Source organism: Paenibacillus sp. R14(2021) (genome assembly GCF_019431355.1).
Classification (GTDB): domain Bacteria; phylum Bacillota; class Bacilli; order Paenibacillales; family Paenibacillaceae; genus Paenibacillus_Z.
Genome location: NZ_CP080269.1, coordinates 5,715,001 through 5,772,671, shown reverse-complemented (window position 1 = coordinate 5,772,671; position 57,671 = coordinate 5,715,001). Strand labels below are relative to the sequence as shown.

Sequence of the window (57,671 nt, the reverse complement as noted above, 5' to 3'; positions counted from 1 at the left end):
AGAAGCTTTCCTTCCTGTTTCGGAGTCAACATATCGTCATCCAGCTCGAATCCGTAGATATGACTCTCATGCCGCCCATTCACGATATTCTCGGAGCAGTCTCTTGAATAGTACAGGTAATAAGTGCCGTTATCACCCAGCATGACATGCGCGTCGATTGCGGCATAGCCGAAGTCAAACAGAGGTCGGTCGAATACGTCAACGAAAGGACCGGTCGGGCTCTCCGCAATGGCAACTCCAATTCGCAAGCTGTCCTTCTCGCTCCACCGCGCCGTGTAATACATATAGAACTGGCCTTCGCGCTCCACGACCTCGGGAGCCCAGAACTGCTTGTAGCCCCAAGCCTTGTCATTGCGCTCCTTCTCGTATACGAACCCTTCGTCCGTCCATTCGATCAGGTCTTCGGATGACCAGACCTTGTAACCGTTCTGCGCCGATGTGGGATAACAATAGTATTTGCCGTCCGTCGTTCTCAATATAAAGGGATCTCCGATATTTCGAATGTTCAAGGGATTCTTATAAACAGCTGACAATGAATCCGCCTCCAATCTGACCGGCTGCCTTAGTGTTTTGATTGAGCTATCGTTCCCCGTTAGGAGTTCAATGAACTTCAATTAGTTAATATCGCCAACGTAGCAGAGTCTTGGTTTATTTCCGCTAGCAATTTCAATTAATTGGGGCACTAACTGCTTTGGATAAAACCGTAAGCCTCCTAACTCATCAATATTAATCCAAGCTGCTCCAATTTGGTCCGGATCTGGATTCGGGGGAGTTAGAGAAATATCGTCGCCGGGCTGCATACTGCATAAAAAAATAGGACTGACGATATGAAGGTTTTTATTAGTTTCGGCGTTTTCATGATTGGACCCAATAAATTCTCGAAGAAATAAAAGCTCGTCAACGTTTATGGTTATACCGACCTCTTCGAATACTTCTCGGCAAACAGCTTGCTCTATTGTTTCACCAAACTCTTGCTTGCCACCTGGGAGGATGTAAGTCACATCACCGTCATCATCCTGTTTCTTAATAATTAGGATCTTATTGTTTTTTAAAATAACTGCTTGTACACCGACGGTAACCTTCATCGTTCTCTTCCTTTTCCATCCTCAACACGATAGTAATTCGTAACAGATACAGAATTTCCCTCCTTAGCTCTTAAGCAAATCTGCCCGTTACTTCAATGGAAACGGAAGCTGATCGTTAGACCGGCTGCCGCATATCGTAATTGAACTATCGTTCCTAATTAGCTTAAGCTTTCAATTGAAATATGGTTGGATTAACAATACAAGACCAATGAATGCTAATATTGCAGTTCCGATTCGAGAAAATAAAAAATAAGCAGGTGAAGGTTCTCGTGTTGCCTTCCACCCTTGAGTTATATTCCAAAATGTTCTTGGCTTAATAGTGGCGAACAATGCAGCTCCTGTCCAAAGCACAAGAAATATTGTAATTAATACAGAAATTACTTTGACTTCAGGTGGCACCATCTAATCTCCTCCTTGAATCACACAATACTCCTAATAATTCCAAATTTCAATCCTTTGAATGACCACACTAAACTGCCTGTTAGCGCAACGACGGCAGCCGTTATTCAGGCCGGCTGCCGTCGTGTCATGATTGAGCTATCGTTTCCCGTTAGTGTAATGAACCTTGCCGAATGGCTCGAAGCGTGAATATGGTGTTATCAGAAGTCCGAAACTCCTTTGCGCTATCCGCATCTTATATCCAACATTGCACTATGATCAGGATCATACACCTGTATTCTAAAGCTATTGTTGCCATTGCTCGCTTCTTTAAAGTCCTTAATTACTATTTGAACGATTCCATTTCCTTTCGCTGCTTTAACCGATCGATTCTTATAAAACTCAGTAACTTCCTTCTCAGAAAGTGATGTTTCTAACACTTTAAATGCAAGAAAATCACAATGATCTCCATTTGAAGCTTCTTCTCCAAATTTATAAGCAGAGTTTAGTCCAACGCTTGAAGATAGTTTCACTACTCTTGTATTTGAAGGAATAGGTATCGAATTCAATGACTTTTCAAAATGATTTAAATAGTAGTTATTAATATATAAACTGATTGAAAATGGGTTTAGAAAAATCAGAACTGCAATGAAGATGAAAAACACAAGTATTCGTTTTTGTCCTTTTTTAACTTTTCTCTCTTCATCACTCATATAATCAGTCCCTTAAACGTTTTTCGGATTTCTGTTAATGTCTTTATCAGTGAGCTTCGCAAACATCTCAATACACTAACATTCGTTAATTGGTTATAATATCCTGCCCGTTAGTTGAGCGAAGGCAGCCGATCTTTTCCAATCGGCTGCCTTCGTGTCTTTATTTGAAGTATCGTGCCCGTTAGCACAATAAAAAACTCACAAAGTTATTCACCGCTTACAATAGCTTCTGCTTCTATCTCCACTAAAAGTCTTGAGTCAATAAGTGCTTTAACTTCAACCATTGTGGCAACAGGTTGGATATCTTTGAAAAACTCTCCATGGGCTTTCCCAATCTCTTCCCACTTTGATATATCAGTTACAAACATTCTTGTTCTAACAACATCTGCTAAATTCGCTCCAACTTTATGAAGTGCTTCTTCTATGGTTTTTATAATGCTTTTCGTTTGTTCGTAGGCACTCTCTACTCCAATAACTTCACCATCTTTCATAGCAGTTGTACCTACTACTTCAACACGATTCCCTACACGAATGGCTCTACAATATCCAACAACTGGCTCCCAAAGCGAACCAGTAAAAACTCTTGTTCTTTCGTTCATTTCAAAATCTCCTCTCTCCATAATGTATAAACTAATATTTCCATTTACATGTGTAAATTTATTACGCAATTCTGACCGTTACTTTAATGAAAAGGGCAACTTTTTCCAGATGAATGGCTTCCCCATCAAGCGTTAAGGGACGCTAAAGCTGACCTTGTGCAATAATTCACACCTTAAAAATCTAAAAAGCTGTCTTGACATCTTGTAGCACCATAATTCGAAGTAGTGCTGCGTTTCTGTTATTGCGATGTATATTGTCTGGTCCAACTTTGATCAACCTGTATATGTTAAGCATGACTCAATTGTATATGTACAAATTGACCTTAGATTGTCAGCGAATACATATTCTATAAACTAAGAGGGTCTGATAGCCTCCATCATAACCTGTTAAGATTATGAAGAAGGATATCAGACCCTCAGGGATATTACATTGTCATTTATTTGTTAGCGGAATCATCAACCTGCTTGTTGGTTGGAATAGGATCTTTTCCGGATTTTCTATATTTGTCTATCAGTAAGTTATAGCAAGCGGCCTTAGCCTTGCGATCACTATTATTTACGATGATTTTTATATTCACGTGGCATCCCCCTAGCTGCGATTGAATTCGTTTGTGATTCTTTTTAGGAATGAGGCCTAAATAAATGAAAACAACAAAAAGGAAGCCCCATTTTCAGATTGAAAACGGAGGCTTCCTTTTTGTTGTGTTATACTTTTAAAAATGAAAATTTAGTAATGCACATCCATTCTCACCAATAGCTAAAGGTGAATTTAATAATCTCATGACTATGTCGACCGATAAAGCCTGTCCCATTTATCCGCCCAACACAAATCCTCGTTTAATAATTCCTGCATCCGAGATTCGTCCGCATTCCCTACGAAAATTAAGAACTCTTTATTAGGAAAGATCGTAGGGTAAAACAAGTAGTTCCAGGAAATCTCAGTGTTTCGTAGAATGTCAGAAAAAATTCTAAAGGTCGTCAGATCGGCATTTGCAAGGTCAATTATTACCAAACCGTTTCTTCTTTCAAAGCGAAGATACAGTTTCTTGCCTTGGCTCTTTAACACGATTCCTTTTAAGAATCGACTGCCATCTGCTAGAGCAATATGAATCTGTTTGTTTAATTCTTCCACATCGATACAGTCGCGCTCAATTAATCTAAACAAAGTATCTTCCCATTCCAGACTTGCATCTTCATCAGTAATTAATGAGTATGAAGATCGAGTGAAAATCCCAAAATGAGCAATAAATTCACGGCCAATTTCACGGGTACTTTCCTTCATTACTGATGTTCGAAGCAAATCGGATGCTGTTGATTTTCCCCAGCCTGTAATCTCTCTAAGATTACTAATCCCTAGGTCCATGGATTCAGCTAGTATTCTTCTTCGATTTCCAAGATGATTTTGATCAATAAGCAGTTTTACCCACTTATTTCTATCCTTTTTAATTGAACGTATCCTTTCCTTTGAAGGGATACGCATTTTTTTAGACATTTCAGACTTTATTGATATTGCTGTGCGATCGTTCAAGTCCTGGTTTTGATTCATAATCGTTCACCAGGTCAAGAATAGCATGACTACACAACCCGATTCAGTAAAAGTCCAGAAATGGTCCACTTCACATTATTTTTCTCACGATTTTTCCCCGATAACGTCCTAAAACTTACAAAACGCTTGAAAACCTGGACCATTTGTGGACCGGAAGTAAGTTCTGACTTGAATAAGAAATAATGATAAAAAAGCTCTTGAACCTCATACCGATCCCTCCTGTAGATGATTAATTTGGTCAAGTTATCAGAGAGTGCCTCCGTTATCAACTTTTCAAGGAGCGGAGCAGTTGATCGATTTGTTAACAATCAACCATGCCAATGCCCCGCCAACCCAGCTGTCGCTCGCTACCTACCTGTGTAAGTAAATAGCGAAATATATTGCGTACAAAGCCGCTTTCACGCAAGTTCTTGCAGATAAAGTCTACTTTTCACGAAAGGGGTTAATACTGATGAATAACAAACCGAATTACCCAATTCGCAAGTTGAATACGAAAGGGGCGGTAATCGAAATGTTAAGTTCAATGTATAACCTTTCTGCTAATGATGAATCTATCTCATTATCGAATGAAACCGACACCGGATTTCGAGCAACAGCAATCAATAACTGGCTTTTCGAAAATATTGTGCTACCCTCATTCGCTTCGAAGAAGCTACACGCCTATTTCAAGATCAGGGCCAAAAAATGTTCCCCTGATAACTATTTCCGACTTATTCGTGGCCTTCAAATTTTGATGAATGACATCGCCAAAGAACAGAAGCTATTCAGCAAAGATCTTGATGACGCTGCGCTCCAAGACCATATTTTGTTTCAGAGAGCAGCGGATGCCGCAAATTCTGATACAACCATTCGTTATCTGAAGCTGTTATTTCGTCTCTACTTTCGCAAAGAAAAACCGGAATGGTTTCACTTGCAGAAGAAATCACGAAATATACCGGCGCTCCAACATCCGACCATACTGTCACACCTGGCTACATTAAAGGGAGTAAGCAAGAAAACCATACAAGAACGCAAACGAGCCTACTTCCGCTTTCTCTCATGGGCAACCACTGTGTACGCGGACCTTCAGCAATTCAACCCTGATTCGGTGCCCCTGTATCAAGTAAAGAATGAACATCTTGTAGAATTCGGTGCTTATCTCAAGCAGAAGGTATTGAGTGATGATCTCGAACCTAGTCACGCCAATTATATCCAGGGCTTCGTCATCAACCTTTTCCAAAGTCTCTATCAAGAGAGCAAACTCCTGGATGATATCACGGAGGGGATCCGAAAGATCAAGTATGAAAAGTACTTGTACCGCGACATACCAACTAATGACGAAATATCAAGACTCTTCACCGTAATCGAAACATACGCTCCGAACCCGAAACTGTACAGACTTGCATTCGAGTGTATGCTTTACCTCGGATTAAGAAAGATCGAAGTTTCATCCCTTCGCTGGGAAAATTTCAACACCCGTGGGTGGCCCTCCGTCAAAATTTACGGCAAGGGAGGCCGTGTTGATGTTCTACTCCTCCCACACCAGATTGTAAAGACATTATCTCAGCTGAAGAACCCTGATTTGAAAGGCAACATCTTTGGGCTAGTACCTTCTTCTTTCGCCGATTCCCTCTACGTCTACTACAGAATATTCAGCAAAATAGCGGGATGGCGTTATCCGGGAGGACTTCATTTACTTCGACACACTTATGTTACGAAGCTGTCAAAGGAGGAGTGTACTCCAAAGCTTTTAAAATACCTCGGCCGATTTTCCAAAAGTGAAACCGCCAGTCGTTATATCCACCGTAGTACAGATGAACTGGGGGCTGCTATGAAAAAGTTCAATCTATTTGGCAACACGGAAACCTTTCGTGTCAGACATGTCACAAGCATCCATGAATAGATGTTTTTCAGCAGAAACACAAATAAGCCAACACTTCAGGTTTCGTACTGTGAAAAAGGACAGACCTATCCTAGTAAGGGTCTGAACATTCTGCTCCATAAGGAGCCCACGGTACGGATCCTGCCGCCTGGCTACACCCGCTTGAAAATGAAAGATTAGATATTTGTATTATAAGGCAGTCCGGTAGGACTGTAAAGTAGATTCTCATGTGAGGAGAGTTAACAAATGCCTATCGTAAAAGCATCCACAAAGTCTAAAGAACTGAAAAACACCCTGCAATTAGCTATCGAACAGTATGGACTAGATCGTTTACAATCTGCATTGTCGGACCTAAAGGTAGTCGTAGCGCCGGTTACAAGCGATGTTACACCCATTGTAACTCTTGAGCAGGTCCGGCAGTTTTATTTATCATCCGGCTACTATCTCGGCTTAGCTCCGGAATCCAGAAGAGGATACAAATACGAGTTCGGTTTGTTTATTAAGCATGTAGCGAAATTTTGTAAAGCCGAACCAACATTGGAGCAGCTTATGGAACCAATCCTTATCAAAGATTATTTAGAGAACTATAAAACGAATAAGTCTACCTATTCACGTAAATGTGGCTTCTTGAGTGCCTTTTTCAGGGTTACAGTGAAACACTTCTATAAGGATACCATTGAAGATTTGAAGCCTATTCTAAAAGCTTTACCCATGCCAAAGGATGAAATTCCAAAAGCTCTTACAGTAGAGCAAATAAATGAAGTTGTGGAGCTTAGTCAGAGCAACTACCGGAATTTTGTTATTGTGATGACTTTTCTGTCCAGTGGTATTCGTTTATGCGAACTTGCTCGTTTAAGGATTGCAGATATTCTGAATGAATCTCCCACTTTCTATGTTATCGCCAAAGGCAGAGGCGGCTTTAAACAAAAGCGACATATCAGCGCTCTGGGGTACACCATTTTAACGGATTATGTTGAATTTACATTTCAATCTCAGAAAAGTACTCTGCCTTATGAAGAGTATCGGGATCTGTTCGTTTTTTCGGCTAATCGCGGAAAGTCGTCACTCTCAAACCGCGCCATTCAATCCTTTGTGAAGGATTATATCAGAAGAGCCACGACGATTCCGGAAGATAAAAAGAATGACTACTGTGTTCACACATTCCGACATTGCTTCTCCGTGTATGCACTGGATTCAGGTATTGATATCTATACCTTGTCTCGCCTCTTAGGACACTGTGATGTCAAAACAACTTCTGTTTATCTGAAATTGTTTACACAGCAATTGAAAGCAGCAATCGAAAAACATCCCTTCGCAAAAGGGATCAATAACAAATAATCCACGGAGGGCTCTGTATGTCTATATTAATGGAATCTGAATACATTGGATATTGGGAAAAGTATACAAATTTGAAGGACAAAACAAAAGAAAATTATCGAACCGCTTACCGCAGATTTGGTCAGTATTTAGAAAAGGCAGGACTTAAAGGGACGCTCGATTTCGATAAGTTTGTATGCGACATTGAAAGGACTCACTTCGATCCGATTGACAATACGTTCATTGATGAATTTATTGAAGACCTGCTGAATAACGGCGCTACCAAGGCGATTTTAGCAAATACAATTTCTGCACTTAGACATTTATTTGCATTTTTGAAAAGCATGAAATTAATCAATAAAAATCCTCTACTCTACTATAAAAACCCATACTACAATAGGAGCGTCCTAAACAAATGGCTTACTAACGATGAAGTGGAGAAGCTATTGAATGCAGCATTACGTATGGACCCATTTATCAAACAGTCCTATTTACTCATTTTCCTGCTAGTGAACACAGGCTTAAGAAACCAGGAAACTCGTGAATTACAGATTGACCAGATAGATTTTGATAGAGCGACCCTGTATGTTAGCCGCGGCCAAAAAACAAGCTCAAACTCTGTTAGGCTAAGTGAAACACTTACCGAAGAATTAGCAGCTTATGTGAAGCATCCTTTCAATCAAGCGCGCTTTAAGGAAGGCAATACCTATCTCTTTATTCAATCAAATGGTCAAAGATTAACGACCAAGAAGGATTTGAACAATTGGATCGAATCAATATGTGAAGCTGCTGGCGTTCAGAGGGTCACTTCTCATTGGCTTAGATATACCATGGCACATCTGATGTTGGAGCAGGGAATCCATCCAAGAATAATCCAACGGCAGCTTAGACATGAGTTGCTTGAAACCACACTGAATTACCTGGGGATTATTGATTTTGATGGTTTATTAGATGAATGATGGCATGTTGACTAGATCAGTTTTCTTTGTGGACGAGGAGTAAACAAGAAAATGCCCTTCCGCTTTAGAGTGGACAGGGCATCAATTCTTAAAGGGACTGATAAAAACGGTCCCTTTGTTTTTGCAGCGTGGTGCAAATATAAAGGCACTTTCGAATATTACCTACATCGTGCCTGTATTTGCAGTTCTACAGTCTTAATTCCCCTACATCCTGAGAAGGAAAATGGTTACAAGGTTTGGCGAATTGAAGGCGCACATCCGGTATAAGGGTTCCCTTGTTTCCGTCATAGGATAAGAATATCGGTCCTCGAGTGGATTTACTCCAATCAGTTAACAGACCCACCACTACGGCTACAGCAGTAGAGGCAAGAACACCGTTTGCAAACACTACCTGTGGCCTGACACCAGCTGCTCCATATCGCTGCACTTCCCGTGTTATATCCTCATCCGACATAAAGTTCATGCATCGTAAACAAGGAAAGCCTGGGACCGAAGTAATTATTTGTCCTGCCTTCCGGGGCGGCTGGTTTTCGATTTCGGGATACACATCCAAACCGATGTCGATGTAAGGAATTAGGAATCTCCTACATGTAGCCTACAGTTCGCTCATTGCCTGGAGACCATCCAAACACCCTAGCACAACATCGCAGTTGCGAATCTCTTCTGCATGTTGTTGCCAATCCGAAACAAATGAACGAATAACGGCTCCTGGTTGTAAGTTGCGAATCATCCTCTCGGCAATTTCAACCTTTGTCTTTCGGTTTTGGACGTCATCAACAGTCCCGCCGATTAACCGATTAAGGTTCGACTCTTCGATTCGGTCACCATCAAACAATACATAGTGGTCAAATCCTACATGGGCCAATTGTTGAACAATGTGTGAGCCGCCCCCGCCCAATCCTACCACACCGACAGTAGCATGGGAGATAACTTCTTTGGCTCGGTCACCCAAAAAGGTTTGCCGTGCCAGCAGAGCAATCAATTCTTCATCGTTGGCTGTAGGTTCTTCATTCTTTAAAATAAACACGAAAAAAGCCACATGAATGCTGTGGCTTCCTTAAATATCTTAATCAACGATGCAGCACTAATGACATTAGATTATCATTCTCGATGCAGCGGGCTGCAAACGTTGCCAATTTCGTGCCTTTGCCGGTCTGGAAGCTTTCGATCGCCTTGATTAGACCGATGGTCCCGATGGAGATCAGATCCTCGAGATCTTCACCTGTATTGTCGAATTTTTTTACGATATGAGCGACCAGTCTGAGGTTGTGCTCGATAAGCAAATTTCGCGAACGCTGATCGCCCTCAGCCATTAACTGCAGGTGGCGCAGTTCTTCTTCTTCTTGAAGCGGCTGGGGAAATGCGTTGTTTTTGACATAGGAGACGAGCAGTGACAACTGTTTAATAAACAAAGCGATCGTAGCAAATAATCCAGGCATGATACGGCCACCCCCATAATGTAATGGCCGGGTAGATCCATGGCTCCCCGACGATTCGAGACTGTTCTACATTATATGTGGGCGTGGGCCTATCTGTGCCTGTCTTGAATTATTAATCGTCCGGCTCTTGGTTCAGCTGCGGCTCTGTTTCAGCTGTGCGAAGAAGAGCAGGAACAGTGGAATTACAACTAGAGAAGGTACCGATACCCATAGCCATGCCGACGTTTACGAATACATCTGCTTACGAAAATATCGTTTTCTAATTCGCTCATTTTCCCATGCATATTCGAGCCAGAGATTTATCGTACTTGGTTACACTACATTTAAACCAGTACAGGCACTTAAGTAGACGCTTGAACGCGAGTAAACAATCAAACAAAGGTGATGAATACGATGCATTCCATTCGCAACGAGAAACGCACGTGTACGGATACCGGCAAAATTCAGCACTTTCTCGAACAGGCCCGTATTGGATTTCTCGGCTTGTCTTCAGAAGACATCCCCTATGTTATTCCTCTCAATTTCGTTTGGCTGAACGGCGCGATTTATTTTCACGGGGCGGAAGAAGGGAGAAAAGTCACTTATATCGAGCATAACCCTCGTGCTTGCTTCACCGTCAGCGAGAATTACGGGACCATTACGAGTCCGATCCCAGCCAAGACCGATACGGCTTATTTGAGCGTCATCATCGAAGGCTCCTTGCATCAGTTAACCGACCTCGACGAGGCAATGGAAGCCATGCAAGTCATGCTGGACAAATATGTACCCGGCTACTATGATCGGCCGCTCGGGCGGAGTCATTTAGAACGATATGTCTCCCCCTTAGGCAGTAAAACTGCTTTCTACAAATTAACGGCAGCCTCCATGGCGGCCAAGGAGAAAGAGGCGGCCATGGATCGTCTCTTCTATGAAGGCAAGACCGTCCATACCGAACGGGCTTAACTGCATGCAGCACGTCATAATGACAATGTCACTTAGGAGTACAACGATTTATTCCGGGCAACATACCAAATGCGAGAATGGAATTCAACTAAAGGAGCGATGTAATGGAAACAAATCTATTCGACCAATTGGCCTTCATCAGAAGTCAAACGCTTGAACTGCTGCAGGGAGTAACCGAGGAGCTTGGGGATCGAATGCCGGCCGGTTTCCGCAATAATATCCGCTGGCAGCTTGGTCACGTCTACACCGTGACGGAAATCTTGGCTTTGTCGCAATTGAATCTGCCTCTTCATTTGCCGGAAGGATTTATGGAGCGCTTTCCTTATGGAACGTCTCCGCAGGACCAAATCGCGATCTCGGCTCCTGTGCCGACGATACCGGAGCTGGAGCAATTGTTAAAGAATCAGCCTCAGAGAATTCGCGAATTGCTTCCTGTCAGCCGCTTGAACGAATCCGCGCCTACCATTACAACGTCGACGGGGCTCGGTCTGCATACGCCGGAGCAGTCGCTCCGTTATAACTTATATCATGAAGGCATTCATTTCGGGATCATCTCCGTGTACAAGAGATTGTTGTCCCAGAACTAAGGGTTTCGTGTCGCCTGAATTGGATAAAAGAGACAAAAACAACAACCCTCGGCGGAAGCCGAGGGTTGTTATACGTTATGCCATTCCAAACGATGCTTAGTGCAGGGAATCCAGGTATTCCTGAACTTGACCGGGGGTTTTGGCGAATTTGCTGTGCAGATGCGCCAGCTTCTGGCCATTCTTATACACGAGCAGACTTGGAATGCCGCGTACATCATTCGCTTCCGCGATCGGCTGAAATTGCTCGGCATCGAGCGCGTAGAAGTCCTTATCCTTATTCTCTTCGATAATCGCACCGATGAATCGGTCCATATTTTTGCAATCCGGGCACCACGTCGTGTCGAATTTGATGACGGTATATTGATCTCGATTGACCAGTTCTTGAAATTCCGCTTCTGTTTCGATTCTATCCATGTTGGGCCGCTCCTTTTGTAATCGTTATTGTGCTCTATTGAATTGATAGCTGTATCTTAACGCCCCTTCGTTATTCTCACCGTAATGTAGATTACAATACATACCTCTTACTTCAACAGGACGGCAAAGATGATAATAACGACCGCGATCATGCTGAGGATATAGATACCGCTGAGATTGTTCCATTTCTTCTCCGCATTCGCGTAATAGCCGGAATTCGCCTCTTTATTGCTCTTGGATTGTCCGATCATCATGGTGCCGACAAAGCCAAGCACCATGACGATAACAACAACACCCATCAGCCAAGTCATTATCGATCACGCTCCTAATTCGGATTGTTTTCAAGCCTGCTTGCCTTTCATGCGTCCATTATAAAAGCGGTCGGATCGATTCACACCCGCCACTTCCGCGTCAATAACTACCATCCAATGTCTGCGCTTGCGCTGCTTCCCCTCCTGCCTCCAAGTCCAATTGCATAATTACCAATCTACAACGCCATACTGTTTGTATCCTTTCATTGGCAAATCTGGCCTCACAAGTAACCGTTGGAGCTGTAGATAATGACGAAGCAAACAAACAGCAAGAGCTTATCGCAGATGATCGGCATTTTCCGGCAGTCTTCGGATTTCAAAACAATGGCAATCGCCCTGCCAACCCAGAAGCTCTACATCTCGTATTACAGCACCTTGATCGACGAGAGCAAATTGCAGCATGACTTGATCTGGATCTTACAGGAGAGCGCCCGCGAGAACCCGATTGCTTCCCTTGAAGACCTGCTGCCTATGATTCCGATGACGCAAATCTTGATTTCAAACCGCTCGGACGAGATCCATGACAAGCTGATGAGATGCCATGTGCTGATTCAGTTGAAGAGAGACGCCCAAGAAGGCGCGCTCGTTCATATTCCGACCAAGTTCGGAATCCGCCCGAACAACGATACGGAGAATGAATTCAGCGTCGTCGGACCGAAGGTCGGGTTCATCGAGGACATTGATACGAATATTCATCTCATGCGGCTGCAAATCAATATTCCAGAGTTCGTCGTGAAGGAAGTAAGCATCGGCAGTCTGTCGCATACCCGTGTCGCAATGCTCTACATCGACGGCGTTACGAATCCGGAAATCGTCAACCGACTTGAGCAGCGGCTGAGAAGCATCGACCTCGACGTCAGTTATGATTCCTGCCAGGTGGACCAATTGGTGGCGGACAGTTCGATGACGCCATTCCCGCTGCTGCTTGCCACAGAGCGCCGGGACCGGGTCGTATTCGCTTTGGCAAGCGGGCAAGCCGCCTTCATCTGTGACGGAAGCCCTTATTTTATAATAGGACCGTCCACGCTGTTCGACTTCTTCATCTCGCCGGAGGATTATTACCTGCCATGGGTACTTGGCTCGTTCTTCCGCCTAATTCGGATGTTCGGCGTCGTCTTCTCGCTGTTCGCGAGCGCGCTCTACGTCGCGATCCTGACCTATCACTACGAGGTTGTGCCGCACAGCCTGCTCGGTCCGCTCATTTATTCCCGGATTCACGTGCCGTTTCTGCCCGTCCTCGAGGTTATTTTTCTAGAGATCACGATCGAATTCCTCCGCGAGGCAGGTGCCAGGCTGCCGACGAAAATCGGCCAAACCCTCGGCATCGTCGGCGGCATCGTCGTAGGGCAAGCAGCGGTGGAAGCCGCACTGACGAGCAATGTACTCATTATCATCGTCTCGTTGTCCGCCCTCGCTTCCTTCGCGACGCCAATTTATAAAATGGCCAATACGATCCGCTTCCTGCGGTTCCCGTTCATTCTGCTTGCCGCGGTATGGGGCGGCCTCGGCATCTTCATCGGCATCTGCTTCCTGTTCGTGCATCTGACGCGGTTGAAATCGCTTGGCTATCCGTATACGACGCCGGTATATCCACTCCGTCCAGCGGATTTCAAGGACAGCTTTCTGCGCATGCCCTTTCAGCAGGTCAATAGGCGACCTGGTTTTTTGCGGCCTGTATCTAAGGTCAAATATTCGCCTAAGCCCGTCAAACGGCACAAGCAGGACTGGAATTAACATCATGCCGGAGGGGTTTATGCCTGTGCGGAAATGGATTGCGGCTCTTCTGCTCTGCGCGCTGCTGACGGGGTGCGGCGACAAGAAGACGATCAATAAGATCATGCTCGTACAAAGTCTCGGCTTCGATACGGCGGGCAATAGTATTCGAGGCAGCGTGCTGACGGGGAACTACAACAAGCGGGACGAGGTCAATATGGCAATGCTGGAGACGGAAACGCCTTCGGAATTCGAAGTGCTGACCGCACTTAACACCCAGACGAGGTATCCCGTCGAATACGGCCAGCTCGGAGCCATCGTATTCGGAACGCCGTATGCGAAGCTAGGCATTGACAAGATCATGGAAAATTTGTGCCGCGACACCCGCATTTCCATGCACATGCAAGTTGCCGTAGCGGATCGAACCGCTCGCGAGCTGCTGCAAACGGCAAGGCATTCTAAGGACACGTACCTGATCGCGAATCTGCTCGAGCAGAACATGAAGAACGGCAATCTGCCGAAGATGAATATGCACCGGGCGCTGTTCAGCTTCTATTCGCGTGGGAGGGACTTGTACCTTCCGCTAGTTGCGGTGAAACAAGGTGAGCTGCAAACGACCGGCCTGGCGCTGTTCAAGAAGCAAAAGGACGTGCTGCATGTCGGTCTGAGCCAAGCGCTGCTGCTGAATATGCTGCTGGAGAATGCGAGCAACGGAAGCTACTCGGCGCCGGTCACCATTACAGAAAGCAAAGGAACGACGCTGCTGCGCATTGTCAAAACCAAAGCTGCCTATAAACTGGTCAACCCGGCGGCAATTGCCATCGACCTGCGCATTTCCGCCCGGATCAAGGACGTCCCGAAACACGCGGACTATCAAGCTTCGAATCGCATTACGTCTTTCGAGCAAACGGTCGGCGGCATCCTCGAGAAGGAGATCACGAAGCTCCTCGCGCTTTGCCGGCAGCATGGGACTGACCCCATTGGCCTCGAGGAATTCGCCTTACGGCACGCTAAGCGAAGCCGCACAGCTTCGCCCCAAGGAAGCGGCTACCCGGTCGTAACAGACGTTCATGTCAAGCTGGACATCTTGCAAACCGGCTTCAGCCTGTAAAGAAATAAAGCAGCTGAGCGGGCTTGCGCTCCTGGAGGATTGCCCCCGTGAATCAGATCAAGGTTTCCGATCAAATCTCGCCGATATTAGTGTTCTTCCTGCTCCATGTCAACTTGGTCAACTTCGGCGTACTGAACTACCAGCGCTTAGTTCTGAAACATGCCGGCTTAAACGGGTGGATATCCGTTGCGATCACGGGACTGAGTGTTCACCTGATTGTATGGATGATCTTCAAAATCGTTTCGCGCGGCGGCGAAGCCATGGATCTCGTCTCCGTCAACCGGGCTTGCTTCGGCCGGTTCGGGGGCAAAATCGCGGATCTGATCTTCATCTTGTATTTCGGCTACGGAGCGCTGATCGCATTCCGCAGCTACCTTTCCGTTATTGAGGTATGGTTGTTTCCGACGTTAACGCTTTGGCCGATCACCCTGGTCATTTTGGTGCTGCTCTACTACACGGTGAGCGGCGGTCTCCGGTCCGTGAACGGGCTGAGCCTGTGGGGCACGCTGGCTGCCGCCGTGTGTACGTTCCCGATTCCAATTATGGTATGGAGTTACCTGCACCCGCTCAATCTGCTGCCGTTGTTCAACCATACTCCCGGCGAGCTGCTCCTGGCGTCCAAAGACATGTCGGTGCAATATGCAGGCGTGCTTTCGCTGCTCATGATCTATCCGTTCCTTAAGACGCCAGGCAAATCGAAGAAGTGGGCCCATGGAGCCGTTGCCGCGGCTACCGTGCTGTATCTTATTCTCATTCTCGTAACGTTTATGTACTACAGCGAGTATCAATTACAGCTGCTCGTATGGCCGACGCTTCATATTTACATGCTCTTGGAGCTGCCGCTTTTTCAAAGGCTAGAGTATATGGTTATCTCCATCCTCTTCATAACCGTTGTCGCCAACGTCGCGTTCGGGCTGTGGATGACATGCCGCGCAGCCAAGCAGAGCCTTCATATCAAACAATCCGTTAGTTTGACCCTATGCCTGCTGCTCTTCCTGCTGGGGGTGTTTTGGATTAAGGATTACGACAGCTTGAAGTCGATTTCAAGCTATCATGCCCAAGTCGGATTCTACTTGCAGTACGCATATGTGCCCATTATGTTCATCCTGATGCAATTCAAGAAGAAAAGCCGACCGGCTTAGGGCTTGCAGCCCTCCTCCAAACAAGCTTCGGCTTTGGCTTGATGAATGGCAATCATGCTCCTGCCGGTCCGCAGAATGCCTTCCTTCGTTAGACTGTTGACGATGACGGATACCGCCTTCCGCGTTGCGCCGATCATATTGGCCACTTCCTGGTGCGTTACCGCCATATCGATTCTTACGAAGCCGTCCTCCTCCACGCCAAATTTCTTGGACAGCTTGAGCAGCAGGTACAGGATGCGTTCTCTTACATCGCCGAGTGCCAGCTTCTCCAGCATTTCATCCCGTTCTCTCAGCATCATGCTCAGCTCGCTAAGAAACTTCATGGCCAAATGCGGCCGCTTGAGAAGGAACTGTTCAAACTGCTCCTTGAGCACGGAACAGATCAAGGTCTCTTCCATCGTTTCAATGTAGACACCTCTTGAACCAAGTGAGAACGCATCCGTTTCCCCGAATATATTGCCTTTCCCTAATATCCCCATCGTAAATTGTTTGCCCTCCGTGCTGATTTTGTACAGACGGAGCTTACCTTCCTTGATGAAGAAAATGCCATCGCGCGGCGAATCCGGAGTTTGAAGCAGTGTGCCCTCAGGCAAGGCGTTGTAATGCGACATCCGCGCCATATGGTCCAGCTCGACGATATCCTCCTCGGGCAGCGCCTTGAAGATATTGAGTCTAGATAGATACCACAATTTATCGTGCATGCCGGTTACTCCCTCCATTACTAAGATAAAGCACAATGCGTACGGCCGCTGTGCTAAAGGCAGTATAGCGAAATGCCCTCTCTGAGCCCGCCCGGCAGCGGCTATGAAATGATGTACTTGGCGAAGTCCATACGATTGCCAAGGCATGACAGAAAACCAATGCTGGATCGCAGATCCGTCATTGGTTTTCTGTCTGCATGCGGTACACCATACGATAACGGTCTTGCCTAGTATTTCCCGCCTTGGTTCGGCTCATCCGACGCTGGTACAATCAGAGGGTTAAGTTTGCGTTTGCGTCGTTCATGCACAGCTGACAGCTTCAGCACCGCCGCACCGATCAGCAGCGCCCAAATCGGCGTGGATATACCCCAAGCATGAAGATGCAGCGCTGCAGCGCCAAAGGTTAGAAGAACGGAAAGCAGAAGCTTGCGGTTCTGAAGCGCAGAGCGAACGGCATGCTGGAACAAGCCAAGCAGCGAGAACCCGGTCATCATCGCGACGAAGGACGCCGGCAGCATGCGGATCAGGTCCGTTACCTGCCACGCGGCGAGTCCAAATAGAATAACAACCGCATTCGAGACGACTGCCGCGCGGTAACGCGATTCCGAAGGGCCGGCCTCCGGACTGCTGCAGAGTGCGCTCATCATGCCTCCCACATTAGCCGCATGACCGCCGAACAAGCCCGCAGCCACGCTCGCGAATCCCGAGGCTGTCATGGTTCTGCCCACGGAGGGGCCATAGCCGTTGCGCCGCAAGGAAACAAGTGCTACCGCAAGATCGTTGCTCATGATCAACAACGACAACGGAAGCGCGACGGCGAACATGCCGGAAACCGTAAATACCGGGTGAACCCAATGCGGCATCGCGAACGAGGTATCCTGCATTGGCGGGAACCCGCTATGCAGTCCGCCAAGCAATGCGAGCCCCGCCAATCCCAGAAGCAGCGCCCAGAGAGCTGGGGAGAGGCTCTTCGTTACCCGCGGCACTAGGAAATAACCTGCCCCGGCAAGCAGCCCGATGACCGGCAGCTGGACGGCAGCGGGCACGATATCGATTACGTACGAGAGCAGCAGACCTGCCAGCAACGCATCGATTAGCGGCTTCGGAATTCGATTCAGCACGGCTCCGAATAGCCCGGTGCTTCCGGCGATCAGTATCAACACGCCGGACATGATGAAGCCGCCGGCAAGCTCCGGCCAGGTGAAGCGCGCTGAGAGCGTGCCAATAAAGGCAACGGCCGTGATCGAGTGCGCTCCTGCGAACGGGATTCGGTACGTTAAACTCAAGATTAGGTTCAACAGCCCGCCGATCACATATACCGAACCAAACCACGTAACGAGCTCTTCATGCGCCAAGCCGGCGGTTTGCGCGGTTTGGACCAGCAGAATGGCGCCGCCCGAGCAGGCCAGCAATGCGGAGGTCAGCCCGGTCGATACGCTTCTCTCCTCCGTCATCCTTCGAAGCAGCGCGCTAATTCAACGATCATGGCGCCCATCCGTTCAATAGCGGGCGATGACACCCGCTCCACACCTTCTTGCAGCAGCACGTCAGCCGTTACCCTGCCCACCGCAGCCGCATGGACCTTGCTGCTGAAGCTGTCGTTCAATGCCGCGGCGCAGCCATGCTGCCGGGCAAAATCATACAAATACCTCACTTGCACCGCCGTTGTAAAGCAGACAGCATCGACCTCGCCATCGATGATCTCCCGGCACAGCCGCAGGGAGGTCTCTGCATCGGGAGCCGTATGCTTGTACGGGAGAAGGGTCCTGACCGCTGCGCCCTGCGCTTCGAAGAAGTCCGTCAAGGCAGGCATCTCTTCGCCATGCAGCTGAATGAAGATGCCCTGGTTCTTGAAATCAAATGCGCGCAGCGCCTTCACGAGCCCCTCCGTCGTCCCGTCTTCATCCAGAACGAGCGGTGAAATACCAAGCTGCTTCAGCATCGCATAGGTCTTGTAGCCTCGCGCGCCTACCTTCGACTCCCGGATGATTTCGAGCAGCCGCTCGCGAATACCGAGCCGATCTGCTTGCTGAAGCAAAGCCGCAAGGCCCGTACCCGTCGTGAAGATGCACCAATCGGTCCCGCTCTCGAGCAAATGAAGCAAATCCTTCTCCACTTCTTCCTCTCGAAGCACCAGCAAGCCTTGCTGCGGGCGAACAATCGTCGTCCCGCCCTGCCGCTCGATAATCTCGCTCAGCTCCGGCAGCTTGCGCGAGCCCGTGATGGCAATCCGCTTGCCCAGCAGGTTCTTAGCCATTTGTCCGTACCGCGGAACGCCGCCAGTAGGTACCGAAATCCTCGCCTGCCGCCCGCTCTTGAACGAAAGCTTCCAGCACGGGACGAACCGTATCCTTCAACTGATCGAAAGGCACTGCCTCCCGGTATCGCTCGTTCAAGGCTGTTCCAAGCGCGCTTCCGCCCAGAAACACGTCGTATTTGCCTGCAGCCCTTCCAATGAAAGCAATATTGGCGTTGTACGGGCGAGCGCAGCCGTTGGCACAGCCTGTCATCCGGATGGTGAGCTCCTCGTCCGCGAGGCCAAGCTGCTGCACCAGCTCCTCGAGCTGCGGGATCAAGTCCGGCATCGCCCGTTCCGATTCCGCCAAGGCTAGACCGCAGGTAGGCAGGGACACGCAAGCCATCGTGTGCTGCCGCAGCTTCGACAGCTCATCCGGCAGCGGTACGCCTGCCGCCTGCAGCCGTTCTTCAACCGCAGCGCGCAGTGCATCCGGGATGCCGCCAAGGATGACATTTTGCTGCGAAGTGAAACGAATCGTCGGCTTGAACGCGCTGACGATCTCGCGAAGCGCCGATTTCAGCTGCATCGATTCGGTATCTGCAATACGGCCATAAGGGACGAATAGCCCGAAATAGCTGATCCCATCGCGTTCCCGATGCCAGCCCAGATGATCGCTGCCGTTCTGCCACTCCAGCTGCCTAGGCGGATCCAGCTTGCGACCCAGCCTGTGCTCGACCTCGCTCAGGAACCACGCCAATCCTCTGCGGTCGATCAAATACTTCATGCGGGCGAAGCGACGGTTGGCGCGGTCGCCGAAATCCCGCTCCATGGTAACGATGGCGACGCATGTATCCAGAATCGTTCCGATCGCTTCTTCTCTGGCCACATAGCACAGCGGGCTCGCCAGTCTCGGATACGTCTCCTGATCCAGCGCCATTCGGCCCATGCCGCCGCCGACGAGGACGGTATAGCCCTCAATATGCCCGTCCTTGATGTGCGCGACAAGACCGAGGTCGTTATCGTAAACATCCAGGCAGTTATCGCCTTCCGGGACAATAGCAACCTTGAATTTACGCGGCAGGTAGACCTCTCCGTACAGCGGCTCTTCCGATTCGCCTTCGGCTAATTGGACAGGCTCGCCGTCCACCCAAATTTCATGGTAGGCGTTGGTTTTCGCGCTCAGCCGGTCCGCGAGCGCCAGCAAATCATGCCGCATCTCCTCCCGGAACGGCTCATCGCCCGGTTCCGCGCAGCAGATCGTATTGCGGCCCGAATCGCCGCATGCGCCAAGCGTCGTGACGAGCGATTCGTTCAGCGTCTTGATCGTTGTTTTGAGATCGCCCTTGAGAATGCCGTGCAGCTGCAGTGTTTGCCGTGTCGTGATCCGCATGTTCTTATAGTCCGTGTACGTATCCGCCAAGCGATCGAATGTGAGGTACTGCTCCGGGTTCAGCACGCCGCCCGGTATGCGCGCCCGAATCATCATGCTGTAATGCCGGTCCTTGCCCTCTTTCTTCAGCTTCACCCGGAGATCGCGGTCATCCTGCTGGTACACGCCATGAAACTTGAGTACCTGAACGTCTTCGTCTGCGAACTTAGGCTGTCCGTCCAGCAGTGACTCCTGGATCGTCCCCCGCAGGTGACGGCTCTGCCGCTTAATGATCTCGATCTTCGAAACATTCTCCTCGCCTGACCCTGCCATACTGCCCACTCCTTGCTGATTTTCGACTTGAGCACTATGATAATAAAAAGCGGTACATAATAAACCATCCAAATCCGGATGAATGTAAACCATCCATTTCATAGCCAGGAGTGTAACAACCATGTGGAAGCCCGATCGCAACAGCAAAAAAGCGCTGTTCGAGCAAATTGCGGACAATTTGGAGCAGCGAATTTCATACGGCGAATTTCCACCGGGCAGCCTGCTGCCTTCCGAACGGAAGTTGGCGGAGCAGCTGGGCGTGAACCGCAGCACCGTCATTCTAGCCTTTGCGGAGCTTCGCGCGATGGGCATTATCGAAAGCCGGACAGGCAGCGGCACGCGGGTCAGCAGCAGCAAATGGGGCGCTACGCCTAGGCATACGCCGAATTGGAGCCGGTACAGCGAAGGCGGCAGCTTTCTGCCGAATCCGCCGTTCATGCGGAGAATTCGCGAAGCACTGACGCAGCATCCATCGCTGATCGATTTCGCGAGCGGCGAGCTTGCGGCGGAATTGGCCCCAAGCGCTGAGATTGCGGCACTCATGCGAGAGCAGCAGTACACCGGCTACCTTGGCTACGACAATCCGCAAGGGTACACCCCGCTCAGGCAATCGCTTGTGACTTATTTGGGGAAATACCGGGGTATACAGACGACGGAATCGTCCATTCTCATTACGTCAGGCTCTCAGCAATCGCTGTTTCTGATCACGCAGTGCCTGCTTGCTCCAGGAGACGCCGTTGCGATCGAGGATCCGTCCTACTGTTACTCGCTGCCGATGTTTCAATCAGCCGGTCTTCGGCTGTTCCGGCTTCCTGTCGATCGGCAGGGCATTCAGCCGGGCGACATTCGCACCTTATTCAAGAAGCACCGAATCAAGATGGTGTTCTTGAATCCGAATTTCCAGAACCCGACGGGAACCCTCCTCGGCTCTGAGGAGCGCAAGCAGCTGCTCGACGTCGCAAGCGAGCTGGGACTTCCGCTCGTGGAAGACGATCCGTTCAGTCTGACGGCTTACGAAGGAGCCCCGCCCCTGCCGCTGAAAGCGATCGATCCCGTAGGCTCGACACTGTATATCGGTTCGTTCTCGAAGATCGCTGCTTCCGGCCTGCGCGTCGGATGGATGGTAGCGCCGAATGCCATCGTGAAACGGCTTGCGGACGCCCGGCAGCAGATGGATTTTGGGCTCAGCGTCATTCCGCAGCAAATTGCTTCCGAGTTCTTGAAATCGTCTTACTTCGAACCGCATTTGGAACGCCTGCACACGCAGCTGCTTTACAGAAGAGATCTGCTCATTGAAGCGTTGGAGAAAGAGCTCCCGGACCTGGTCCAATATTCGGTTCCGCAGGGCGGGCTGCACCTGTGGTGCAAGCTGGTCCCCGAGGTTCACGATGGCAAGCTGCTGGAGGAAACCATCAAGAAAGGCGCTGTGTTCGTGCCCGGAAGCGTCTACGGTTCGGATGCCGGCTATGTGCGTTTCACCTTCGCCAGACCGAAAGCCGAGGAAATCGGACCCGGCATCGCTATGTTCGCGGAGGCACTTCGCGAGCTGATGGGTTAACAACAGTAAAGGACTGCGCCGTTCTACGTGAACGAAAGCAGTCCTTTTCGATAAGCGGCGCGGCCTGGCGCTTATTTCTCGTACAGATTCATCTGTAGCCGTTATCCCAATCCACTATTCGCACATGCCGAAAGCCGGCATCAAGATAATACTGGTTCAGGCGCGGATTGTCCGCCATGCAGTCGAGTCGTACCCGCTTCCTCCCCTGGCTGCGGATGTAAGCTTCCGCCCATGCCAGCATCTGATCGCCGATCCCTAGCCCGCTGTGGCCCCGGCTTACGGCGAAGCGATGAATATAGCCCGATTCTTCATCGTTCAGCTCTTCCCATAGCTGCGGATCTGACCCGCAAATATAGAGCGCCCCGACTGGCTCGCCCTGCAGCCTTGCCAGAAACAGCTCATGGCCGGCATGCATCACCTCAAGCACGCGATCCAGGCTGAAATCATCGGGATGCCATTGGCGAATGCCCTTGGCTTGCAGCCATCTGGCCGACCCCTGCCACAGCTCAAGCACGGCTTGCGTCTCTTCCGTGGACACCCGCTTCATCTCGATAGCCGTGCTCTCATTCGTCATCGTCATGATGAAATCTCCTTTACATGTTGTGCTCCGCTGCCGTTTCTCTTCCTGCCAACACTTCGCTGCACAGCTCCATCGGCGAAGCGATTCGCTTGCAGCTGCTCGTTAGGTAAGTATTGAACCATACCGCATGATACGCCCTCATTCCAGCCTCGCGAGCTCCATCCAATTCGCTCGATCCGCCGTCACCGACGAATACCGACTCCTCCGGCTTCACGAACAGCCGCTGACAGGCCCGTACATAAATGTCCGCGTCAGGCTTGGCCGCGCCAACTTCAAATGAATAAATAACATCGTCCAAGTAGGCGGCAAGCTCGCTGCCCGGCAAACCTCTCACTTCTTCCTCGGTGCAATTGCTAATCAGACCAATCTTGATGTTGTTCGACTTAAGTGTCTTCAGAAGCGCAATAACATCGGAATGAATGGCATGGAAGGGCAGTGCCTTCTCTATCAATCTAGCTTGGTATAACGATTCGATCCTCTCTTCGTCGCACACTAAAGCTCGGGATGCCAAAATATCTCTGAGCACACAGGCATAGTCCGGGAATGCCCCTGTCATTCTTTGCCTTGATCGCTCGTTCCATGACTGCTTGAAATCTTCATTCGGAATGCCGAGCAGCTCCGCATAGTCATAATTGCGCTTCGAGATTCGCCTTCCATCCGCGAACTCCGTCACTAACGTTTCGAATAAGTCGAAGAATACGGCTTTGATCGGCATGTTTGGCATCCTTCCACCACCTGATCTTTCTTCAATTTGCAGTCCGCCCTCGATGCTTGTTTCTGCCCTTTTCGCGGAAACCCCTCTATTTGGTAGTATATACCAGACGTGAAAATGGGGCCACCGCAAGATTTGCAGCGACCCCTTCTTTTAATAATAAATAAACTCAGAAATTAAAGTTATCCGGATCCGGTCCAATACGCCGGTTCTCGTTCAACGCATCGATTCGAGCCATTTCGTCCGCGGTCAGCTCAAAATCCTCCACATCGGCATTCTCGGCAATTCGGTGCGCGTTGGTCGATTTGGGAATCGTAATGATATCATGCTGCAAGTCCCAGCGGATAATGACTTGGGCAACCGATTTTCCATGCTTCGCTGAAATCTCTTGAAGCAGCGGGTTATCGAGCAGCTGTCCCTGCATAAGCGGTGACCACGCTTCGATTCGAATATCGTGCTGTTTTGCAAACTCACGAAGCTCTGTCTGAGACAGCATCGGGTGCAGCTCCACCTGATTGACCATCGGCTTCACTACGGCGTCTTTCATCAAATCCTCCAGATGATGGATCTGGAAGTTACTGACGCCAATCGCTTTAACGCGGCCTTCCGCATACAATTTCTCCAGCGCTCTCCAGGATTCTTTATATTTGCCCGCGACCGGCCAATGGATCAGATAGAGATCCAAGTATGCCAAACCAAGCTTCGCCAAGCTGGTTTCGAACGCCTGCAGCGTCGATTCGAAGCCTTGGTCTGCATTCCACACCTTGGACGTAATGAACAAGTCTTCACGATGAAGCTCGCTCTCCGTCAGCGCCTCGCGAATCCCTTGACCCACACCGGCTTCGTTGCCGTAAATCGCCGCCGTGTCTATGCTCCGATAGCCTTGGCGAATAGCAAACTTAATCGCGTCAATCAGCTCTTGTCCTTCTTCCACCTGGAAGACACCCAGTCCAAGCCGCGGCATCTCGAGACCGTTGTGCAAAGCCATTGTCTTCTGCTTCATAAGTCCAACCTCCTGTGTACGGCTGTCAGCCGACTTTTTGTTGTACCGACGAGAATTCATCATCGGCACGGTTCTTTTTCTTCTCCAGCAGTATGCTCCATAAGGTGAGTACTACAGCGGCAGCAACCATAATAGCGCCTACCCACGTTGTATGAATAAGTCCCAATTGATCGGCAACTACGCCGCCAAGCCATGCGCCTAGCGCAATTCCCCCGTTGAATGAAGCAATATTTACTGCAGAGGCGACATCAACTGCCTTCGGAGCGTATCGCTCGGCCATCTGAACGACATACAATTGCAGCCCCGGCACATTCATGAAGGCCAGCAGACCCATGGCGAAGACAGCGATTAGACCGGCTGTTTTATGCGGAATCGCCGCCATCAGGATGACCAGGACGACCGCTTGGATGATAAACATAACCAGGAGCGCAGGAAGCGGCTTCCGATTGGCTGCCTTACCTCCGATCACGTTGCCGATCGCAATTGCTATGCCATAGAAGAGTAATATTAATGCAATCGACGATTCCTTGAATCCGGTTAGTTCGTTCAGCATTGGAGATAAATAAGTAAAGACGACGAAAGTACCCCCGTAGCCGAGCGCCGTAATTAAGAAGGCGAGCACAAGTCTGCCGCTGGCGAATAGCTTAACCTGGTCGCGAACCGGGGTACGCACCGCTTTACGAAGGTCTGAAGGCACCAATATCCATGCGGATAGCAATGAAATGATTCCAATAACGACAATCGCGATAAAAGCAGCCCGCCAGCCCATTTGTTGACCGAGGAACGTGCCAATCGGTACGCCTGTCACCGTCGCCACCGTAAGCCCAGAGAACATGGTGGCAATCGCGCTGGCTCTGCGGTCCTCCGTGACCAAATCCGCTGCGATCGTTGAACCGATCGACATGAATACCCCGTGGGCAAACGCGGAGATGACGCGTGCGATCAGCAGCATCGCGAATCCGGTCGAGAATGCGGCCATTGTGTTCCCTGCAATAAATACGAGCATGATCCAGATCAGCAGCGTCTTCCGCGGCATAGATGCGGTCAACGAAGTCAGAATCGGCGCGCCGAACATAACACCGAGCGCATACAGCGTAACTGTGAGACCCGCCATCGAGACGGATATATGCAAATCATTAGCGATTAATGGCAGCAGACCGACGCTGATAAATTCAGTTGTCCCAATCGCAAAGGCACTAATGGCTAGAGACAATAACGCCAATTTATTTTTTCTTCCCTGCATAATAGTTCCTCTCTCCTTTGAAATTATTGTGATCCATCCGGCCGATACGTGTTATTATGGTTGAATAACTGTCTAATGAACAGTACGCACTTTTTTGTAAGGCAGGTACTTATAAGTTCCTTTTAGGCCGCATGGAGGATGATACCGTGAACAAAAAATATAATGTAACCGTCGAGGCTACGCTCGATGTCATTGGAGGCAAGTGGAAGCCGCTCATTCTGTGCTATCTCACGAAAAGCAGGAAGCGCCAGTGCGACTTTCTCCAGCACATTCCGAATCTGACTCAGAAGATGTTGACGCAGCAGCTGCGCGAGCTCGTTCAGGACGGCATCGTAAATCGGATCAGCTACAATCAAATGCCCCCGAAAGTAGAATACGAGCTGACGGAATACGGGCAGAGCCTGCAGAAGGTTCTGGATGCCATGTGCGACTGGGGCGAACAGCACATTAATAAGCTGTACGAGAATAAATTCGACGTTCTTGAAGAGAATGTCTTTAATCAGCCGTAATTAGTCTGTCCCGTTCGCGCTTTCGCCTATGCGCTTGCGGTTCACAGGGGCCATCGACGCAGCAAAGAGACCTGGCATCGGCCAGGTCTCTTTGTCTTGCTGTTCATTTTCCGGTCACGATTCCAATAGGTAGGCAAACGCGAAGGTATTCGCTGCAGCCGCGCCAAGACTGGCGTTTGCATCGAGCACATTGCCCCCAGCAGGCTGCTACTGCTTCATTAATTCTCTGACGTCTGCCGCCAAGTCGTTATAGGAAGTCAGGTTAACGAGCACGCCATCGCTGAAGACCTGCTCCAACACCACTTCAAAGCAATGCGGCGGATGATAGGCTCCAGAACGAACGGCTGGGCCTAAGAAATTCCGGCAAATGACGACCTTTCCCGAATAGTTCACACGATGCTTCAAGCTCCGATAATACCAGAAAGCATTCGCATGCCGCACCGGCGCAGAGTCCCACAAGTCTGGCGGCGCATCGCCGTTATCTTTCAACCCGATATACATTTCATCGATTTGCAGCACCCGGTCGACAATCGCATATGTACTATAGAAGCCCCCTTGAGAGCATGTACACGCCCACAAGTGCAATAACTCCCCATATGCACAGATACATAATGCGAATCGCGCTGTAACGCAGCGCCTTCCTCCGAATGACGATTTCATTTGCAACGAACAGCGCAATTCCTGCCAGCAGCATGCCACCGTACATCAGGATGATCGTTAAAGCCGATTCCCCTGAATCATTAAAAGCAAACGCAATCGGCACTAACAGCATTAGACAGAGGATAACGGGAATTAATAGGATACGCGTAAGCAAAGGTAGTGTTTTCATCCTGTCTCCTCCTTACTATTTCTATGCAGACTGTTGAACTCTCGCAATAGACGGGGTAGTTCGTCTCTTACAACCGGCTGAGCTCTTCCATCAAACGTACTTGTACACAAGCAGGTGCCATCGACGATTTCATGCCAGGCTCATTCCAGCTGAATCCATCGTCCTTATAGCGGGGAAACACATGCATATGGTAGTGCCCCAAATCATTAAAGATGCCGCCGTTCTGAATGACGGATATTCCATCCGGCTTGTATATCGCCTTCAGCGCTTTGGAGATTCGTATGGAAGCTTGCATAATGGAACCCATCGTCTGTTCATCGATGTCGTCCAGTTCCGTCACATGCGCCTTCGGCAAAATCAGCGTGTGGCCTTCATTCAGGGGGTCTATGTCCAAGAGGCATGTCACAAGATCATCCTCCCAAACAACTTGGCTCTCCGCCAGATGGTTCGCTAATCGACAACCCAAACAGTTCATGGCTGCGACGACTCCTTCCTTAGATTATCGAATTATTTTTCGTGCCAGCCAAGCGCCACTTCAATTAACCGTTCTTCCCCGATTAGAATCTTCTTGCTCGACATGGTTTCTCCGCCCACCTTCTGATAGAACTGCAGTGCAGGATTATCCTTCAGCACCCACAGCATGAAGGATCTATGATTCATTGCCTTCATTGCATCAATGAACGTCCGAAATAGCAGCTTTCCATAGCCTTGCCCCTGAAATTCCCTCAATAAATAGAAGGCATACACTTCCGCGCTGTATGTCATATCCGATTCCCGGCTCTTCCCGCCATGAATAAATCCTGCAACCCGGCCATCCCTATGTTCAAGGATCAGAACGGTTTGATCCGAATCAAGATGATCGAATATCCGCGTCCAGTTTTGCTTACGGCCTTCCACAGTCAAGCTCGATAAATAAGCATCTGCGATTATTCCCTTATATGTACTTTTCCAACTCTCTGCATGCACACTGGCTATGCCCTCGATATCATGAATAGAAGCTCTTCTTATTCTCATCGCACTCAACTCCTTAGGCTTAGGCAAACAGCTTAGCTCAACCGTTTTCGTTCTCGAATGGTTGACGTATGCTTTGATTTGATGACTAATATTCGGGAGGTCCCTATTGTCTTCGCTTAAAAATCGCAATGACATCCCTGGATTGTCCTTGAGATTTGCTCGTATCAAAGCATGAAACGAGCTCCCAGCCTTCAGTTCCATATTCGTTTAAAAGTCCTTCGAACTCCTCCGGATCCAGCTTACCTCCTAGAAAACCACCGGTCTTGTAGGTAAGTGTTTTATATTCCCATTTTTCCATGACGATCGCCTCCTGTTTACCTCATTATTCCTAACGTCAATACGTATATAGACAAGAAAAGTCGCGATTCCTCGCGACCTATTCCTTAATACCTTATCGTATATAGCTCAACTCGGTTTCTTAGTCCTCAACCATTTCAATAATTTATCGTAGACGATCTTGTTCGTTTTGTATTTCTTATGGTGACTAACCACTGTGCCTTTGTCATTGATATCCATTTGGAAATTTTCATTGTTTTTCAAAATAAATGTAAGCAGTAATGCCTTCCCGTCATTTCGTATATTCTTGCTGCCGTATTGTCTGTTATATTTCGCTGAGTGTACGATTGAAGCAAGTTCTTCTTGGTCTTCTTCCTTCAAGCGGATTGAATCGTGCGTCACTTCACCATCACTCAGATAATCAAATGAAATGGAATCTATTTCATCGATGTTCGCCACAACAGTCTGTGCAGACACCGGAACTAGACCATAGGCTAGAAAACCGAACGCGATGACGATGATAAGAATGTAGAGATAGATGCTGCGCTTCGTTACGATCCATATCCCTCCTTTCAGGCAGATGCCAACTCTAATCAGTCCGTAGTGACCGAATAATCTTTGTTTCATCTCCCCTTATTATCAATCAATTTCTTCTCTATAAATTCCAATATTGGTATTAGGCAAATATTTAATTTTATATTTCTTTCCGGTTGTTATCCTTGCGTCTATTAAAAATGCGTTATCGCAGCTCAACCAACCATACGTTGAAGTAATATCAATTTTGCTTAGTTCTTTCTTAAATTTTCAAGTTTTCTAGAAGAATTCGGAATCTAGTTCCCCCAACGATAAACATTCGCCGTGTTACCCGTTCCAAGTCATTAACCGTATCGCATAAACCTCACTACCTTATCTGAATTGCATTTATTTGATTTTTATGATGTTCATCATGTTCAATAAATTCCTCTATAATATACAGCAAACTGTACGGTTTTCCACTATGCGGGCTATTACTTACGCCATTTGCAGTAGTTGGTCTATCAATAATATCCTTTGATTTTATTAGTAATTCCGATAACTCTTTTCTCGTATTTGTAAATTCATGAATTAAAAGACTTTTCGAACGATTTCTTGCATATTCATATCCTAATTTATTATAAGCATCGAATTCCGGAAAGATCATACCCTCTCCATTGACTACTCAAGGGATGACATTAGCTATTAAGTACTGATCCCAATTCAATAAGTGGCCGATAATCTCAGCAATCGTTGCTTTACCTTCAGATATAGAACTATGCCATGATATATTCTTGAAATCATAGTCGTTCCAATTATTCGTATACGTATCAATAATTCTACGTATTTCAATATTTCTATCAGACATTTATGTACCTCCCAGAATAAAACTGCAGCCTTATTTTATAAATTTATACTTCCGGACGTTTAAGACCATCACACCATTAATACCATTGTTCTCTTACCATCCAGTTGTAACGAAAAAATATTAGCATCGTGATCCCTCCGTATTCATACTTCATGTGACTTAAATATCATGTATTTTTCTTATTTCATAAATTTGATCAATGTGATGATAGGCATGAAGATTATCATGATTTATTGCGTCTCTAATTGTCGCTCTCCCGTCCTGATGTACTAATTCTCTATCAAGTGCATTTGGTAAAATCATGCAAAGATAGGATATGTATTCTCTAATCAATTTGAATAATTGAATTTCGAGCTGCACGGGCCTTTGCAGATGCTCAAGATTTTTATTCCAAATGTGTGGATCAAAATCATTAAAAATATAGGTCTGTTCTGAACCTGCTAATGCAAAACGGTTAATATGAAAATAATTCAAATCACATTCAATGATATGGTGTGTGATCTCTCGAATTGACCATTTTCCTTCTGCTCTTTTCTGATTTAATTCCAAATCGGAAAGATTAGACAAAGCCTCTTCCAACTTCATTGGGGCTATCTTATACCTTTTGATAAGCTCATGATCTTCATTAGATAAAATAGCTGGATTCAAGCTATCACTCCTGACATTAAATTTTTTCTATCCTCATTTATATTGGTAGTATATACCACTTTTGGGTTTGCAGCATACAATAAAGCGCCGCGGCGTCGAAGGGCTCTACTCTTCGATTGCGTGCAGCGCATCTAATTGGCTCTATTCACTGGCTTAGCTAATTATGGCGTAATTGTCCATATGATTATTGCAAACAATAGCCCACTCCAAAATAATTCTCCGGTGTACGGTTTACCTTTGACTATATTCTTAATTGCTCTCAAAAAGGCTACGATAAATATATAGGCCAACAGGAATAAAATAAAACCCAATAAATATAAAAGCCGCCAAAACTATATCCTTCTTATTCATTATTTACTAAGCATGGTTTAAAGAGGTCGGATCCAGGGCGCAAGCCCGCTGCCATATTACAGTGCTAGACGCGTTTGTCACTTTAAGCTTCTGTCCTTGTCTGCCAATGGTTTTCAAATCGTTCTTTCTGATCATTCATTATCTCGAAAACAGGTTTTACTAAATTCAAGATTTCAAGCTCAATACGATGTTATGTGATGCCAGAGCCCTCTTCGATATCTATCACACCTTTAGGTTCTTAGAATTCCAGTATTCCGTCCCTTCAAATCAATAAATACTGGTCTCTGTACGATATTAATCGAGTCAATATTAATTTCTTCAATGCTTCTAAATGCTAGTTGCAAAGACTCATTATCAGTATCTCTATAAACAAGGTTTTCCCCATCCTCGGCTAGCTTCCCATCCAAATTGGCTTCCACACTAAATAAAAACATAACAAAAACAACTTCATTTCCATCAGGATAGGTATACTTCATTCTTTCTCCTGTATATATGGAAAATAAATCGTAGTGTTTGATATCAAGTCCGGTTTCTTCTTTAACTTCTCTAATCATGGTTTCTTCAATTGTTTCACCGGCTTCCATACCGCCGCCTGGTAATCCCCAATCACCATAATCAGATCGTTTCTGTAATAATATTCTTCCGTAATGATCTTTAATAATGGCCCCGCCTGTAACAATAATATTTCTAGACATGGTTTCAGTCCTTTTTGTGCGTTTTGAAAAATCGCTTAATCACTTGATCATCCCATACTTGCACTTCAATATATCGCTCAGGTCCCTTATCGCCTTGTTTATTCCATTCTTGTGGGAATCCATATTCCTTTATTAAGCTTTTTATTTCATTTTTCGTATATATTTGTCCTCGGTAAGGTTTTTTGTCCTGATATCTCATCGTCGGAAATAGATCACCATAGGTAAAACTTATTGACTGTTCTTGAAACTCATCCCAATTAATGGATATCCAATTTGGTTTTGTATACCATGATTTAAGCCATTCACACGGTCCCACAGTCATGTAATGGGGATAGATATTTCTAGGCCTACCTCTCTTGTCTATAAATTTCTCTCGAGCAGTTCTCTCTAACTCTCGTCTTATCAACATGTAATCATCTGATCTTTGACTTGCAAACGACTTACCTTCTTGTCTTAATTGAGCAGATATCTCATTTGCTTTTTCTGATGTAAGACTCGATAAGTTTTTAAATGGACCACTATCTGAATCAAAATAATGATATAAGTGATAGGTCATTGGGGGTTGTTTCCTTTGGGGTTATAACTATGCATTCGAAGATCTCAGATGATATTTATCCAGCGCTTCTCTTATGATTTCCTTATTTATACCTGCTTTATTATTAATTCTTTCAATCCAATCGTCTATCATCGTTAATTTACTTTCTTCAGTCCTTCCTTGTTTACTACTCATAAAGCTTTGATAATCGTTAAATTCCCAATGTGTGATTTCGTTATTCGAAAAGATTCTGCTCTCTACCAGCGGTTTTCTTAACAGTTTTTGCGAATATTCTCCTGCTTCTATTAATGTCTCAGGCTGTATTGGTCTTAAATGATATACTTGACTACTTTGTTTTCCATTCGTTCTATAGTAGTTAATACGTAGATCTTCTCCATTAACTGATATGTCCACTTGAGCACCAGGGAAAAAATCATCCAATCTCTCTTCTGTAAAATCGCTGCTTTCTTGATCAATTAAAACAGGCTCAATCCATTGATCACCTAAATCACACAAGTATTTATGGCCTCTTTCACTCACGGCAACAACTGCAACATGCGCATTGGGAGTAAATAAATCATGACCGACCGCATAGGCTGATATGTTCTCATGTTTGAATTCATGCAGTAACCAAATGGCCAGATCAAAACAATTGCCTGATGTGCCATATTGTTCACGATGTAATTTCATTAATTCTACACTTCTCTGTTTTGTATCAGATTCTGTTTTTAAGAACCACGCTTTTGTTAATGTTTCCATTGGAAGCATATCAAACCTTTTCCAGACGCCCAGTACTTCCGGAGTTGCTCTCAGATCAGTTCCCCCCATACTTAATTATTTTCACGTAACCGAAGGCCGCTCAAATATTCATTTCATCATTAAACTCAATACAAAAAGGCTGTGTTTCCGGTTTTAAACAGTATTCTATTCGTTGTCTGAAATTTTTCCATTCAACTTTGTTTAGTGCTTCCTCTATTGGAAAAAAACCAGATTCCAAGCTCTCTTCTGTTGTTATTAGTTCTCCGCCAACCGGCTTCGCTAAAAATAAGGTATTACAAATTGAATTCCCGGTATTCTGAAAAATCCCGCAAAATGTGATAATTTCTATGTCTATCCCTGATTCTTCTTTTGTTTCTCTTATTGCTGCCTGTGAAAGGGATTCCCCAAGTTCTACTTGTCCTCCAGGCATTTCCCAGCCCCTACGTGGACCCTTAATGAGTAAGATCTCTTGCTTATCGTTAACAACGATCGCAGCTGCAGAAACAATATGCTTTGGTGGATTCATTGACTCAACCTCCAATAAAATGAATAGGGTTTTAAGGACCGAGGGCATCAGGCCCAATGCGTGAATGCGGTGTTAGCTGATGTTACTGCCTTTCTTAGAACAATTCACACTAAGGGTTTTATCTGAAATCGCTTTACTATCACTTGGTCTATAAATTCTATGTCATTTATGTTTCTAGTCTTGAATTCGTCTAATATGCTTAAAAAAATCCGTCCAATTAATATACTGTCGCTAATGCATCATGTCTTTTTAAATCATTATCTTGAATGTTATAGTACTTAATTAAATAATCTGTCCAAATAATATCTTTAACTTCCGGGTACAAATACGAAAATAGAGCTTTTGTATCTAAGCAAGAATTCGTAATCATTGGGAGGTTGTTTCTCTTGCATTCATTAAGTAAAATAGGTAAATCAAATTCATATCCCGCGTGCGTAATTAAAACAGTATCTTTAATGAATACTAAAAAATCGTTATAAACGCCCTTTAGAACTGGGGCATTCATTAAATAGCTATTATAAATGCCTGTGAATCTCTCAACTGCTTCTGGAATCTGTTTGGGTGGTTTAATAAAAGAATTAAAGGTCTTGGCTTCCTGAATACAACCATTTTCAATAATTACAGCGCCTATTTGTGTAATATATTCTGTCTCATGATTTATCCCTGTAGATTCGAAATCAAATACACAGTATCTTTGTGTTGCTGCATCTTTAATAGATACTCCTGACACTGCATATTCCAAGTCAGAGATTATTTTAATCTCCATTCCCTTCACCTCAATTATCTCTTCATTTGCAGTAATTTCAGCTAACGTTCTTGTTTTCACGATGTCCTACCACTTAAGCCCCGAAGGGGCGGCCGCGATACGATTAGTTGGAGGGATGTGCCCGGCTTGACCCACAACGGACTCCTGCCTCAAGGATTTCCGTAAACGTATTTAATCTTATCTGATTCCTTAAACTGAATTTTATGAACATACTTTAAATGTCGCCCTAAGCTTATCCCTTTATGCTTTAAATAGGCATTTACTTTAACTTTTTCTTTATTCTTCAAATGAAGAATGTAATAGTCCTCTGTATTAGTTTTTCCTAGCCTTATATAAATGTATCCAGCCTTTTTTTCTGTAATTGCTCAATAAATTTTATCTCACTTATATCAATTTCTCTTCTCTTAAAGAGAGAATCTGTCCTTATCTTTGATTCAATAATCAGAATTTTAGATGAATATCCATATACTAAAAAACAAAAAAGTAAAATACTAAAAACTATTCCCGAAAACATATTTATAAAAGTAAAACTAATTATTATGACAACAATATGAATAATCGACCAAATAATAATAGCTTGAGTTCCACGAAATATCATTATTATCGCCCTTTATGGTTAATAATTCGAAATTTGACTCTTTCAGATACCGTTTTTGTGTTCATGACGTCGAAAGACTTAAGGGAGGATCGGACCGGCTAGCCTTCCATAACACCGGTTCGCACAACGAGATTAGTCTTGCAGATGTGTCCGGCTGCTCCCGCTTCCTCGCTTCTGCCAATGGCTTCCTCGAATTCACATCGGACACCGGACGGTCCGAGCGGCGAGTGCCCCGAAGCGTGAATATGGTGTTAGGCGAAGTTATATGCCCTTCATTTCCAAGAAGATGAATCTAAATATCTAAGCTCTTCTTCGTCACTACATATGATCCAGCCATAAAATCATGAATAGCTCTTTTTTTATTGTTAAAAATAATAGTAAATGAATCAATGATAAAAACTAAACCATAAAATAATGAAATTTGAGTTATTACATCTGGCGCCTCAACATTCAGGTATGAAAAATATTCTTCAACCGAGAGTATGACTCCATAAGCTAGTATAAAAATATATCTAGTTAAAGCTTGCTTAACATTCAAATATTTCCCATTTCTATTGACTACCCTTATCTTAAATATTAGTTTCCCAAGTGTTCCACCAAATTTAACCAAGAGCGTTATATCAAAGATAAAAAAAACAAGCCAGTGAATTAAGGAAATTGGACCATAGCCAAGGGCTTCAGCTAAATATACAGATAGTCTGTATATTATCGTTAACGGTATTGACATAACTAGCATCTCAATAAATGTAATTATCAACCGTTTCCAAAATCCAACATATTGAAACTGAATTTCAATCATTTAGAACCTCCACGCTCTTATTTACTGTATTACCGACGTTGATCCCTTTTAAATAGCTCTTATCTTAGGGGGATCGATGTGTCCGGCTGCTTCCACTTCCCCGAAATGCCTCTGCTGGACCGAGGGCGTCAGCCCGAAGCGCGAATACGGTATTATCTGAAGTTCAGCACTTCCATGATATACTCACAAATTCTTTATTCTATCTTGACCACTGACAATGTTTACATTTATCACAAACCATTTGGAATTCTTCTATACTTTTATATTTCTTTGTATTTCGAATCCATAAGTCTAGTTCTTGAGCAGTATCAGTCGGACCGCCATTATTGGCAAAACAATATTCCCAACATAGTCCCTCACTAATTACTCTCTCAACAGCGGGACAAAACCATTCCCCTTCTTCTTCATCAACAATATTAGTTACTATACAATTTGCCATTACTCTGTTAGTTATTAAATTAAATTTACTTCCTACATAAAGTAACTGATGAGGCGCTTCCGAGGAGTTATTGAATAAAAATTCGAAACGTACGATCGCCTCTCTATTCTCATCAAAATCAGTAATCAAGTACATATTCATACTCCATAGGCCAAATTCTTGGTCAATATCATCTTTAAATATAATTGGTGTACTGAGCATTTCTTTAGGTAATTTACTTTGACCTCCTTCCTTTACGGAAAGAAAACGCACCTTACCGATTATTGATTTCATATTTTGTATCTCCTAGACTCATAATTTAGTTTGCTGAATTTCAGATAACTTTCTTGTATTCATGGACCCGAAAGCCTTAATTGACCCGTAGGGAACGGGTCATTAGACTTAGGCTCGCAGTGGTTGTCCGGCTGAGTTACCCTCGGCACTTTTACAACGGTCCGGGACCAAGGGCGTAAGCCCGCAGCATGAATACGCTGTTATGTGAAGTGCTCCTGAGCTACTTACATAAATATTGTTTCTCCTGTAGAAAGTACTCTTATGTATACTTCTTTCATATCCATTTCTGGTGTTAAAATAACTTCCTTGTTAATAAACATAGCAATCTCCTTCATAAACTGAATTACTTTATCTACTTCTTCAAGACTTATAATTTCTTTAGGTGAAATGTCAAACTCAATGTTGTCAGCCTCATAGAAATAGCCGGAAATAGAAATACCTTTATATTCGATATGAACGACCATTGAAAAATCATCTTTAAGTTTTAATATTTCTATAATACTTAGTTTCTCATGTACTTCTTCTCCATCTTTGAAAATAAATATTTCAAAATCAGGGTTTGATCTGACATAGTCCAATAACAAATCCCAATCAGAATAATGGGTTCGTAGTATATATATCTCGAAGGCTTCCATCTCGATAAAAATAATTGTTTAATAATTCATCTCTCATCATTTTTATCCTTTCACTTCGCATTTCACATAACGTTCTTGCATTCACGAACCCTCACTGGCTTAAGGCGACCAACGGGAGCCGGGTCCGACGGACTTAGCCAGTGCAGGGTTGTCTGCCTAATTCCTCTTCCTCGAATTCCCTCCGTCAGCCCGCCGCGTAAATGAGGTGTTATGTGATGGATCGGCCATCTTTGAATCAGCTCTTAAAATTCTGATTTTCCGATTATCTATATACTCCCGTTCTCTTATTAATAAAATCGGTAAATGCATCATCATGTTGCTGATTAAATAATTCTGGTACTTCTTCAGGGTTAAAGAATTTAAGTTCTAGACTTTCTTCATTACAGCTAATTAATTCCCCATCGGAAATGCATCCCTTATAAAAGAATGCAATTGTCTGTGCTTGATCCCCATTTGGGTATTTATCAAAGTACTTCGTGTATACCCCAATTAAATTCTCAATAGATATGATTAAGCTTGTTTCTTCTTGTACTTCACGAATTGCTGTCTCTTCAGCGGATTCCCCTATTTCCATAGCTCCCCCAGGAAAGCCCCATGCATTCTTATCCCTTCTCCGTTGCAACAATATTTGTCCTTCTTCATTCGTAATAATCGCTCCAGAAAAGTTTAGGATTATCATTTCACTACCTACCTTACTTCTTATCCACTTAATGTAATCCATCAATCTTCTCCTTATTATTGAGTCATGAAATACTACGCATGATTCGAATGTACTTTTATATTGACTTGCCGATCTTTCACATAACGTTGGTGTATTCACGAACCCGAGAGCCTTAAATGACCGTTAGGGAACGGGTCGTCAGACTTAGGCCCGCAGTGGTTGTCCGGCTGCTTCCGCTTCCTCGAATATCCTCGGACCGGACCGAGGGCGAATGCCTCGATGCGTGAATATGGTGTTATATGCTGTCGGGGCCTTCCTCGAGTTACTTCTGATTTAATGATCCCATTTTTTCTTTCAATAATTTGTTTATTACTGGAATTTCAGGTGGACTAAGATCTTTCGGAATATTCCAGAGATCAAAAAACTTCACTTCCTTTGTTTCAATTCCGTCTGATCTTAATGTTCCTTTATATTCTTTGCAAATATAGACTGTTACTAAATTAAATACTTCATCACCATGTGGGTACCTATAATATAATTCGTTACCGGAAAATACATCAAATAAATGTAGTCGCTCTGCAATCAAGCCTGTTTCTTCATATAGTCCTCTCATAGCTACTTCTTCCATTTTTTCACCAGGCTCTAATGCACCACCAGGGGAACCCCACAAACCATTATCAGTTCTTCTTTGTAAGAGTAATCGATTTTGATTATCAAATAATAATACACAAGCTCCTGCCATTATTATTGGCCTTGTTCCTACTAATTTTCTGAGATCCTGAATATATCCCAAAATTCTTCCTCCAATTTGATAGGATTATGTTTTAAAAGTTCTTTACGACCTTATAGCCCTTACTATCTTATAGCCCTTACGGTTTTATAGCTTCATATTTGGCTGCGAGCAACAGGACGTTGTTGATGTGTCACTTTTATAAATTCTTTCGGGGCAGATCTTGCAGATAACGTTCTTGTATTGATATGACGAGGCTTGTCTAGCCCCCCTTTATTTTCACTGAATTCCTCGGCGCGAAGGCAACAGTCAACTCGACAGTTGGCACACTGATATCCGTGGGTTGGTTACCACATTTTATCCGACCGTCTGAGAATCTGTTCGCTAACTCACGACGCATGTTTACCCTTAGGGCTAATGCAAATACAAGACGCGAATCCATTCCCTCTCTCGCGTTGCCTTCGGGCCCAGGAATTCAGCTTTTTCCTTTTCTTCCTTGGTTTACATCACGTTTGCTTTTAACCAACGGCTCGGGTCTGTTCCACTTCCCGGGCAATCGCCCAGATAAACCCTAACAATTCTCTGGCTATTGCTGTTGCTGCTACACATTTTTGCTTGCCTCGTTGCACAATAAGTCGAAAATACCGCCCATGCAACCGATGCTGGGCTTTCCATGCTATCGCTTGTACGGCTGGCTCTTGCTTTTGGTTTTTTACCTGCATTCTCTCCGTCATTGCCGGCCGGTGGCGGTACTGCCATGCCGCTTCGGTTACCACCCGCCGTATATGCGCATTTCCAGACTTCGTGATTCGTCCTCGCCAGCTTGAATCCCCACTCGATCGTTCTTGTGGCACGATACCCGCATACGCCATTAGCTGCTGTGGATTTCGAAACCTTGCGAAACTCCCGATTTCTGCTACTAGGGTTACTGCTGTTACGAGTCCCACACCCCGAAGTGCCTGCACTGCTTGAATCACCTCCGCTTGCGGCGCCGTTGTACTCTCCCGTTCAATTTCGTTTTCCAACCGCTCTAACCGGTGTTCACTCTCTAAGACCACATGGAGGTAGTCCTGGAATACATAATGCTCCGCTGTGCGCTCGAATTTCAATGCGCCTAGCCACTTCTTGTAACTCTTCGTCCATCGTTTTTTCAAATGCACGGGTTGATGGATTTGATGGCGCAACAAGAATTTCACCATGCGTTGTCTTGCACGGTGTAGATCTTCTTTTGCATCTTCCCTAGCTCGTACTAAATCCCGCAGTGCCTCCGTATCCCGATCCGGCACATAGACACTTGTAAGTTCACCAGCTCTAAACAATTGAGCCAGTCGCAATGCATCTCTGCGGTCTGTTTTTACACGGTCTCCTGCGCGTTTAGGTATGAGCGACGGTGCCACCACGATACAGCTGACCCCCATGCTCGTTAGCCATCGATACAATTCATAACCCGTTGGTCCAGCTTCATAGCAGACTTCCAATTGTTCTTTCTCCCCTAGCTGCTTCAACAACTTCCTCACAGCCTCTGGTTTGTGCGGAATGGTTCCCCAGAACCGCGGTTCTTCTCTTCCGGATTCAGCGATTGCAACAGCGATGGTTTCCTTCGAGACATCCATCCCGATATATTTTGTGGCATTATTCATATTAACCAGCTCCTTTTTGTTGTAGCTCTGTAGAGTAGTTTGTCCATAAACACCTCTATAACCTACGTTGTACAATTAGGAGCTGGCCTCGTCATCATAATTCACGAACCCTCACTGGCTTAAGGGCACCAGCCCGGGTCGTCAGACTTAGCCAGTGCAGGGTTGTCCGGCTCCTCCAGCTCCCCTGAAATCCCTCTGCCGGACCGAGGGCCGGATGGCCCGATGCGTGAATATGGTGTTATACGACGTGTCTGACATCTTCGACTAAACTATCCGAATTGATATTCCTTCATCCTTGTACTCATCTATTCTTTCAATATTAATCCAAGGTTCTTCATCTTCTCTAATACGATGAAACCGAATAATACTGTCTCCACCATCAAAACTTAGAATAATCAAAAAACTATAATCAGGAAAATCTAGTTTAAGCTTTACTACCCACATATCCACTAATTTCATTGCAAATCTTAAGCCTTCCAAGGGCTGCTTAATAAAAAAGCTAGATACATCAATCATATGTACATGGCTTTCCGAAGCTTCGAATCCTGATCGATCCCCAAATTGCTTTAAAACAAACTCAATATTTATAGTTCTATCTGGTTTCAAATCATTCTGAAGCAAAATGCAACCTTCTACTTCAATAAAAGTAGGCCAAACAATATTTATTAGTTCAGTGTGTTCATGGAACTTATACTTCCCCATTCCATCAAGAAATTGATTTAGTTTTTTGTTTGATCTATTCATTAATTCTTCTCCTTGATTAAACAGACATGTCGTATAACGTTGCTGTATTCAGACGTCGAAAGACTAAAGGGACTTGTGGATCGGCGAAGCCATCCATCACACCGTTTCGCAAAGCGAGATTAGTCTTGCAGATGTGTCCGGCTGCTCTCGCTTCTCCGAAAATCCTCTGCCGGACCGAGGGCCGGATGGCCCGAAGCGTGAATATGATGTTAGGCGAAGTATTGTGACTACATAGAATCACTTACTAAAAATGCTTTTCTTTCTTCATTAATTTGATTTCTTTGCAAAAATCTTTTAAATCAAAAGGGTTCTTTAGACCCTTTGAGATATAAATTTCATTTATTTCATTTAACTGATTAATTAATTCTTCTGAAAATCTAATCATTTCTTTCCATGTAAATTTAAAAAGGTTTGCCGATCTTATCTCAATGTCCTTAAAAGGTGAGTGGTCGGTTCTCCAAGTAATATAGTCTTTAGAGTGTGTTACATGAACATAAAAGCCACCGCATCCAAAGATACCACATGAACAAGTAAACATTGGATACTTGCCTTCATGATTCAGTGATTTGAAATAATCTTCAAGAACAAAGACATCATCCAGCTCGTGCTGATTTATAAATACCAGGATCTCAAAATCAATAATTGGCACTTTAACTCTTTTATGTTTACTGATATTTTTAAATTCTTCTCGTGTCTTAGTAATTAATTTAGACGAGATTTCATTGCTGATTGGATCCATGGGTCTAATTCCTTTTCTTCATAAATTTCTTATCACAATATTTCGCCTAACGTTCTTGTATTCACGACGTCCATTCCCCATAGATAGCTCCTATCTTAGGGGAATGGATGTGTACGGCTGAAAATGCTTCCTCGCTACTGCCAAAGGCATCCCCGAATCCACTTCTAACTTCTGTCCGGACCAAGGGCCGAATGGCCCGATGCGTGAATATGGTGTTATACGCAGTTACTGCCTTCTTCGATCAACTTAAAAGTAGTACGAAATAAATGTAGAAAGAAAAATAGTGAGAATTAACGTAGACACCACAAGAATTAGCGGACTTATAATAAATAATAAAATATTTCTTAGCCTCGATGGCTTTAAAATAACTGAATTTATTAAAAACCAAACCATAAAATACCCTAAAGCTAAGTATTGCTGCCACCTATCAAAGTCTGTCTCATTGTTTAGGGTGACTGACTCTATTGGAAACATGACTAAATAAATTATGGTGAATAGGGGCATTCCTATTAAAAAATTCAGAGTAAAATACAAAATTGATCTAGTTTTCTTTATAGAATAGGCATTATTTAATAATCTGTTTCTAATAACCTCCAAAGAAAAAGAAATAATAAAACTATAAATAATAAAAGAAATTAAACTAAATTTCTTATCTAACATTGAATTCTCTACTAGTATTAAGACAATAATTATCCATATCGCATAAGGGATATAATATTTCACTTTAGTCATCTTCTAATCTAGCTCCCTTTGAATTGCAGTAATTGCGTATAACGTTCTTGTATTCACGAACCCGAGAGCCTTAAGTGACCGAAGGGAACGGGTCGTTAGACTTAGGCTCGCAGGGTTGTCCGGCTGAATCTGCTACCAGGCTTCTTAACTTCGGTCCGGACCAAGGGCATAAGCCCGCAGCGTGAATACGGTGTTAGCAGATGTTCCCTCTTCTTGAATTACTCAAAATGTCTTGCTAATCTTTCATCTGATCTTAATATTTCTTCTAGTCTCTTATTTTCTCTTCCGAATTCAAACATAGTTTTCTCAAAATCATCATTAACATTAATAATAGGAATATTCTTTGAGATTCTAAAGAACATATCTAAAAGTCCAAAGGAGATATTTGCAATCCACCAAAGTCTCTGTTTTATTATTAATGGATCATCGGGGTCAAATAACGTCGTTACGAATTTTTCTTCGTTGCTGAAGTCATAGTTGTTGAATGCAGTTATAATATTAGCGTGTGCAGTATTCTTATTTATGACTTTGGTTTTCATGAATTTTATCTTGTCATTGAAGATACTATAATTTTCTTCTAGCCAGTTATGTGCTTTAACCTTTACTTCTGGTCTTTCATGAGCATAATCATTGTTATCAATGTAAGCGAACTGATTTATATCTGTTTCATATAAGGAGTAGGTAGCAAGCACTGCGGATTCAAGAACATGTCTCAGCATCAGCTGGGCTTGTACATCATGTCTTCGAAGAGATGATAAGAGTGATAAGCTTAAAGATTTGTTCACTTGGGATAAAAAGATAACAAATACTTGAGCATTGGGCTTAACTGTTTTTAAAAAATGAAACGAAAATTGAACCAGCCTTTCAGCATGTGTATAGAATTCGCCATATATGTCATTTGAAGAAACGATCATTGCATTCTCGGTCATTGAAATATCTTTAATTGATTTCAATTGCGCCCCTCCTGTTTTAAAGCTTAGGGAATTTCTGCTAACGTTGTTGAATTCTCGACGCCCGACGAATGTCGGGTGTGTCCGGCTGAATCCACTTCCAGGCTTTGCAACTTCGGTCCGGACCGAGGGCGTATGCCCGAAGCGTGAATGCGGTGTTAGCCGATGCTTCCTCTTCTCTGAGCTACCCACCAAGTATGTTCTTGATTCTCTTAAGCTCTTATCCGATCTTGACCTTCATATGCCCCTATCTTATCTTGATCTTCATATGCTCTTATCCGAACTTGACCTTTATATGCCCTTATCCGAACTTGACCTTCATATGCACTTATCCGATCTTGATCGACATACGCCCTTAACCGATCTTGCCTTCATATGCCCTTCATATGCCCTTTTCCGAAATTGATCTTAGATGCTTCTGGTTTAAGAGAGTTTAACCATACGTTCTTGACCTAGGAAGTTTCGGCTAACGTTTTGTATTGACAACGTCCTGGCCCCTTAGAGCCGCTGCTTATAGTTGTGAGGCTTGCCGAACACCTAATGCAGTGACGTCCCGACGGGCTTAGGGGGCTGGATGTGGTCACTCGCTTCTCAGAGTGACCCCGAGCGTCAATATGGTGTTAGCCGAAGGAAGTTCTGGAAGCAGCCATTGTATTTAAGGCGTTCTCAAAATAGCTATATACTTCATCTGCAATTCCCAGAAACTCTTCAACAAGTACATGACTATCCAAGTAACAAGCATACAGATAATCAACTAAAGCGGAGTCAATCTCGCAATAGTCTAATATGGCATTCTTCATCTTAATAATGTCATCTTGCCATACTCCTGTATCTTCTAAAACCAAAGAGTATAATGCACGAATTAATCTCTTAGAATAACCTTTAATATATCTAGTTTTCATTGTGTTATCACTAGCATTAGAAAGTAAACTATGTATACGATCTACTTCATCCTTGGTCTCTGTATTTAAGTCTAAAATGAACTCTGGAGAAGTAATTATCGGTGGCACTTTTTCACCAACGTCATGACCATATATGCAAACACAAATTATCTTAATCCAAAAACCCCACTCATTCGGTTTACTTAATACATCGTCAATCGAGCAAATTATCGTATCAATCTTAGTTACCACTGGATATTCTTCCAAAAGCCTGTCTTTAATATTTGACAATCTTTCGTAATCAATATCTTTGGGATTTACACATACAATAGTAAAGTCTGCATCTGACTTAAAAGGTTTAGCAGTTCCTTTTGGAATCGAGCCACACATATAAATGCTATGAATTTTACCTTTAAATTCGGTAAGTATATTATCTATATACTTATCAACAAAATCCTTATATTCACTTTGTATTACAATTCTATTTATAACTTTTTCTAATATCATATAGACTCCTCCTAAACATGTAAGAACTTCTTTCGGCTAACGTTGGTGTATTCACGACGTCCTTCCCCCTTAGATAGCTCTTATCTTAGGGGGAAGGATGTGTCCGGCTGATTACGCTTCGCTGCAACTGCCAATGGCATCCCCGAATCCTCATCAGACCCCGGCCGGACCGAGGGGCGAATGCCCCGAAGCGTGAATATGGTGTTAGGCGATGCTGGCTCTTCTATGAATTACTAAAAATCTTTAATCGTCTTTTATTTCTTACCATGAAGTAATCACATCATTACTTTCTTCGCCGTATCCCTTTACCGTAAATCCCTGAGTAGCAGCATGTTCATTCACTGCTTTTAATAGATCCTTTCTGAATAAACTTATAGAGTTATGTATTGTTCTCAATCCACTATCTCTAAAAACATATTCCTTAAAGATAATAAAATTAAGTCTGTCCATTTTTTTTATTACAAATATATTCCCTTCATACTCACCAGCTCTGATGTTTTGGTCGGCAATAAAATTATAAATAGAATCGTAGAAGTCTTGACAACCAACTTCATCATTTAAAAATTCTGCAATAATCTCATTCAAATTATGATGCCTCCTCTTTGATATTGCTTGATTTCTATACAAGCTTTGTTAATGTTTTTTCGGAATTAAGCCAGTTTCGCCTAACGTTCGTGTATTCACGAACCCGAGAGGCTTAATTGAACGTAGGGAACGGGTCGTCAGACTTAGCCTCGCAGGAGTTGTCCGGCTGAATCTACCCTCGGCACTTCTGCATCGGTCCGGACCATGGGCGTAAGCCCGTAGCGTGAATACGATGTTAGGCGATGTTACTGACCCTCATGAATAGCTTTCAAAAATATTTGATCTTGTTCAATTTATTTGTTCTTAATCCACTCATTAAGAATTCGCTCAATAACTGGCGGGCCATATTCCTGAGGATAGACTTCAACTGTTATTATTTCGTTAAAAATATTATTAGAATCCATGTAAAAATATATAGAAAGGGTCTTGTTTTCTCTTGAATTAAGATCCCTCCCATTATTAACAATGTATTAACTAATAAAATAAAGGGAATAGCTACGATCCTCCCTAAACCTGTTTTTGGATATTTTTCAATTAATAAATTCATCATTATAAAAGTCGGGAATATAGCTAACACATAGATCATTAAGTATCTGAAAATTCTATTCAAGTTTATTGCCCTATTCCAATAGATAAAGTTTTGTAAATTTTTTTGGTTTAATAGCCCTTCAGTAATTTCGACTAACGTTCTTGCATTCACGAACCCCGTAGGGGTTGTCCGCTGCTCCTGCTTCCTCGAAATACATCCTCGGACCGAGGGCCATCAGGCCCGATGCATGAATGCTGTGTTAGACGAAGGCATTGACCTCTTGAAACACATCCAAACTTTTTAACAATATCGATCAATATAATATTGAACTATCTTCTCATACTGTTCATTTGTTATCTTCTTTTGATTCCTTTGAATATCTAATTTCTTTATTTCATTGGAAAAAGTAAATTCCCCTTTATCTTTCTCAAAAAGCTTAGTTACTTTAGAAATAATAAAGCCTATAACAATCAATTCTAAAATCTTCGAGGAAATCACGTGTACAAACTGCAATGACCTTAAATAGTAATCGAAATTCACAACTTTTTGAAAATCTTCAAGTGCACCGCTCAACGGGAGGGAGTAATTTATACCAAAGGCAAAATAAATAAAATCATACATCCTCAGTTCAATGACTACTTTATCGGTTATGTGAGCGTATTCCAACCATAGGTCGTAAAACATCCCAAATATTAAACAAGGCATTATTAAAAAGGATACTAATAGAGTAATTAGAGATATTCCCTGGTATTTTGGTATGAGCCTATTAAAATCAGAATCATCTTGAATGAATTTCGTCAGTTCTATAACAAGTACAACTACAAAAAACATTATTTGAATCGAAAGTATAAACACAATAAGAAAAAAGACTATTTTAAATACCAACTCGTTGTTCTCTATGTAATTCGACCTAAACCCTAAACCTACCATTAAAACAATAAACTGAACTAACCAATTAACAGGAGATAATGTGTAGTAAAAAATCTTATTTTTATTCTTCGACAAATACCAAGTAAAATTCAAAATGACTAAGACTATGTAAATTGCAATAAATAACGAAAAAAGAAACCAACTCATTCAGCACTTCCTTTAGATTTTATCAATGCTTTCGTCTAACGTTCCTGTATTACCGACGTTGATCCCCCTTAGATAGCTCTTATCTTAGGGGGATCAATGTGTCTGCCTGATTTACTTCGTAGAAATAACTTCGGGCAGACCAAGGGCGTATGCCCCGCAGCGGTAATATGATGTTAGGTGATGTAATGGCGGTCGAAGCGTTACCCCCACTGGCTTTTTCTTCTTTTCGATTCCTTCGAAAATGAAATTCTTCCTATCCAACTTCTTATTATCCCATTTGAATGTTTTCTTCCCTTTCAAAATAAAAAGCAAACATATGTTCTATTCCGAATATCGAAGAATTTCCATCCTTTTCTACGCTTTTCAACAAAATCCAATCTCTTTTCGCCTTTGACAAGCTTTCGTTTCCTTCGTTATTCTTTTAGTAGGAGTTATGCGCTTAAGAAGCGCGCTTCCTCTTCACCTAACCCCTACTAAAAGAACGATCCCTTGTCTTTTGAGAGATTGGTTTTTGTTACCATTTATTAGGAAATTCTTCGATCGTGTTTGCTTTTCCTCCCAGTAAAAAGAAAACATTCAAATTCCCTTATTCCAAGTTGGATAGACCCGCATTTTGTGAATCTCCAAGAGAGATTCACAAGTGCGGGGGTGAAGAATTTCATTTAGACATTATTTCACCTAACGTTCTATTTACGCACTTCACATAACTCCTACCAAACCGAGGATTTACGTATTTCGAATAATCGCCAGATTAAAGGGAATTGACGAACGTTCGCCTCCTCATAGACCCCCCGATCACTCCCCATTATTCTGATCCAACGGACTCTTTATTCGCCGTACATCTCGCACGCTGACATGCGTATAGCGCTCTGTGGTCCGCAGATTCTGGTGTCCGAGCAGTTCCTGGATGTGTAGCGAATGTCGATGCCAGGGAACAACCAGCCCACCGGCTGCTCCCGTTCAACATACTGCTGAATGACGGCGAACGCCGCATCGGACAATAGCGTCTGCCTGTCTCTTCTGCCCTTACCTTGGCGAACGTGCAGCGTTTTCCGCTCCCGGTCAAAATCGCTCATTCGAAGTCGAACAACTTCGCTGACACGCAGCCCGGATGAATAAGTGATATACATAATGGAACGGTGCTTCAGATTGGCGAACGATGAAAGGATACGCTTCACCTCGGAGAGGGACAAGACATTCGGCAGCTTATGTTCTTTTTTGGGACGAATATAGGCTGCCGTCGTCATGGAATCCTCGAGAACGCGGCCATGATAAAACTTTATCGCGCTTAACGCTTGGTTGACGTGCGAATGGGAGCAGCCGCGATCAAGCAGCTGCAGCGAATACCGTTGAACTGTAGCATCGCTCGCTGCTAACTGATGGGCTGCAAGAAACCGGTAAAAGCATTCAACCTGACTGCAATACGCTTTAATGGTTTTGAGACTGTAGCCTCTAAGTGCCAGCGCTTGCCGAAGCCGATGCTCCAAGCCCGCATCCCAGCCTGACCCCGATTGTGATAATACATCATCCTTCTCGCGTGTCGCTTCTGCCTTAGTGCCGACTTCTTTGAAGAACGGACAAGCTTCCATCAATTTCGCATCGATCGAAATCTCGTGAGACTTGAACGACCCCATGAATTGCTCTATTGCGCTTAAAGTATAAGGAATCAGCCACAACCGCTCCTCCGGCACATAGGTTCTCCCGGAGATCGAGCGGATTTTCTCGAGCGCGCTGCTATCGAATTGAAACAGCCCTACGGATAGAAACCTCTCATCACGCTGCGCAAGCGTAATTCGCACAAGCATTCCTCCCATTTAGTATAGCAGGTTGTCTATTAGCTGGAAATATCACCCACAACACGCAAAAAAGGAGACCCCTCGTCCAGTTGGACAAGAAATCTCCGATGCTTTCGGATGAATCTATAGGCTCAGCTTACCATCAGGCAGGACGTTTGTAAACGCCCGCCTCTGCTTGCCTAATACCGCGCCGATGACTGACTGCTACCCCGCCATATTATTAATCGTATCTGCCGGAGAGTAGACGCTGATATGATCTACCTTGCCCGTCGACTTCGGAATGACGAATCTTAACTGAAAGTCACTGCCCGCCTTGTAGGTGTAGATGGTATCCGATCCGTTCTTCGTGATGCTTGCGGCTTTACCCAGTGCAGACACGATATCGTCAAGCGTCAGCCCATGAAGCTCAGGAGCATCGGACCGCACATCGAAAATTCGACTGCCTTTGTTGTACCCGATCACGGCGTGCTTCTTACTATAGGTGGCATAGATGCCTTTGCCTGCTGAATCCGTACGATCCGCTTTGCCCCAAGCCTTCTCAACATCGTCAATGAGCGAATCATGTGCCGCGAAGCTAATGCCCTTCACTTTACCTGTCTTGGCTAACGCTAACATAGCCTTAATATCCTGCACAGCTTGCGAGTCGTCCGGATTCTCCGCTGGGGCAGAATTTCCATTATCGTTGCCTGTTGAATTGTCTCCGACATTGCCCGAAGTTCCGTTGCTGGCCGTGTTATTCCCTGACGTGCTGCCATTACTCGCTTGGTTGTTTCCCGTATTCGAATCACTCGGAACTGTTGTATCATTTTGCGGCGTATTCGCATTTGTGTTCGTACCGCTCTCCGGCGTCTGAGCCGAGTTGCCGCTGTCCGACGAGCAAGCTGATAACAGCAGCACGCTTGCAAGGACAACCGAGCAGGCCATCTGTTGAATGTGTTTCATTTCTATCATCTCCATGGATTCTGTATAATCGCGTTCTTTCCTTTTAACGCCATTTTTTCTGAAAAGGTTGCAGCTCTAGGCCGTCTCGCTCCCATTAACATACCCGTTCCGGTTCCTTCCAAAACAACTTTATCCAGCTCTTGCTGCGTAAACGACTAGTCTACCGTTAATTGTCCGCCTCACAAATGAACAATAAGCAGGAATAAACGCAAAAAAGAGGAGCCTTCGCCCCTCTTGTCCGTCTACCCTTCAACTCGGCAGTCACTCATGCGAATCCGTCGGATGCACCTACAACGCCGCAATTTCAGCCAATGGGACGGGCCGGTTCTCTTCCATCGACTTGTACGCGCCGAACACCATTTGCATCGTTTTCAAATTATCTTCGACGCTGTTCTCCGGCTGGCGCTTCTCCTCGACGGCCCGCATCAGCTCGCCCATCGTGCCCATGAATGCATGCGGAAACCATTTGCCATGCAGCCGTGGATTGAACCAGTAGTCTTCATGAATCGCTTTCGAATGAAAGCTCAGCGTATCCTCGCGGCCCACAGGATAATTATACAGCGAGCCGTTCGTGCCCTTGATCGTTCCCTGTGTGCCTTCGAACCGGTACGTCGCGAACCAATCGTCCTCGCCTGCTATATTGTTGTGGTTATCGTGAATCAAGCCGCGGGCTTCGCCCGGGAATTTCATGTGAAGCAGCGTACGCGTCTCGCCAATCGTGCGTTGACCCGGGAAGCGCGAACCGTCAGCATACACATATTCCGGCGTTCCGAAGAGAAACCGAATCGCATCAATATAATGAATACTATGATACATGAATTCGAGCGTCGGCATCTCACGCAGCCAGCCCCAGTTTGCAAACTCTTGCTTTACGTTCACCTGAATCGTCGCTTGCAGCAGCTCTCCAAGCCAGCCGCGCTGAATGATCGTATGACTCGCCCGTATACTCGGGGACCAGCGCATTTGCTGGTTAACAGCCCCAACAACGCCGTGCTTCAAGCATGCTTGCGCGATGCGTGCAGCTTCAGGATACGATTCCGCCAGCGGCTTCTGACACAGAATATGCTTGCCTGCCGACGCAGCCCGCTCTGCAAGATCAGGCTGCACCTTAGCCGGTACGGCCAGATCCACGAACTGAACCTCGGGATCGAGCAGCAGCTCATCCATATCCCGGTATACCTTCGCTATGCCGAATTTCGCGGCCAGCCGCTCGGCGCGCTCACGATTCAAATCAAATATGCCAACCACCCGCAGGCCGCCCATTTCATAGGCAGGCAGATGGCAAGCTTCCACGATCTCGCCCGCGCCAATAATGCCGATGCCCATTTCCTTGTTCTGCGGCAAAGCCGGCCGATACTCCAAATCAAGCCAATCTGCTATTACTGAGCTCACGCAGCCTTGCACCTCCGGCTTATTTTACAAGCTTGGTCCAATTCGGTTAATGCTGAATTCCTGGTGCCCCAGCACTTCCGCTTTCGTCTCTTTGCCTTCCGCGACTTCAACAATCTCCTGCCAGATGCGCTCTCCCGCTTGCTCAAGACTTACCGTTCCGTCCAGCATGTCGCTGACGTCCACGTCCATGTTGTCTTCCATCTGCTGGAACATCATTTTGTTACCGGTAATCTTGATAACAGGAACAACCGCGGCACCGGTCGGCGTTCCGCGTCCCGTCGTAAAGCATACGATATGCACGCCGCCGGCCGCCATGCCCGATACGCACTCGATATCGTTGCCGGGCGAGTCCATGAAATATAGTCCGTGCTCCGGAATACGCTCCGCATACTCGATAACGCCTTGAATCGGCGCCTTACCGCATTTGCTAATGCAGCCAAGCGACTTCTCTTCAATCGTGGATAAGCCTCCTGCGATGTTGCCGGGGCTCGGGTTTCCGCCGCGCATGTCGGCGCCCATCCGTTCCACTTCTTTCTCGAAGCGGTCAACGATGTAATACAGCTTATCGGAAATTTCCGATGTCACGCAGCGCTCAGCGAGCAAATGCTCCGCACCGATAATTTCTGTCGTTTCGCCGATGACGATCGAACCGCCCTCCGCAATCAACGAATCCGCGGCTGCGCCAAGCGCCGGGTTCGATGCCAGACCTGACGTCGCATCGGAGCCGCCGCATTTTACCGCAACCTTCAACTTATTCAGTGGAACCGGTACTTTCTCCTGCTTCGCGAGATCCGCCATCATACGAAGCGCAAGCTCCGTCCCATACGAAATCGCTTTCACGGATCCACCGGCGGATTGGATATCGAAGACTTCAACCGGCTTGCCGGTTTGGCGGATATCTTCAGCGAGCGCGATCGGATCCACGACCTCGCAGCCCAAGCTGATAATCAGTACTGCGCCGACATTCGGATTTTTCCCCGTACCTGCCAGCATTTCGAATGTACGCTCTTTATCTGCTCCGATTTGGCTGCAACCATGCTGATGCGGAATGGCAACAGCACCTGGGACCTTCTGCATAATACGGCTGCACACTTGATTCGAGCAAATCACTGTCGGAATAATCAGCAGATGATTGCGGATACCGATATCGCCGTTCGCCCGTTCATAGCCCATAATCATACGGTTCGTCACTTATTTCGTCTCCTTCGTGCCAAGGTCTCCGCGTCCGCGAATGCCCTCGATATTATGAATATGCACATGCTGGCCTGCTGCAATCGGCATCACCGCACGCCCAATCACCTCGCCGTATTTACGAACGTCAGCGCCTGCTTCCACTTCGGTGACTGCCACCTTATGACCGAACGGAATATCGTTCGCCACAGCAATGCTTTGAATGCCTGCCGCATTCCGGTATTGAATCGTTTCGCCTGCCCGAATTTCCCGAAGCGCCGTCACGACATGATCGCGCTCATCCATATACAGCGCATCCGCGCCTGTGCTTATGACATGATCCACTCTGCTCACCAATCCCTTAATCAAGATATGGACATTCCAAAAACAGTTCGATATAGTTTCATTATAGAAACAAAGATACAGAACTTAAATAACGGATTCCGCTGAAAATATACCTTTTTTTGTACTATCCGCATCTATCACCTAGAAGGAGAGTGGGGGATCATGGATCCACTTCGCAAACATTTCGTATCCGATGCCGCCCTGCCCGTCGAGCTGGTGCTCCGGAATACGAAGAATCTCCAAGCCGAGCTTCCGGATCATCTCCATGATTGGTTCGAAATCATCTACGTCCATAACGGGGCTGGGTCGATCTTCATCAACCACGCCTTTTACGAGATGGAGGAAGGGGATCTCTACCTCATTCCCGGCAATACGATTCACAAAACAATGCCCGATCCCGATCAACCTATCACCTCATCGGCGCTTTTCTTCAACGGCCAGCTCGTCCAGACCTCTGCGGCTGCCTTGAAGGATGCCTTCTCGTTCCTGCAATGCTTCGAAACCGCCAAGCTTAACCGGAGCTACAAGTTGGAACTTCTTCCGGCAGAGCGTACACGCCTCGAAGAGCTGCTCGATGAGCTTCAGGAGGAGTTCGCGTCGAAGCAGCCCGGATATAAGCAAGCGATCGTATTGCTTCTGCAAACCATCCTCCTTCGAATGAACCGTAAAATTAATCCCGGCGCCCAAAAGCATACCCATAGCGAGTCCAGACCACACTGGCTGCAGAACGCCTTGAACGATATCGACAGCCATCTGGTTCAAGACATCAGCTTGTCTACGCTCGCTTCGCGAGCCGCTGTCAGCCCTTCCTACTTCTCGCGCATGTTTAAGCAGCTGACCGGGCTTAATGTGATGGAGTACATTATTGCCAAGCGGATCATATACGCCAAAGAATTGCTGACAGAAACCGACGGCACCGTAGCAGAGATTGCAGCCGCCTGCGGCTTCGAGAGCCTGCCGCATTTTTACCGCATGTTCAAGAAATTCGCAGGCAGTACCCCTGCACGGTATAAGCGTAATGAATAACCGGGAATCTAGAATAGACTGTTCCTCGTCTGATCCCGAACCGATGTGCATCCAAACAAAAAACTGCGGCCGCGCGGAACCCTCTTCCCGCACAGCCGCAGCTTTTTACCCACTATTCGTTTTCATATCCGCCGGAAACACGATGCCCTGCTGCCGTCTTGCCTCATCGAGCAGGCTCATGACCGCAAGTGAATTCGCGTGCGAGTTCAAGTCCGACTCTCGCTTCCCATTCGCGATTAGGTCGAGGAAAGCGCGCGTCTCATAGCTCATCACCGCACCTTCCTCTGGCGCACTTATCTCTTCCACGCGCCCGTCGCGGTAACGGATGTTGATTTTGCGCGGGAGGTTGATGCTGTCGATCGTCATCGTCCCCTCTTCGCCCTGAATCTCCGCTGGCACCGACGAATTTGAGATTTTGGAATAGGTGACGGTCGCCTCCATCTCCTTGTACCTTGCAATTATGCTGCCTTGTCCATCAACGCCGGTCGACAGCAGCGTGCCGCTCGCCATCACGCTCTCTGGCGCACCGAATAGCATAATGAGCGGATAAATGCAGTAAACGCCAAGATCCATTAATGCCCCATTCGAGAACTCCGGCTTGAACGCATTCAGAATTTCTCCCCTCCGGTAAGCATCGTAGCGCGAAGAATACTGGCAATAACTCGCTGTATAGCGACGAATCGTGCCAAGTGAAGGCAAAGCGTCCATTACCGCTTGAAAACCAGGAAGGAAGGAGCTCTTCATCGCTTCCAAAAAGACCACCTCATTCTCGCGAGCCGCATCAATCATCGCCTGCAGTTCATGCGAGTTGGAGGCGGCTGGCTTCTCGCACAGGACATGTTTCCCAGCTCTCATACAGGCAACCGCTTGTACCTCGTGGAAAGACGTCGGCGAAGCAATATACACCGCATCCACTTCCGTACTTGCAGCCATCTCCTCCAGGTCCGTAAAGGTTAATGGTATTCCGTGCTTAGCGGCAAATTCCTTCGCCCGCTCTTCCGTCCGTGAATACACCGCAGCTAGCGCGAATCCCTCGACTTCTCGCGCCGCTTCGATAAATTGATCGGTAATCCAGTTGGTTCCAATGATGCCGAATCGAATCATAGTAGGCTCCTTTGTCAAAGGCGCATGCAGCTCGCCTTCCTGCTCCGCCCTATGTAAGTTATTATATCTTCGTCCGATAAAATGCTTTATTCTCAAGCCCTCTCACCGGCGCAGTCCAATCTTCATGACTGGCGGTCGTATCCAGCGCATCCTCGATCATCTGCAGCTTGGCATCCAAGGAGTCGATATAATGAAGCGCCACTGCCTCGGCCAGCTGCGGCTGAACGGGACTGCCCCATTCACCCAAGTTATGATGGGACAACACAAGATGCTGCAGCGCAAGTATACATTCCGAATCTGAGGCTATGCCTAGATGAAGCGCAGCTTCCGTGATCCACAGCGAAGAGAGCGATATATGGCCGATCAGCTTGCCCGCATTGCTGTAATCCGACACGATGCCAAGCTCGGACACCATCTCTTCAGGCTTTGCAATATCATGTAAGATAATGCCGGCTTTCACCAAATCCGCATTCAGAAATGGACGCTGCCCGCAAATAAATGCCCCAACCTCCAGCATCCTCACAATATGATAAGCAAGTCCGGCATAATAGGCGTGATGATGCGATTTTGCCGCCGGAGCGTGAACCAACTTGCCGCCAACCTTCGCCAAGCAATAGTCGACGACGGCTCTAATGGATTCATCACCAATACTATCCTTAGCCTGATAGATTTTCTCTACCAGTGCATTCGGTTCAATGGGCGCGGCACGGACAAAATCAGTCAGAGATACACCGTCCGCTTCTGTTGTTTTGCGGATGCGGTTTACCTTAACCTGTAATTTATCGCGGTAGAGCTGTGCAATCCCTTGCACTTTAACCAGTGTCAGCACCTTGAAATGTTCTTTATCCGTTTCAGAGGCATCCCACAGCTTCGCATGCACTTGACCGCTTGCGTCCGACAGCGTCAAATTCATGAAATCCTTCGGCGGTGTTGTATTGGTCTGTTTGATCTCGCTTTCTTTAATTAAGTAAAAGCCCACGAAATCGTCGCCGTCGCTTAATTCTTTAATGCTCTTCATGATAGGATCCTCCCGATGTATTGGGTTCATTCCGAATTCAGCGATTGTAAAAAAAGACTAAACTGTATTTTTCGAGGTTTACGCTTCAATATCCTTTATTTTCGGACAAAAACATGCGCAGCTCAACCGTTTTCGCGATTTCTACATACAAAAACAGCCACTATATTTAATATAGGGGCTGTTTTTGTATTGCATCCTGAAAACTGGATACGAACCTTTGCGGAGGTCATTACTTAGCTGAGCGAAGATGTTAGCGTTAGTTTCCGAAGTGAACCCCTTAATAGGGTTCAGTAGGATAAGCCCTCGACCGATTAGTATTCGTCAGCTGCATGCATTGCTGCACTTCCACCTCGAACCTATCAACCTGGTCGTCTACCAGGGGTCTTACGAATTGGGAAATCTCATCTTGAGGGGGGCTTCACGCTTAGATGCTTTCAGCGCTTATCCCGTCCGCACTTGGCTACCCAGCGGTGCTCCTGGCGGAACAACTGGTACACCAGCGGTGCGTCCATCCCGGTCCTCTCGTACTAAGGACAGCTCCTCTCAAATTTCCTACGCCCACGACAGATAGGGACCGAACTGTCTCACGACGTTCTGAACCCAGCTCGCGTACCGCTTTAATGGGCGAACAGCCCAACCCTTGGGACCTACTTCAGCCCCAGGATGCGATGAGCCGACATCGAGGTGCCAAACCTCCCCGTCGATGTGGACTCTTGGGGGAGATAAGCCTGTTATCCCCAGGGTAGCTTTTATCCGTTGAGCGATGGCCCTTCCATTCGGTACCACCGGATCACTAAGCCCGACTTTCGTCCCTGCTCGACTTGTAGGTCTCGCAGTCAAGCTCCCTTATGCCTTTGCACGCTGCGAATGATTTCCAACCATTCTGAGGGAACCTTTGGGCGCCTCCGTTACATTTTAGGAGGCGACCGCCCCAGTCAAACTGCCCACCTGACACGGTCCCTGTACCGGATTACGGTACCAGGTTAGAACTCCGATACGATCAGGGTGGTATCCCAACGTTGCCTCCACCGAAGCTGGCGCTCCGGCTTCTTAGGCTCCCACCTATCCTGTACAGATCGTACCAAAGTCCAATATCAAGCTGCAGTAAAGCTCCATGGGGTCTTTCCGTCTTGTCGCGGGTAACCTGCATCTTCACAGGTATTAAAATTTCACCGGATCTCTCGTTGAGACAGCGCCCAAGTCGTTACGCCATTCGTGCGGGTCAGAATTTACCTGACAAGGAATTTCGCTACCTTAGGACCGTTATAGTTACGGCCGCCGTTTACTGGGGCTTCGGTTCATAGCTTCGCCTTGCGGCTAACCACTCCCCTTAACCTTCCAGCACCGGGCAGGCGTCAGCCCGTATACTTCGCCTTACGGCTTCGCACAGACCTGTGTTTTTGCTAAACAGTCGCTTGGGCCTTTTCACTGCGGCCCCCTCGGGCTATTCACCCTACCGAGGCACCCCTTCTCCCGAAGTTACGGGGTCATTTTGCCGAGTTCCTTAACGAGAGTTCTTCCGAGCGCCTTAGCATACTCTGCTCGACTACCTGTGTCGGTTTGCGGTACGGGCACCTTCACCTGGCTAGAGGCTTTTCTTGGCAGCCTGAACTCATGACCTTCGCTACTGCAATTTTCGCTCCCCATCACAGCCCAGCCTTATCGATGTGCGGATTTGCCTACACATCAGCCTCACTGCTTGGACGGGCATCCATCAGCCCGCGTCACTATCCTTCTGCGTCACCCCATTGCTCGTAACGGCTTACGGTGGTACAGGAATATCAACCTGTTGTCCTTCGACTACGCCTTTCGGCCTCGCCTTAGGTCCCGACTTACCCTGAGCGGACGAGCCTTCCTCAGGAAACCTTAGTCTTACGGCGGACAAGATTCTCACTTGTCTTTTCGTTACTCATACCGGCATTCTCACTTGAATGCGCTCCACCAGTCCTTACGGTCTGACTTCAACGTACATTCAACGCTCCCCTACCCCTGCAACATAAGTTGCAAGCCATAGCTTCGGTGGTGTGTTTAGCCCCGTTACATTTTCGGCGCAGAGTCACTCGACCAGTGAGCTATTACGCACTCTTTAAATGGTGGCTGCTTCTAAGCCAACATCCTGGTTGTCTTTGCAACTCCACATCCTTTCCCACTTAACACACACTTGGGGACCTTAGCTGATGGTCTGGGCTGTTTCCCTCTTGACAATGGATCTTAG

The 57,671-nt window shown here is 45.8% G+C and carries 60 protein-coding genes, 1 rRNA gene and 1 pseudogene (2 of these 62 only partly in view); 11 read left to right on the top strand and 51 right to left on the bottom strand.

Going from position 1 to position 57,671, the window contains the following annotated elements; translation table 11 throughout:
- The 7 genes from KXU80_RS26820 to KXU80_RS26790 all read right to left on the bottom strand — a co-directional run.
- On the bottom strand, positions 1–533 hold the 5' portion of the coding sequence (locus KXU80_RS26820; protein ID WP_219836122.1) for a glycoside hydrolase family 43 protein. The gene continues 415 nt to the left of window position 1, outside the view; the window shows 533 of its 948 coding nt (coding positions 1–533); its start codon is at positions 531–533; the stop codon falls past the left edge of the window.
- An 81-nt stretch (positions 534–614) separates the two neighbouring features.
- Positions 615–1,085, bottom strand: coding sequence for an NUDIX domain-containing protein (locus KXU80_RS26815; RefSeq protein WP_219836121.1), 471 nt, complete (start codon positions 1,083–1,085; stop codon positions 615–617).
- Between the two features lie 171 nt (positions 1,086–1,256).
- Complete coding sequence (locus tag KXU80_RS26810) at positions 1,257–1,487, bottom strand: DUF6199 family natural product biosynthesis protein (protein ID WP_219836120.1); 231 nt, start codon at positions 1,485–1,487, stop codon at positions 1,257–1,259.
- A gap of 221 nt (positions 1,488–1,708) precedes the next feature.
- The gene (locus KXU80_RS26805) at positions 1,709–2,176 is read right to left on the bottom strand and encodes a hypothetical protein (RefSeq protein ID WP_219836119.1); all 468 of its coding nucleotides are present in this window, start codon (positions 2,174–2,176) and stop codon (positions 1,709–1,711) included.
- Positions 2,177–2,382: 206 nt separating this feature from the next.
- On the bottom strand, positions 2,383–2,775 hold the full coding sequence (locus tag KXU80_RS26800) for a RidA family protein (RefSeq protein ID WP_219836118.1): 393 nt from the start codon (positions 2,773–2,775) through the stop codon (positions 2,383–2,385).
- A gap of 437 nt (positions 2,776–3,212) precedes the next feature.
- Positions 3,213–3,353 (bottom strand): hypothetical protein, encoded by a 141-nt coding sequence (locus KXU80_RS26795; RefSeq protein WP_219836117.1) that lies wholly within the window; start codon positions 3,351–3,353, stop codon positions 3,213–3,215.
- 206 nt (positions 3,354–3,559) lie between these two features.
- Entirely contained in the window at positions 3,560–4,321 is a 762-nt protein-coding gene (locus KXU80_RS26790) for a hypothetical protein (RefSeq protein ID WP_219836116.1), read from the bottom strand.
- Between the two features lie 451 nt (positions 4,322–4,772).
- Here KXU80_RS26790 and KXU80_RS26785 point away from each other — a divergent pair, with 451 nt between their 5' ends.
- The 3 genes from KXU80_RS26785 to KXU80_RS26775 all read left to right on the top strand — a co-directional run bounded on the left by KXU80_RS26785 (position 4,773) and on the right by KXU80_RS26775 (position 8,458).
- Positions 4,773–6,203 carry a tyrosine-type recombinase/integrase gene (locus tag KXU80_RS26785; protein WP_219836115.1) on the top strand — a complete coding sequence of 477 codons (1,431 nt, stop codon included), beginning with the start codon at positions 4,773–4,775 and terminating at the stop codon, positions 6,201–6,203.
- Positions 6,204–6,428: 225 nt separating this feature from the next.
- Positions 6,429–7,520 (top strand): tyrosine-type recombinase/integrase, encoded by a 1,092-nt coding sequence (locus tag KXU80_RS26780; protein ID WP_219836114.1) that lies wholly within the window; start codon positions 6,429–6,431, stop codon positions 7,518–7,520.
- A 17-nt stretch (positions 7,521–7,537) separates the two neighbouring features.
- Positions 7,538–8,458 (top strand): tyrosine-type recombinase/integrase, encoded by a 921-nt coding sequence (locus tag KXU80_RS26775; protein WP_219836113.1) that lies wholly within the window; start codon positions 7,538–7,540, stop codon positions 8,456–8,458.
- Between the two features lie 595 nt (positions 8,459–9,053).
- On the opposite strand, the gene KXU80_RS26770 is transcribed toward KXU80_RS26775, so the two are convergent.
- Positions 9,054–9,497, bottom strand: coding sequence for a ThiF family adenylyltransferase (locus KXU80_RS26770; protein WP_219836112.1), 444 nt, complete (start codon positions 9,495–9,497; stop codon positions 9,054–9,056).
- Positions 9,498–9,543: 46 nt separating this feature from the next.
- Positions 9,544–9,897 (bottom strand): annotated as a pseudogene (locus KXU80_RS26765) (sigma factor); the annotation flags it as partial.
- A 393-nt stretch (positions 9,898–10,290) separates the two neighbouring features.
- Between KXU80_RS26765 and KXU80_RS26760 the strand changes: the two are divergent.
- Positions 10,291–10,839: a pyridoxamine 5'-phosphate oxidase family protein gene (locus KXU80_RS26760; RefSeq protein ID WP_219836111.1), complete on the top strand. Its 549-nt coding sequence runs from the start codon at positions 10,291–10,293 to the stop codon at positions 10,837–10,839.
- 104 nt (positions 10,840–10,943) lie between these two features.
- On the top strand, positions 10,944–11,426 hold the full coding sequence (locus KXU80_RS26755) for a DinB family protein (protein WP_219836110.1): 483 nt from the start codon (positions 10,944–10,946) through the stop codon (positions 11,424–11,426).
- 96 nt (positions 11,427–11,522) lie between these two features.
- On the opposite strand, the gene KXU80_RS26750 is transcribed toward KXU80_RS26755, so the two are convergent.
- Positions 11,523–11,840: a thioredoxin family protein gene (locus tag KXU80_RS26750; protein WP_219836109.1), complete on the bottom strand. Its 318-nt coding sequence runs from the start codon at positions 11,838–11,840 to the stop codon at positions 11,523–11,525.
- Between the two features lie 107 nt (positions 11,841–11,947).
- Complete coding sequence (locus KXU80_RS26745; RefSeq protein WP_219836108.1) at positions 11,948–12,151, bottom strand: hypothetical protein; 204 nt, start codon at positions 12,149–12,151, stop codon at positions 11,948–11,950.
- A 249-nt stretch (positions 12,152–12,400) separates the two neighbouring features.
- Here KXU80_RS26745 and KXU80_RS26740 point away from each other — a divergent pair, with 249 nt between their 5' ends.
- Genes KXU80_RS26740 through KXU80_RS26730 form a run of 3 tightly spaced genes read left to right on the top strand, consistent with a single transcriptional unit; the run spans position 12,401 to position 16,117 of the window.
- Positions 12,401–13,885 (top strand): spore germination protein, encoded by a 1,485-nt coding sequence (locus KXU80_RS26740; RefSeq protein WP_219836107.1) that lies wholly within the window; start codon positions 12,401–12,403, stop codon positions 13,883–13,885.
- A gap of 25 nt (positions 13,886–13,910) precedes the next feature.
- Positions 13,911–14,975 carry a Ger(x)C family spore germination protein gene (locus tag KXU80_RS26735; protein WP_219836106.1) on the top strand — a complete coding sequence of 355 codons (1,065 nt, stop codon included), beginning with the start codon at positions 13,911–13,913 and terminating at the stop codon, positions 14,973–14,975.
- 47 nt (positions 14,976–15,022) lie between these two features.
- Positions 15,023–16,117 (top strand): GerAB/ArcD/ProY family transporter, encoded by a 1,095-nt coding sequence (locus KXU80_RS26730; protein ID WP_219836105.1) that lies wholly within the window; start codon positions 15,023–15,025, stop codon positions 16,115–16,117.
- Here the strand turns inward: KXU80_RS26730 and KXU80_RS26725 are convergent.
- The 4 genes from KXU80_RS26725 to KXU80_RS26710 all read right to left on the bottom strand — a co-directional run bounded on the left by KXU80_RS26725 (position 16,114) and on the right by KXU80_RS26710 (position 20,759).
- Positions 16,114–16,818 carry a Crp/Fnr family transcriptional regulator gene (locus tag KXU80_RS26725; protein WP_219836104.1) on the bottom strand — a complete coding sequence of 235 codons (705 nt, stop codon included), beginning with the start codon at positions 16,816–16,818 and terminating at the stop codon, positions 16,114–16,116. The two genes, KXU80_RS26730 and KXU80_RS26725, sit on opposite strands and share 4 nt — an antisense overlap.
- Positions 16,819–17,045: 227 nt before the next feature.
- Positions 17,046–18,272, bottom strand: coding sequence for a benzoate/H(+) symporter BenE family transporter (locus KXU80_RS26720; protein WP_219836103.1), 1,227 nt, complete (start codon positions 18,270–18,272; stop codon positions 17,046–17,048).
- Positions 18,269–19,075: a uroporphyrinogen-III synthase gene (locus KXU80_RS26715; RefSeq protein WP_219836102.1), complete on the bottom strand. Its 807-nt coding sequence runs from the start codon at positions 19,073–19,075 to the stop codon at positions 18,269–18,271. Before KXU80_RS26715 ends, KXU80_RS26720 begins: the two co-directional genes overlap by 4 nt.
- Entirely contained in the window at positions 19,068–20,759 is a 1,692-nt protein-coding gene (locus KXU80_RS26710; RefSeq protein WP_219836101.1) for an NADPH-dependent assimilatory sulfite reductase hemoprotein subunit, read from the bottom strand. Before KXU80_RS26710 ends, KXU80_RS26715 begins: the two co-directional genes overlap by 8 nt.
- A 121-nt stretch (positions 20,760–20,880) precedes the next feature.
- Here KXU80_RS26710 and KXU80_RS26705 point away from each other — a divergent pair, with 121 nt between their 5' ends.
- Positions 20,881–22,317, top strand: coding sequence for a MocR-like pyridoxine biosynthesis transcription factor PdxR (locus tag KXU80_RS26705; protein ID WP_219836100.1), 1,437 nt, complete (start codon positions 20,881–20,883; stop codon positions 22,315–22,317).
- A gap of 88 nt (positions 22,318–22,405) precedes the next feature.
- On the opposite strand, the gene KXU80_RS26700 is transcribed toward KXU80_RS26705, so the two are convergent.
- The 4 genes from KXU80_RS26700 to KXU80_RS26685 form a co-directional block, all read right to left on the bottom strand.
- A complete protein-coding gene (locus KXU80_RS26700) occupies positions 22,406–22,897 on the bottom strand; it encodes a GNAT family N-acetyltransferase (protein WP_258171170.1) in 492 nt (163 codons plus the stop codon).
- Positions 22,898–22,910: 13 nt separating this feature from the next.
- Positions 22,911–23,621 (bottom strand): HAD family hydrolase, encoded by a 711-nt coding sequence (locus tag KXU80_RS26695; protein ID WP_258171169.1) that lies wholly within the window; start codon positions 23,619–23,621, stop codon positions 22,911–22,913.
- A gap of 157 nt (positions 23,622–23,778) precedes the next feature.
- Positions 23,779–24,612 carry an aldo/keto reductase gene (locus KXU80_RS26690; protein ID WP_258171168.1) on the bottom strand — a complete coding sequence of 278 codons (834 nt, stop codon included), beginning with the start codon at positions 24,610–24,612 and terminating at the stop codon, positions 23,779–23,781.
- A gap of 25 nt (positions 24,613–24,637) precedes the next feature.
- Complete coding sequence (locus KXU80_RS26685; RefSeq protein WP_219836098.1) at positions 24,638–25,855, bottom strand: MFS transporter; 1,218 nt, start codon at positions 25,853–25,855, stop codon at positions 24,638–24,640.
- A gap of 146 nt (positions 25,856–26,001) precedes the next feature.
- Between KXU80_RS26685 and KXU80_RS26680 the strand changes: the two genes are divergently transcribed.
- Positions 26,002–26,364, top strand: a complete 363-nt coding sequence (locus KXU80_RS26680) for a winged helix-turn-helix transcriptional regulator (RefSeq protein ID WP_374987730.1) — start codon at positions 26,002–26,004, stop codon at positions 26,362–26,364.
- A 207-nt stretch (positions 26,365–26,571) separates the two neighbouring features.
- Here the strand turns inward: KXU80_RS26680 and KXU80_RS26675 are convergent, their stop codons facing one another.
- The 29 genes from KXU80_RS26675 to KXU80_RS26535 all read right to left on the bottom strand — a co-directional run bounded on the left by KXU80_RS26675 (position 26,572) and on the right by KXU80_RS26535 (position 52,332).
- A complete protein-coding gene (locus KXU80_RS26675; protein WP_219836096.1) occupies positions 26,572–26,943 on the bottom strand; it encodes a hypothetical protein in 372 nt (123 codons plus the stop codon).
- Entirely contained in the window at positions 26,906–27,193 is a 288-nt protein-coding gene (locus tag KXU80_RS26670; protein ID WP_219836095.1) for a hypothetical protein, read from the bottom strand. Before KXU80_RS26670 ends, KXU80_RS26675 begins: the two co-directional genes overlap by 38 nt.
- 67 nt (positions 27,194–27,260) lie before the next feature.
- Positions 27,261–27,668, bottom strand: a complete 408-nt coding sequence (locus tag KXU80_RS26665; protein WP_219836094.1) for an HIT family protein — start codon at positions 27,666–27,668, stop codon at positions 27,261–27,263.
- Between the two features lie 32 nt (positions 27,669–27,700).
- Positions 27,701–28,207, bottom strand: a complete 507-nt coding sequence (locus KXU80_RS26660) for a GNAT family N-acetyltransferase (RefSeq protein ID WP_219836093.1) — start codon at positions 28,205–28,207, stop codon at positions 27,701–27,703.
- 103 nt (positions 28,208–28,310) lie between these two features.
- Positions 28,311–28,505, bottom strand: a complete 195-nt coding sequence (locus KXU80_RS26655) for a DUF4177 domain-containing protein (protein ID WP_219836092.1) — start codon at positions 28,503–28,505, stop codon at positions 28,311–28,313.
- Positions 28,506–28,612: 107 nt separating this feature from the next.
- Positions 28,613–29,110 carry a hypothetical protein gene (locus KXU80_RS26650; protein WP_219836091.1) on the bottom strand — a complete coding sequence of 166 codons (498 nt, stop codon included), beginning with the start codon at positions 29,108–29,110 and terminating at the stop codon, positions 28,613–28,615.
- A gap of 571 nt (positions 29,111–29,681) precedes the next feature.
- Positions 29,682–29,864 carry a hypothetical protein gene (locus KXU80_RS26645; RefSeq protein WP_219836090.1) on the bottom strand — a complete coding sequence of 61 codons (183 nt, stop codon included), beginning with the start codon at positions 29,862–29,864 and terminating at the stop codon, positions 29,682–29,684.
- Between the two features lie 159 nt (positions 29,865–30,023).
- On the bottom strand, positions 30,024–30,512 hold the full coding sequence (locus KXU80_RS26640) for a DinB family protein (RefSeq protein WP_258171167.1): 489 nt from the start codon (positions 30,510–30,512) through the stop codon (positions 30,024–30,026).
- Positions 30,513–31,093: 581 nt separating this feature from the next.
- Entirely contained in the window at positions 31,094–31,558 is a 465-nt protein-coding gene (locus KXU80_RS26635) for an NUDIX domain-containing protein (RefSeq protein ID WP_219836089.1), read from the bottom strand.
- A gap of 4 nt (positions 31,559–31,562) precedes the next feature.
- Positions 31,563–32,114: a hypothetical protein gene (locus tag KXU80_RS26630; RefSeq protein ID WP_219836088.1), complete on the bottom strand. Its 552-nt coding sequence runs from the start codon at positions 32,112–32,114 to the stop codon at positions 31,563–31,565.
- Positions 32,115–32,141: 27 nt separating this feature from the next.
- Complete coding sequence (locus KXU80_RS26625; protein WP_258171166.1) at positions 32,142–32,852, bottom strand: hypothetical protein; 711 nt, start codon at positions 32,850–32,852, stop codon at positions 32,142–32,144.
- Between the two features lie 100 nt (positions 32,853–32,952).
- Positions 32,953–33,378, bottom strand: coding sequence for an NUDIX hydrolase (locus tag KXU80_RS26620; RefSeq protein WP_219836087.1), 426 nt, complete (start codon positions 33,376–33,378; stop codon positions 32,953–32,955).
- A gap of 217 nt (positions 33,379–33,595) precedes the next feature.
- Positions 33,596–34,204, bottom strand: coding sequence for a 3'-5' exonuclease (locus tag KXU80_RS26615; protein WP_219836086.1), 609 nt, complete (start codon positions 34,202–34,204; stop codon positions 33,596–33,598).
- Between the two features lie 830 nt (positions 34,205–35,034).
- Positions 35,035–35,541, bottom strand: a complete 507-nt coding sequence (locus KXU80_RS26610) for an RDD family protein (protein WP_219836085.1) — start codon at positions 35,539–35,541, stop codon at positions 35,035–35,037.
- Between the two features lie 199 nt (positions 35,542–35,740).
- Complete coding sequence (locus KXU80_RS26605) at positions 35,741–36,253, bottom strand: hypothetical protein (protein ID WP_219836084.1); 513 nt, start codon at positions 36,251–36,253, stop codon at positions 35,741–35,743.
- Positions 36,254–36,477: 224 nt separating this feature from the next.
- On the bottom strand, positions 36,478–36,831 hold the full coding sequence (locus KXU80_RS26600; protein ID WP_219836083.1) for a hypothetical protein: 354 nt from the start codon (positions 36,829–36,831) through the stop codon (positions 36,478–36,480).
- A 319-nt stretch (positions 36,832–37,150) separates the two neighbouring features.
- Positions 37,151–37,612, bottom strand: a complete 462-nt coding sequence (locus KXU80_RS26595) for an NUDIX hydrolase (RefSeq protein WP_219836082.1) — start codon at positions 37,610–37,612, stop codon at positions 37,151–37,153.
- Between the two features lie 259 nt (positions 37,613–37,871).
- Positions 37,872–38,342 (bottom strand): NUDIX hydrolase, encoded by a 471-nt coding sequence (locus tag KXU80_RS26590; protein ID WP_219836081.1) that lies wholly within the window; start codon positions 38,340–38,342, stop codon positions 37,872–37,874.
- 455 nt (positions 38,343–38,797) lie between these two features.
- The gene (locus tag KXU80_RS26585) at positions 38,798–39,919 is read right to left on the bottom strand and encodes an IS110 family RNA-guided transposase (protein WP_219836080.1); all 1,122 of its coding nucleotides are present in this window, start codon (positions 39,917–39,919) and stop codon (positions 38,798–38,800) included.
- Positions 39,920–40,183: 264 nt separating this feature from the next.
- A complete protein-coding gene (locus KXU80_RS26580; RefSeq protein WP_219836079.1) occupies positions 40,184–40,663 on the bottom strand; it encodes a hypothetical protein in 480 nt (159 codons plus the stop codon).
- A 244-nt stretch (positions 40,664–40,907) separates the two neighbouring features.
- Positions 40,908–41,402: a hypothetical protein gene (locus KXU80_RS26575; RefSeq protein ID WP_219836078.1), complete on the bottom strand. Its 495-nt coding sequence runs from the start codon at positions 41,400–41,402 to the stop codon at positions 40,908–40,910.
- A gap of 950 nt (positions 41,403–42,352) precedes the next feature.
- Positions 42,353–43,087: a hypothetical protein gene (locus KXU80_RS26570; RefSeq protein WP_219836077.1), complete on the bottom strand. Its 735-nt coding sequence runs from the start codon at positions 43,085–43,087 to the stop codon at positions 42,353–42,355.
- Between the two features lie 617 nt (positions 43,088–43,704).
- Positions 43,705–44,472 carry a nucleotidyltransferase domain-containing protein gene (locus KXU80_RS26565; RefSeq protein WP_219836076.1) on the bottom strand — a complete coding sequence of 256 codons (768 nt, stop codon included), beginning with the start codon at positions 44,470–44,472 and terminating at the stop codon, positions 43,705–43,707.
- Positions 44,473–44,733: 261 nt separating this feature from the next.
- Positions 44,734–45,057, bottom strand: a complete 324-nt coding sequence (locus KXU80_RS26560; RefSeq protein ID WP_219836075.1) for a hypothetical protein — start codon at positions 45,055–45,057, stop codon at positions 44,734–44,736.
- 2,433 nt (positions 45,058–47,490) lie between these two features.
- Positions 47,491–48,462, bottom strand: coding sequence for a tyrosine-type recombinase/integrase (locus KXU80_RS26555; RefSeq protein WP_258171165.1), 972 nt, complete (start codon positions 48,460–48,462; stop codon positions 47,491–47,493).
- 201 nt (positions 48,463–48,663) lie between these two features.
- The gene (locus KXU80_RS26550) at positions 48,664–49,401 is read right to left on the bottom strand and encodes a YjgB family protein (protein ID WP_258171164.1); all 738 of its coding nucleotides are present in this window, start codon (positions 49,399–49,401) and stop codon (positions 48,664–48,666) included.
- A 288-nt stretch (positions 49,402–49,689) separates the two neighbouring features.
- Positions 49,690–50,793 carry a Gfo/Idh/MocA family protein gene (locus KXU80_RS26545; RefSeq protein ID WP_258171163.1) on the bottom strand — a complete coding sequence of 368 codons (1,104 nt, stop codon included), beginning with the start codon at positions 50,791–50,793 and terminating at the stop codon, positions 49,690–49,692.
- A 24-nt stretch (positions 50,794–50,817) separates the two neighbouring features.
- On the bottom strand, positions 50,818–51,972 hold the full coding sequence (locus KXU80_RS26540) for a UxaA family hydrolase (protein WP_219839263.1): 1,155 nt from the start codon (positions 51,970–51,972) through the stop codon (positions 50,818–50,820).
- A 12-nt stretch (positions 51,973–51,984) separates the two neighbouring features.
- Positions 51,985–52,332: a UxaA family hydrolase gene (locus tag KXU80_RS26535; RefSeq protein WP_308858132.1), complete on the bottom strand. Its 348-nt coding sequence runs from the start codon at positions 52,330–52,332 to the stop codon at positions 51,985–51,987.
- 138 nt (positions 52,333–52,470) lie between these two features.
- Here KXU80_RS26535 and KXU80_RS26530 point away from each other — a divergent pair, with 138 nt between their 5' ends.
- Positions 52,471–53,334 (top strand): AraC family transcriptional regulator, encoded by an 864-nt coding sequence (locus tag KXU80_RS26530; RefSeq protein WP_219836074.1) that lies wholly within the window; start codon positions 52,471–52,473, stop codon positions 53,332–53,334.
- Positions 53,335–53,439: 105 nt separating this feature from the next.
- On the opposite strand, the gene KXU80_RS26525 is transcribed toward KXU80_RS26530, so the two are convergent.
- The 3 genes from KXU80_RS26525 to KXU80_RS26515 all read right to left on the bottom strand — a co-directional run.
- Positions 53,440–54,438: a Gfo/Idh/MocA family protein gene (locus tag KXU80_RS26525; protein ID WP_219836073.1), complete on the bottom strand. Its 999-nt coding sequence runs from the start codon at positions 54,436–54,438 to the stop codon at positions 53,440–53,442.
- A 61-nt stretch (positions 54,439–54,499) separates the two neighbouring features.
- Positions 54,500–55,456, bottom strand: a complete 957-nt coding sequence (locus KXU80_RS26520) for a 3'-5' exoribonuclease YhaM family protein (protein ID WP_219836072.1) — start codon at positions 55,454–55,456, stop codon at positions 54,500–54,502.
- A gap of 291 nt (positions 55,457–55,747) precedes the next feature.
- Positions 55,748–57,671: ribosomal RNA gene (locus KXU80_RS26515) — 23S ribosomal RNA — on the bottom strand (it continues 1,004 nt past the right edge of the window).

Coding starts and splice junctions, on each gene's coding strand:
- KXU80_RS26815 (WP_219836121.1), bottom strand. CDS start 1,085: ATGAAGGTTACCGTCGGTGTACAAGCAGTTATTTTAAAAAACAATAAG.
- KXU80_RS26810 (WP_219836120.1), bottom strand. CDS start 1,487: ATGGTGCCACCTGAAGTCAAAGTAATTTCTGTATTAATTACAATATTT.
- KXU80_RS26805 (WP_219836119.1), bottom strand. CDS start 2,176: ATGAGTGATGAAGAGAGAAAAGTTAAAAAAGGACAAAAACGAATACTT.
- KXU80_RS26800 (WP_219836118.1), bottom strand. CDS start 2,775: ATGAACGAAAGAACAAGAGTTTTTACTGGTTCGCTTTGGGAGCCAGTT.
- KXU80_RS26790 (WP_219836116.1), bottom strand. CDS start 4,321: ATGAATCAAAACCAGGACTTGAACGATCGCACAGCAATATCAATAAAG.
- KXU80_RS26785 (WP_219836115.1), top strand. CDS start 4,773: ATGAATAACAAACCGAATTACCCAATTCGCAAGTTGAATACGAAAGGG.
- KXU80_RS26780 (WP_219836114.1), top strand. CDS start 6,429: ATGCCTATCGTAAAAGCATCCACAAAGTCTAAAGAACTGAAAAACACC.
- KXU80_RS26775 (WP_219836113.1), top strand. CDS start 7,538: ATGTCTATATTAATGGAATCTGAATACATTGGATATTGGGAAAAGTAT.
- KXU80_RS26760 (WP_219836111.1), top strand. CDS start 10,291: ATGCATTCCATTCGCAACGAGAAACGCACGTGTACGGATACCGGCAAA.
- KXU80_RS26755 (WP_219836110.1), top strand. CDS start 10,944: ATGGAAACAAATCTATTCGACCAATTGGCCTTCATCAGAAGTCAAACG.
- KXU80_RS26750 (WP_219836109.1), bottom strand. CDS start 11,840: ATGGATAGAATCGAAACAGAAGCGGAATTTCAAGAACTGGTCAATCGA.
- KXU80_RS26745 (WP_219836108.1), bottom strand. CDS start 12,151: ATGACTTGGCTGATGGGTGTTGTTGTTATCGTCATGGTGCTTGGCTTT.
- KXU80_RS26740 (WP_219836107.1), top strand. CDS start 12,401: ATGACGAAGCAAACAAACAGCAAGAGCTTATCGCAGATGATCGGCATT.
- KXU80_RS26725 (WP_219836104.1), bottom strand. CDS start 16,818: ATGCACGATAAATTGTGGTATCTATCTAGACTCAATATCTTCAAGGCG.
- KXU80_RS26720 (WP_219836103.1), bottom strand. CDS start 18,272: ATGACGGAGGAGAGAAGCGTATCGACCGGGCTGACCTCCGCATTGCTG.
- KXU80_RS26715 (WP_219836102.1), bottom strand. CDS start 19,075: ATGGCTAAGAACCTGCTGGGCAAGCGGATTGCCATCACGGGCTCGCGC.
- KXU80_RS26710 (WP_219836101.1), bottom strand. CDS start 20,759: ATGGCAGGGTCAGGCGAGGAGAATGTTTCGAAGATCGAGATCATTAAG.
- KXU80_RS26705 (WP_219836100.1), top strand. CDS start 20,881: ATGTGGAAGCCCGATCGCAACAGCAAAAAAGCGCTGTTCGAGCAAATT.
- KXU80_RS26700 (WP_258171170.1), bottom strand. CDS start 22,897: ATGACGATGACGAATGAGAGCACGGCTATCGAGATGAAGCGGGTGTCC.
- KXU80_RS26695 (WP_258171169.1), bottom strand. CDS start 23,621: ATGCCAAACATGCCGATCAAAGCCGTATTCTTCGACTTATTCGAAACG.
- KXU80_RS26690 (WP_258171168.1), bottom strand. CDS start 24,612: ATGAAGCAGAAGACAATGGCTTTGCACAACGGTCTCGAGATGCCGCGG.
- KXU80_RS26685 (WP_219836098.1), bottom strand. CDS start 25,855: ATGCAGGGAAGAAAAAATAAATTGGCGTTATTGTCTCTAGCCATTAGT.
- KXU80_RS26670 (WP_219836095.1), bottom strand. CDS start 27,193: ATGAAAACACTACCTTTGCTTACGCGTATCCTATTAATTCCCGTTATC.
- KXU80_RS26665 (WP_219836094.1), bottom strand. CDS start 27,668: ATGAACTGTTTGGGTTGTCGATTAGCGAACCATCTGGCGGAGAGCCAA.
- KXU80_RS26660 (WP_219836093.1), bottom strand. CDS start 28,207: ATGAGAATAAGAAGAGCTTCTATTCATGATATCGAGGGCATAGCCAGT.
- KXU80_RS26655 (WP_219836092.1), bottom strand. CDS start 28,505: ATGGAAAAATGGGAATATAAAACACTTACCTACAAGACCGGTGGTTTT.
- KXU80_RS26650 (WP_219836091.1), bottom strand. CDS start 29,110: ATGAAACAAAGATTATTCGGTCACTACGGACTGATTAGAGTTGGCATC.
- KXU80_RS26645 (WP_219836090.1), bottom strand. CDS start 29,864: ATGTCTGATAGAAATATTGAAATACGTAGAATTATTGATACGTATACG.
- KXU80_RS26635 (WP_219836089.1), bottom strand. CDS start 31,558: ATGTCTAGAAATATTATTGTTACAGGCGGGGCCATTATTAAAGATCAT.
- KXU80_RS26630 (WP_219836088.1), bottom strand. CDS start 32,114: ATGACCTATCACTTATATCATTATTTTGATTCAGATAGTGGTCCATTT.
- KXU80_RS26625 (WP_258171166.1), bottom strand. CDS start 32,852: ATGGAAACATTAACAAAAGCGTGGTTCTTAAAAACAGAATCTGATACA.
- KXU80_RS26620 (WP_219836087.1), bottom strand. CDS start 33,378: ATGAATCCACCAAAGCATATTGTTTCTGCAGCTGCGATCGTTGTTAAC.
- KXU80_RS26610 (WP_219836085.1), bottom strand. CDS start 35,541: ATGATTGAAATTCAGTTTCAATATGTTGGATTTTGGAAACGGTTGATA.
- KXU80_RS26605 (WP_219836084.1), bottom strand. CDS start 36,253: ATGAAATCAATAATCGGTAAGGTGCGTTTTCTTTCCGTAAAGGAAGGA.
- KXU80_RS26585 (WP_219836080.1), bottom strand. CDS start 39,919: ATGAATAATGCCACAAAATATATCGGGATGGATGTCTCGAAGGAAACC.
- KXU80_RS26580 (WP_219836079.1), bottom strand. CDS start 40,663: ATGAATAGATCAAACAAAAAACTAAATCAATTTCTTGATGGAATGGGG.
- KXU80_RS26575 (WP_219836078.1), bottom strand. CDS start 41,402: ATGGATCCAATCAGCAATGAAATCTCGTCTAAATTAATTACTAAGACA.
- KXU80_RS26565 (WP_219836076.1), bottom strand. CDS start 44,472: ATGATATTAGAAAAAGTTATAAATAGAATTGTAATACAAAGTGAATAT.
- KXU80_RS26550 (WP_258171164.1), bottom strand. CDS start 49,401: ATGAAACACATTCAACAGATGGCCTGCTCGGTTGTCCTTGCAAGCGTG.
- KXU80_RS26540 (WP_219839263.1), bottom strand. CDS start 51,972: ATGATTATGGGCTATGAACGGGCGAACGGCGATATCGGTATCCGCAAT.
- KXU80_RS26530 (WP_219836074.1), top strand. CDS start 52,471: ATGGATCCACTTCGCAAACATTTCGTATCCGATGCCGCCCTGCCCGTC.
- KXU80_RS26525 (WP_219836073.1), bottom strand. CDS start 54,438: ATGATTCGATTCGGCATCATTGGAACCAACTGGATTACCGATCAATTT.
- KXU80_RS26520 (WP_219836072.1), bottom strand. CDS start 55,456: ATGAAGAGCATTAAAGAATTAAGCGACGGCGACGATTTCGTGGGCTTT.